Annotated in this window: 50 protein-coding genes and 1 pseudogene; 17 read left to right on the forward strand and 34 right to left on the reverse strand. The window is 65.1% G+C overall.

Annotated features, from left to right (window positions below; genetic code table 11):
• Positions 1–2 precede the first annotated feature (2 nt).
• The 5 genes from ABIB27_RS09890 (at position 3) to ABIB27_RS09910 (ending at position 4,637) form a co-directional block, all read left to right on the forward strand.
• Entirely contained in the window at positions 3–764 is a 762-nt protein-coding gene (locus ABIB27_RS09890; RefSeq protein WP_354216945.1) for a class F sortase, read from the forward strand.
• A gap of 60 nt (positions 765–824) precedes the next feature.
• Positions 825–1,343, forward strand: coding sequence for a universal stress protein (locus ABIB27_RS09895; protein WP_354253842.1), 519 nt, complete (start codon positions 825–827; stop codon positions 1,341–1,343).
• 298 nt (positions 1,344–1,641) lie between these two features.
• Positions 1,642–1,989 (forward strand): metal-sensitive transcriptional regulator, encoded by a 348-nt coding sequence (locus ABIB27_RS09900; protein WP_354216943.1) that lies wholly within the window; start codon positions 1,642–1,644, stop codon positions 1,987–1,989.
• 86 nt (positions 1,990–2,075) lie between these two features.
• Entirely contained in the window at positions 2,076–2,306 is a 231-nt protein-coding gene (locus ABIB27_RS09905; protein WP_354216942.1) for a heavy-metal-associated domain-containing protein, read from the forward strand.
• Between the two features lie 24 nt (positions 2,307–2,330).
• The gene (locus tag ABIB27_RS09910; RefSeq protein WP_354216941.1) at positions 2,331–4,637 is read left to right on the forward strand and encodes a heavy metal translocating P-type ATPase; all 2,307 of its coding nucleotides are present in this window, start codon (positions 2,331–2,333) and stop codon (positions 4,635–4,637) included.
• A 7-nt stretch (positions 4,638–4,644) separates the two neighbouring features.
• Here ABIB27_RS09910 and ABIB27_RS09915 read toward each other — a convergent pair whose 3' ends face one another.
• Complete coding sequence (locus ABIB27_RS09915) at positions 4,645–4,917, reverse strand: DUF2277 domain-containing protein (protein ID WP_354216940.1); 273 nt, start codon at positions 4,915–4,917, stop codon at positions 4,645–4,647.
• Between the two features lie 242 nt (positions 4,918–5,159).
• On the opposite strand from ABIB27_RS09915, the gene ABIB27_RS09920 reads away from it, so the two are divergent.
• Complete coding sequence (locus tag ABIB27_RS09920) at positions 5,160–5,423, forward strand: WXG100 family type VII secretion target (protein ID WP_354215227.1); 264 nt, start codon at positions 5,160–5,162, stop codon at positions 5,421–5,423.
• A 97-nt stretch (positions 5,424–5,520) separates the two neighbouring features.
• Here ABIB27_RS09920 and ABIB27_RS09925 read toward each other — a convergent pair whose 3' ends face one another.
• Positions 5,521–6,522: an EamA family transporter gene (locus tag ABIB27_RS09925; RefSeq protein WP_354216939.1), complete on the reverse strand. Its 1,002-nt coding sequence runs from the start codon at positions 6,520–6,522 to the stop codon at positions 5,521–5,523.
• A 71-nt stretch (positions 6,523–6,593) separates the two neighbouring features.
• Between ABIB27_RS09925 and ABIB27_RS09930 the strand changes: the two genes are divergently transcribed.
• Entirely contained in the window at positions 6,594–7,139 is a 546-nt protein-coding gene (locus tag ABIB27_RS09930; protein WP_354216938.1) for a CGNR zinc finger domain-containing protein, read from the forward strand.
• On the opposite strand, the gene ABIB27_RS09935 is transcribed toward ABIB27_RS09930, so the two are convergent.
• From ABIB27_RS09935 to ABIB27_RS09945, 3 genes are all read right to left on the reverse strand, one after another.
• Positions 7,136–7,501, reverse strand: a complete 366-nt coding sequence (locus ABIB27_RS09935; protein ID WP_354216937.1) for a hypothetical protein — start codon at positions 7,499–7,501, stop codon at positions 7,136–7,138. The two genes, ABIB27_RS09930 and ABIB27_RS09935, sit on opposite strands and share 4 nt — an antisense overlap.
• 107 nt (positions 7,502–7,608) lie before the next feature.
• On the reverse strand, positions 7,609–8,199 hold the full coding sequence (locus ABIB27_RS09940; RefSeq protein ID WP_354216936.1) for a hypothetical protein: 591 nt from the start codon (positions 8,197–8,199) through the stop codon (positions 7,609–7,611).
• 25 nt (positions 8,200–8,224) lie between these two features.
• Positions 8,225–9,574, reverse strand: coding sequence for an MATE family efflux transporter (locus ABIB27_RS09945; protein ID WP_354216935.1), 1,350 nt, complete (start codon positions 9,572–9,574; stop codon positions 8,225–8,227).
• Between the two features lie 123 nt (positions 9,575–9,697).
• On the opposite strand from ABIB27_RS09945, the pseudogene ABIB27_RS09950 reads away from it, so the two are divergent.
• Positions 9,698–9,990 (forward strand): annotated as a pseudogene (locus tag ABIB27_RS09950) (DoxX family protein).
• Positions 9,991–10,162: 172 nt separating this feature from the next.
• Positions 10,163–11,131: an acyl-CoA thioesterase gene (locus tag ABIB27_RS09955; protein WP_354216934.1), complete on the forward strand. Its 969-nt coding sequence runs from the start codon at positions 10,163–10,165 to the stop codon at positions 11,129–11,131.
• Positions 11,132–11,159: 28 nt separating this feature from the next.
• Here ABIB27_RS09955 and dnaB read toward each other — a convergent pair whose 3' ends face one another.
• Positions 11,160–12,542: a replicative DNA helicase gene (dnaB, locus tag ABIB27_RS09960; RefSeq protein WP_354216933.1), complete on the reverse strand. Its 1,383-nt coding sequence runs from the start codon at positions 12,540–12,542 to the stop codon at positions 11,160–11,162.
• Positions 12,543–13,211: 669 nt separating this feature from the next.
• Between dnaB and ABIB27_RS09965 the strand changes: the two genes are divergently transcribed.
• Positions 13,212–13,667, forward strand: coding sequence for a hypothetical protein (locus ABIB27_RS09965; RefSeq protein WP_354216932.1), 456 nt, complete (start codon positions 13,212–13,214; stop codon positions 13,665–13,667).
• A 2-nt stretch (positions 13,668–13,669) separates the two neighbouring features.
• The gene (locus tag ABIB27_RS09970; protein WP_354216931.1) at positions 13,670–14,242 is read left to right on the forward strand and encodes a hypothetical protein; all 573 of its coding nucleotides are present in this window, start codon (positions 13,670–13,672) and stop codon (positions 14,240–14,242) included.
• A gap of 16 nt (positions 14,243–14,258) precedes the next feature.
• Here ABIB27_RS09970 and ABIB27_RS09975 read toward each other — a convergent pair whose 3' ends face one another.
• The 7 genes from ABIB27_RS09975 to rpsF all read right to left on the reverse strand — a co-directional run bounded on the left by ABIB27_RS09975 (position 14,259) and on the right by rpsF (position 18,225).
• A complete protein-coding gene (locus ABIB27_RS09975) occupies positions 14,259–14,522 on the reverse strand; it encodes a TFIIB-type zinc ribbon-containing protein (protein WP_354253843.1) in 264 nt (87 codons plus the stop codon).
• Between the two features lie 71 nt (positions 14,523–14,593).
• Positions 14,594–15,220, reverse strand: a complete 627-nt coding sequence (locus ABIB27_RS09980) for a CE1759 family FMN reductase (RefSeq protein WP_354216990.1) — start codon at positions 15,218–15,220, stop codon at positions 14,594–14,596.
• A gap of 91 nt (positions 15,221–15,311) precedes the next feature.
• Positions 15,312–16,166 carry a PhzF family phenazine biosynthesis protein gene (locus ABIB27_RS09985; protein WP_354216989.1) on the reverse strand — a complete coding sequence of 285 codons (855 nt, stop codon included), beginning with the start codon at positions 16,164–16,166 and terminating at the stop codon, positions 15,312–15,314.
• Between the two features lie 264 nt (positions 16,167–16,430).
• The gene (gene rplI / locus ABIB27_RS09990) at positions 16,431–16,883 is read right to left on the reverse strand and encodes a 50S ribosomal protein L9 (protein WP_354216930.1); all 453 of its coding nucleotides are present in this window, start codon (positions 16,881–16,883) and stop codon (positions 16,431–16,433) included.
• Between the two features lie 17 nt (positions 16,884–16,900).
• Positions 16,901–17,140, reverse strand: coding sequence for a 30S ribosomal protein S18 (gene rpsR / locus ABIB27_RS09995; protein ID WP_003800144.1), 240 nt, complete (start codon positions 17,138–17,140; stop codon positions 16,901–16,903).
• 127 nt (positions 17,141–17,267) lie between these two features.
• Entirely contained in the window at positions 17,268–17,846 is a 579-nt protein-coding gene (locus tag ABIB27_RS10000; RefSeq protein WP_354216929.1) for a single-stranded DNA-binding protein, read from the reverse strand.
• Positions 17,847–17,919: 73 nt separating this feature from the next.
• Entirely contained in the window at positions 17,920–18,225 is a 306-nt protein-coding gene (gene rpsF, locus ABIB27_RS10005) for a 30S ribosomal protein S6 (RefSeq protein ID WP_013602900.1), read from the reverse strand.
• A 274-nt stretch (positions 18,226–18,499) separates the two neighbouring features.
• Here rpsF and ABIB27_RS10010 point away from each other — a divergent pair, with 274 nt between their 5' ends.
• The 5 genes from ABIB27_RS10010 to ABIB27_RS10030 all read left to right on the forward strand — a co-directional run bounded on the left by ABIB27_RS10010 (position 18,500) and on the right by ABIB27_RS10030 (position 24,242).
• The gene (locus ABIB27_RS10010; protein ID WP_354253844.1) at positions 18,500–18,643 is read left to right on the forward strand and encodes a hypothetical protein; all 144 of its coding nucleotides are present in this window, start codon (positions 18,500–18,502) and stop codon (positions 18,641–18,643) included.
• Between the two features lie 27 nt (positions 18,644–18,670).
• Positions 18,671–19,342 carry a DUF1345 domain-containing protein gene (locus ABIB27_RS10015; protein ID WP_354216928.1) on the forward strand — a complete coding sequence of 224 codons (672 nt, stop codon included), beginning with the start codon at positions 18,671–18,673 and terminating at the stop codon, positions 19,340–19,342.
• 238 nt (positions 19,343–19,580) lie between these two features.
• A complete protein-coding gene (locus tag ABIB27_RS10020; RefSeq protein ID WP_354216927.1) occupies positions 19,581–22,271 on the forward strand; it encodes an AAA family ATPase in 2,691 nt (896 codons plus the stop codon).
• 148 nt (positions 22,272–22,419) lie between these two features.
• Positions 22,420–23,586, forward strand: coding sequence for a DegT/DnrJ/EryC1/StrS family aminotransferase (locus tag ABIB27_RS10025; protein WP_354216926.1), 1,167 nt, complete (start codon positions 22,420–22,422; stop codon positions 23,584–23,586).
• Positions 23,583–24,242 carry an acetyltransferase gene (locus ABIB27_RS10030; RefSeq protein ID WP_354216925.1) on the forward strand — a complete coding sequence of 220 codons (660 nt, stop codon included), beginning with the start codon at positions 23,583–23,585 and terminating at the stop codon, positions 24,240–24,242. The genes ABIB27_RS10025 and ABIB27_RS10030 overlap by 4 nt, the downstream gene beginning before the upstream one ends.
• Positions 24,243–24,277: 35 nt before the next feature.
• On the opposite strand, the gene ABIB27_RS10035 is transcribed toward ABIB27_RS10030, so the two are convergent.
• The 21 genes from ABIB27_RS10035 to ABIB27_RS10135 all read right to left on the reverse strand — a co-directional run bounded on the left by ABIB27_RS10035 (position 24,278) and on the right by ABIB27_RS10135 (position 49,131).
• Positions 24,278–25,450 (reverse strand): glycoside hydrolase family 18 protein, encoded by a 1,173-nt coding sequence (locus ABIB27_RS10035; protein WP_354216924.1) that lies wholly within the window; start codon positions 25,448–25,450, stop codon positions 24,278–24,280.
• Between the two features lie 66 nt (positions 25,451–25,516).
• Positions 25,517–26,344: a polysaccharide deacetylase family protein gene (locus tag ABIB27_RS10040; RefSeq protein ID WP_354216923.1), complete on the reverse strand. Its 828-nt coding sequence runs from the start codon at positions 26,342–26,344 to the stop codon at positions 25,517–25,519.
• Positions 26,341–26,838, reverse strand: coding sequence for a hypothetical protein (locus ABIB27_RS10045; RefSeq protein WP_354253845.1), 498 nt, complete (start codon positions 26,836–26,838; stop codon positions 26,341–26,343). The genes ABIB27_RS10040 and ABIB27_RS10045 overlap by 4 nt, the downstream gene beginning before the upstream one ends.
• Before the next feature lie 13 nt (positions 26,839–26,851).
• Positions 26,852–29,956: a galactose oxidase-like domain-containing protein gene (locus ABIB27_RS10050; protein WP_354253846.1), complete on the reverse strand. Its 3,105-nt coding sequence runs from the start codon at positions 29,954–29,956 to the stop codon at positions 26,852–26,854.
• On the reverse strand, positions 29,953–31,449 hold the full coding sequence (locus ABIB27_RS10055) for an ArnT family glycosyltransferase (RefSeq protein ID WP_354216920.1): 1,497 nt from the start codon (positions 31,447–31,449) through the stop codon (positions 29,953–29,955). The genes ABIB27_RS10050 and ABIB27_RS10055 overlap by 4 nt, the downstream gene beginning before the upstream one ends.
• Positions 31,446–31,613 (reverse strand): hypothetical protein, encoded by a 168-nt coding sequence (locus tag ABIB27_RS10060; RefSeq protein WP_354216919.1) that lies wholly within the window; start codon positions 31,611–31,613, stop codon positions 31,446–31,448. The genes ABIB27_RS10055 and ABIB27_RS10060 overlap by 4 nt, the downstream gene beginning before the upstream one ends.
• The gene (locus tag ABIB27_RS10065) at positions 31,613–32,731 is read right to left on the reverse strand and encodes a glycosyltransferase family 2 protein (RefSeq protein ID WP_354216918.1); all 1,119 of its coding nucleotides are present in this window, start codon (positions 32,729–32,731) and stop codon (positions 31,613–31,615) included. The genes ABIB27_RS10060 and ABIB27_RS10065 overlap by 1 nt, the downstream gene beginning before the upstream one ends.
• The gene (locus ABIB27_RS10070) at positions 32,722–32,859 is read right to left on the reverse strand and encodes a hypothetical protein (protein WP_354216917.1); all 138 of its coding nucleotides are present in this window, start codon (positions 32,857–32,859) and stop codon (positions 32,722–32,724) included. The genes ABIB27_RS10065 and ABIB27_RS10070 overlap by 10 nt, the downstream gene beginning before the upstream one ends.
• Positions 32,856–33,305, reverse strand: a complete 450-nt coding sequence (locus ABIB27_RS10075) for a GtrA family protein (RefSeq protein WP_354253847.1) — start codon at positions 33,303–33,305, stop codon at positions 32,856–32,858. The genes ABIB27_RS10070 and ABIB27_RS10075 overlap by 4 nt, the downstream gene beginning before the upstream one ends.
• Positions 33,306–33,783: 478 nt before the next feature.
• Positions 33,784–35,100, reverse strand: coding sequence for a M18 family aminopeptidase (locus tag ABIB27_RS10080; protein ID WP_354216915.1), 1,317 nt, complete (start codon positions 35,098–35,100; stop codon positions 33,784–33,786).
• A gap of 27 nt (positions 35,101–35,127) precedes the next feature.
• The gene (locus ABIB27_RS10085; RefSeq protein ID WP_354216914.1) at positions 35,128–35,820 is read right to left on the reverse strand and encodes a response regulator; all 693 of its coding nucleotides are present in this window, start codon (positions 35,818–35,820) and stop codon (positions 35,128–35,130) included.
• Positions 35,817–37,172 (reverse strand): sensor histidine kinase, encoded by a 1,356-nt coding sequence (locus ABIB27_RS10090; protein ID WP_354253848.1) that lies wholly within the window; start codon positions 37,170–37,172, stop codon positions 35,817–35,819. Before ABIB27_RS10090 ends, ABIB27_RS10085 begins: the two co-directional genes overlap by 4 nt.
• Before the next feature lie 20 nt (positions 37,173–37,192).
• On the reverse strand, positions 37,193–38,080 hold the full coding sequence (locus ABIB27_RS10095; protein WP_354216912.1) for an ABC-2 transporter permease family protein: 888 nt from the start codon (positions 38,078–38,080) through the stop codon (positions 37,193–37,195).
• Between the two features lie 14 nt (positions 38,081–38,094).
• Positions 38,095–39,057, reverse strand: a complete 963-nt coding sequence (locus ABIB27_RS10100) for an ABC transporter ATP-binding protein (protein ID WP_354216911.1) — start codon at positions 39,055–39,057, stop codon at positions 38,095–38,097.
• Between the two features lie 163 nt (positions 39,058–39,220).
• Positions 39,221–40,717 (reverse strand): bifunctional phosphatase PAP2/diacylglycerol kinase family protein, encoded by a 1,497-nt coding sequence (locus ABIB27_RS10105; RefSeq protein WP_354253849.1) that lies wholly within the window; start codon positions 40,715–40,717, stop codon positions 39,221–39,223.
• Between the two features lie 59 nt (positions 40,718–40,776).
• A complete protein-coding gene (locus ABIB27_RS10110) occupies positions 40,777–42,012 on the reverse strand; it encodes an MFS transporter (RefSeq protein WP_354216909.1) in 1,236 nt (411 codons plus the stop codon).
• A 157-nt stretch (positions 42,013–42,169) separates the two neighbouring features.
• Positions 42,170–43,852: an ABC-F family ATP-binding cassette domain-containing protein gene (locus tag ABIB27_RS10115; RefSeq protein ID WP_354216908.1), complete on the reverse strand. Its 1,683-nt coding sequence runs from the start codon at positions 43,850–43,852 to the stop codon at positions 42,170–42,172.
• A gap of 111 nt (positions 43,853–43,963) precedes the next feature.
• A complete protein-coding gene (locus ABIB27_RS10120) occupies positions 43,964–45,952 on the reverse strand; it encodes a penicillin-binding transpeptidase domain-containing protein (protein ID WP_354216907.1) in 1,989 nt (662 codons plus the stop codon).
• 71 nt (positions 45,953–46,023) lie between these two features.
• Entirely contained in the window at positions 46,024–47,466 is a 1,443-nt protein-coding gene (locus ABIB27_RS10125; protein WP_354253850.1) for a phytoene desaturase family protein, read from the reverse strand.
• Positions 47,459–48,925: a glycosyltransferase family 87 protein gene (locus tag ABIB27_RS10130; RefSeq protein ID WP_354216905.1), complete on the reverse strand. Its 1,467-nt coding sequence runs from the start codon at positions 48,923–48,925 to the stop codon at positions 47,459–47,461. Before ABIB27_RS10130 ends, ABIB27_RS10125 begins: the two co-directional genes overlap by 8 nt.
• A gap of 62 nt (positions 48,926–48,987) precedes the next feature.
• Positions 48,988–49,131: a hypothetical protein gene (locus ABIB27_RS10135; RefSeq protein WP_354216904.1), complete on the reverse strand. Its 144-nt coding sequence runs from the start codon at positions 49,129–49,131 to the stop codon at positions 48,988–48,990.
• A gap of 378 nt (positions 49,132–49,509) precedes the next feature.
• Here ABIB27_RS10135 and ABIB27_RS10140 point away from each other — a divergent pair.
• Positions 49,510–49,914 (forward strand): transposase (locus ABIB27_RS10140; protein WP_502909162.1); only part of this gene is annotated, 405 nt, incomplete at its 3' end.

Consider the following 49,914-nt stretch of genomic DNA (forward strand, 5'->3'; position numbering starts at 1 on the left):
TCATGGCGAAGCAGCCCGGCAGGCATGGCGCCCGGGGGCGCAAGCTCCGGGGATGGAACCGGGGCGACCTTGCCATCCTCCTGTGCGGCGTTTTGGGGTTCCTGTCGCTGACCTTCGGAGGTCCGCTGTTCAACGCCGGGGATACTAGCAACCACGGGGCTTCCAGCGCCCTGGCGGCGGAGCGGCCGGCACTGTCTGTTGGCCCGCCGTCGCACCTTCCATGGCCGCTGTCCCGCACGGGACAGGCCTACGCGGGGCCGCCCGAAGCGCCCGCCTCCAGCCCCACGCCGGGAGCCGCAGGCCCCGGACCGGCCCTGCCCGATGCGTCAGCGCCGGTGCGCATCCTGTACCCGGCGGCGGCAATCGATACCGCGGTCCACCCACTTGAACCGGATGGCTCCGCTGTGGCCAGCCGCACGGTAGTGCCGCCAGCCACCGTGGACGGTTACTGGCTGACGCCGTTCGGAGTTCCGGGGAACGGCTCGGGCAACACCACCTACATCATCGGGCACAGCTGGGAAGACCGGGACGCGCCGTTCAACCACCTCAGCTCCAACGCGGCCGAAGGCGACGAGTTCAACCTTTTCACGGCATCGGGCAGCATCCGCTACCGGGTGGACAGTGTCACCACATATCTCAAGGCCAGCCTTAAGGACAGCCCCATCTGGGAGATGGTGCCCAACCGCGTTGTGCTCATCAGCTGCTACACCGAAGATCCGTGGGGGAAGAACGTGGTGGTCACGGCATCGCCCACCATGGCGTAGGCCGCACGATCCACATTGCGGGGCCTGTTCAAGGACCGCCGCCGGGGACAAAATGGGGTTATGACTCCCGAACGGTTCATTGGGCCGCCCCCTCTCCTGGTGGGGGTGCTGCCCGATCAGCACCCGGAAGTACTGACCGCAGCGGCAGTCCTCGCGGCCAAGCTGTCGGCGCCGTTGCTTTGCGCGTATGTAGATGAGGCCAGCTACCTGGTGGAATGGGATCCTGGCAGATCGGCCCACCGACTCTTACTCCATCCGGAAAAGGACGACGACGACCTTCGCGCGGTGACCACCGGCCTCAGGGCCTCGATCGAACGCGTCGCGGCCAATGCCGGCACCGGAGGCGTGCCAGTGGAGTGGACCCTGCGCACCCTCGCGGGGGATCCGGGCCGCGCCCTGGCCCGGCTCGCCGCGGAAAACAACGTCCCCATGATCATCGTGGGGACGTCGGAACGCGGTTTGTCCCACCGGTTGTCCGAATTGCTCAACGGTTCAGTGGGCCTCTGGCTGACCCATCATCAAAGCAGGCCCGTGCTGGTGGTCCCCTACCGAGTGCCGGCGCATCAGGACAGCGAATAACCCCGGCGGAGCGCCCCGGAAGGGGGCTCAGAAGAGGCTACGAAATACGCTGCGGGGAGGGGCCGAAATAATAAAGCGAAAGTAGTTATTCAAGGTGGTGGCGCACAGCCGTACTGGCAACTAAGCTGGTTCAAGCAGAGCGATCCGGCAGCGAGCTGGCGAGAATCTGCCCAAAGACTGCTCCGGAGTGCGTATCCCCCAATAACGCACTCCGGAGCTTTTTTGTGGGCAAAATCCCTGCCAAAGATACCCCCAGGGGGTACTTGCGGTATACCCCTATGGGGTATATGTTGACTTTATGGAATCTCCACAAGCAACCGTTTCCAACCGCGAGGGCGCCGCACCCGCCCCGTCGCACGGCTACACGGCCAACAAAGAGGCCTATCTACGGAGGCTCAAGCGGATCGAGGGCCAGGTCCGGGGAATCGCCCGGATGGTGGACGAAGACAAATACTGCATCGACATCCTCACCCAGGTCTCTGCGGTGACCAAGGCCCTGCACGCCGTAAGCCTTGGACTGATGGAAGAGCACATCGGACATTGCGTGGTGGGCGCCGCCGCGGAACCCGATCCTGACCTCAGGGCGGAAGCCATCGACGTCAAGGTCAGGGAGGCGGCAGAGGCCATCGGCCGCCTACTGCGCTGATGCCGGTCCCTTCGTCGGGGCACTCAATAGACAGAACACACGAGCCACCAGCCGGCCAGCCGCCGGCCCTCCCAGAGGAGCCCATCATGAGCATCATCACCACCACCGTGAGCGTATCCGGCATGACCTGCGGTCACTGCGTTTCATCCGTCAGTGAGGAAATTGAGTCGCTTACAGGAGTTGAAGGGATCGACGTCGACCTCAACGCCGGGGGCATCTCCACCGTCACCATCACGTCCAGCCAGGAGTTGTCACCGGCCGATATCGGCGAAGCGGTGGCCGAGGCCGGCTACCTCGTTGTGGCCACCAACGCGTAATCACGTAAAGATCGGGGGTCCGCCATGAGCACCGAGCACATACTGGACCAGGCAGCGAGCCGGGTCGTGGAACTGGACATCGAAGGCATGACCTGCGCGTCCTGCGTCAACCGCGTGGAACGCAAGCTCGGCAAGCTCGACGGCGTGGAAGCCTCGGTCAACCTTCCGCTGGAGTCCGCCCACGTCACCGTCCCGGCCGGCATCTCAGACCAGCAGATTGTGGACATGGTCAACGCCACGGGCTACAAGGCAACGCTCCGAGCGATGCCCCCGGCCCCGCGTTCATTTACCGAGCACGGCGATCAGCATGTGCTCCACGAAGACCACATGTCCCACGGCGGAACTGCCGCGCAACTGAGGCCGCGGCTGATCGTGGCCGCAATCTTGACGGTACCCGTGTTCCTGATCTCGATGTTCCCGGCCCTGCAATTCCCTCATTGGGGCTGGGTGGCTGGGATATTGGCCCTTCCGGTGGTCAGCTGGGCTGCGTGGCCCTTCCACCGCGCCGCGGCCGTCAACGCGCGCCACCTTGCGTCCACCATGGACACGCTCGTCTCCATAGGCGTCGGGGCCGCCTACCTCTTCAGTGTCTGGCAGCTGGCCCTGGACCCCCGCATGACCGGGCACCCGGCTATGGAGGGGATGGAATCGGGCGGACTCTACTTCGAAGTGGCTGCCGTGGTCACCACTTTCCTGCTGCTGGGCCGGTTCCTGGAAGCGAACGCCAAGCAGAAGGCCGGCGACGCCCTCAAGGCCCTGCTGAACCTTGGCGCCAAGGACGCCTCCGTCCTGCATAACGGTGCCGAGCGCAAAGTCCCCGCCGGTCAGCTCCGCGTGGGAGACGTTGTGGTGGTCCGCCCCGGCGAGAAGATCGCCACCGACGGCGTGGTGATCGACGGCAGCTCCGCCGTCGACGCTTCCCTGCTGACCGGCGAGTCCGTCCCGGTGGAGGTGGGGCCGGAGAGCAAGGTCATCGGCGCCACCATTAATACGTCCGGACGGCTGCTGGTCCGGGCCACCAGGGTGGGTTCTGAAACCACCCTGGCCCAGATGGCGCGGCTGGTATCGCAGGCGCAGACCGGCAAAGCCCCCATCGCGCGCCTCGCCGACAGGATCAGTGCCGTTTTTGTCCCGATCGTTCTTGCCCTCGCGGTGCTCACCTTTGCTCTGTGGCTCCTCGTGAGCGCCCCGGTGATCGATCCCGCCGAGCTTCGGGCCGCGTTCACCGCCGCTGTAACGGTCCTGGTCATTGCCTGCCCCTGCGCGCTGGGGCTCGCCACCCCGGTGGGCCTGCTCACTGGAACCGGACGGGGCGCCCAGCTGGGCATCCTGATCAAAGGCCCGCAGGTCCTCGAAGACACCCGCGCCGTGGACACCATCCTGCTCGACAAGACCGGCACCGTCACCATTGGCAAGCTCGCCGTGGACGACGCCCTGGCGTTTGACAGCTACCAGTGCCGGGATGTGCTGCGGCTCGCCGGCGCTGTCGAGGCCGCCTCGGAGCACCCGATCGCGCATGCCATCGCGGTGGCCGCCCTGCACGCACAAAACGGGCACGACGACGGCGCGCGGCTGCCCGCCGTCGAACACTTCCGTTCAGCACCCGGCGGCGGAGTCGCCGGAACCGTCGAAGGGCGGGCTATTATCGCGGGCCGCACCGGCTGGCTCAGCGAAAACGGCGTCAGCATTTCCCCAGTGCAGCAGGAGGCGCTGGCGGCTGCGGAAGCAACCGGAGCCACGTCCATCTGGCTGGCGGTGGACGGTTCACCTGCGGGGATCATCAGCCTCCGGGACACCATCAAGCCCAGCTCCGCGGCCGCTATTGCCAGGCTCAAGAACCTGGGGCTGCGGCCCATCCTCCTGACCGGTGACAACGCCGCAGTGGCCGCACAGGTGGCCGCCGCCGTCGGGATCTCCCCCGGCGATGTCTACGCGGGCGTCCTGCCGGCCGGAAAGGTCGAGGCCGTCCGGAAGCTGCAGGCCGGCGGCGCCACCGTGGCCATGGCCGGCGACGGCGTCAACGACGCCGCCGCACTGGCGCAGGCTGATCTGGGCATCGCCATGGGATCAGGCACGGATGTGGCCATTGAAGCGGCGGATCTCACCGTGATGGGCGATGACCTTGGCCAGGTGGCCCAGGCCATCGAATTGTCCCGGCGGACGCTGGCCACCATCAAGACCAACCTGTTCTGGGCGTTCTTCTACAACGCAGTCGGCATTCCGGTAGCCGCCCTGGGCCTGCTGAACCCGATGATTGCCGGCGCTGCGATGGCGGCGAGTTCGGTCCTGGTGGTGGCCAACTCACTGCGATTGCGCAGCTTCGGCAAATAGCCGGCGCTCAGGCGGTACCGAAGCGGACGGCGGACCGGGCTTTGGCTTTCGCCGCCTCTTCGTCGCGGTCCTTGGCGGGCGCGTGCGTCACCAGCGAATCCAGCAGGTGCTGCGTGATGTGGGCGATTTCGTGCACCGCCATTTCGAAGGCGTCCTCGTTAGCCTTGGACGGCTTGGTGCTCCCGCTCACCTTGCGGACGTACTGCAAGGCGGCGGCGTGCACTTCCTCCGAGGTGGCGTGCGGTTCGTAGTTGTGGAGGGTTCGGATATTCCGGCACATATGCACATGCTAGGCTCTGGAACGCTTGGAATCGACCCCCTTGGTCCGGGCGGTGATCGAGCTTGTCGGGCGCCAGGTTCGGCACGCTGAAACCACCGAAATGCTGTCCGGCATGGGCAGCGGTGCCCATCGACGGGTTTCCGGGGCCGGGATAGGTTTCAGGTAATGGATCTTCCGGATCAGCCGGGGGCCGCTGGGGATGCCGATCTGGATCGGATCCAACGACGCATGAGGAGAAACTGATGGCTATTTGGGGCGCAGATGTAGAGCAGCTCAGGACTCTTGGCACGAAGCTGCAGGCCGGTGCTTCGGAGATCGAGCAGCAGAGGTCCAACCTGTCCCGCCTTCTGGACAGCACCACCTGGGAAGGCCCGGACGCGAAGAACTTCCGCAGCGAATGGTCAGGCACCCACACCAGTGCGCTGAACCAGGTCATCCAGGCGCTGAAGGATGCCGGCCAGAAGGCCACCAAGAACGCCAACGAGCAGGACCAGGCTTCACGCTAGCCAGCACCGCTTGACTGACCCGCTTGACTGAGGGCCCGGACACCACAAGTGCCCGGGCCCTCATTGGTTATGGGGTGCTTATGCGGCGGATCTGCACTTAGGGGACAGGTTCGACGTCGTTCGCGTGTTCCAGCGGCGCGCCAGACCCCGCGGGAACCGCGGCAGCCGGACGCAGCTCGTCCAGCCGCACCAGGACCACGCCACCAACAATCAGCAAACCGCCCAGAAGCTGGACGGCGCCGGGCAGCTCACCCAGAAGCAGCCACGCCCAGATCACGGCGAACAGGACCTCAGTCAGCGAAACGAAGGAGCCAACCTTGGAGCCGAGCGCGCGGGCAGCCATGATGCCGGACACGTAGGCAAGGACAGTGGCCAGGATGACCAGGCCGCCCAGGGCAACCCACCAGGGCGCAATCCACGGCCCCAGCCGCGTGTCCGCGTTACTGAAGGCCATGGGGAGCAGTCCCGTGGCTGCCGCGAGCCACATCACAGCCGCACCCGCCAGCAGTCCGGCTGACGCGAGGACGATCGGCGGCAGCGAATCGTTTTCCTTGGCTGTGATGAAGAAATAGATGGCCAGGCAGACCGCAGCGGCCAATCCCCAGAGGACCCCGACGACGTCGATCCTGACGGTGCCGGTGAGGTCCAGCACCAGGACCAGGCCGGCAAGGGACAGCGCGGTTCCGCCGAAGGTCAGGACTCGCGGTCTTCTGCGGCTGGCGGCCCAAAGCCACAGCACAATGAGCACCGGGGCCAGGTACTCCAGCAACAGCGCCACGCCCACGGAGAGGCGCGCCACCGCGTTGAAGTAGAAGAGTTGGCACGCGGCCACGCCGATCAGGCCGAAAAGGCCGATGGTGACCCAATTGTCCCGCAGCTGATGCCAGCGTCCCCGCAGTGCCAGGATGGCCGGAATGGCAAGAATCAGCGCGGCGCCGGTCAGCCGGGCCGTCACGGCCGCGCCCGGCGACCAGCCGCTCTCCAGCAGTGCTTTGGCGAAAGAGCCGGACAGACCGAAAACAGCCGAGGAGAACAGTGCGATCCGCAGGCCGGAGCCGAGGAATCCCCGCGCAGATGCACGGTTGAGGGCGGCAGACACCGTCGCCTCCTGTCAGGAGTAAAGTGGGATAATGGTCCTGACATTACGCCCGTACTCAGTAAGGAGTCAAGGTGGTCTTTGCCCCTGACACCGAGATTGCCCTGCGCACCGTGGTCAACCTGATCAACACGGCCGCGAACGGGCGGGAAACGCTGGCCACCGGGGCGGATCTGGACCAGTTCCTTGAGGCCGAGCGGTTCAGCGGTTCCCGCACCCACAACGCGGCGGAAGTGGCCAGCGTCCACGGCCTGCGCAGCCAGTTGGCGGCGCTGTGGACTGCAAACGAAGACACTGCGGTGGCCGCGGTCAACCGGCTGCTGCGTGAGGCCAATGCCCTCCCCCAGCTTAAGAAGCATGACGGCTGGGACTGGCATCTGCACGCCACCACCAGGGAGGCTCCCCTCGCAGACCGGATGGGCACTGAGGCCGCCATGGCGCTGGTGGACGTCATCCGAAGCAAGGAGATGGACCGGCTGTTGGTCTGCGAAGCGGAGGACTGCGATGCGGTGGTGCTGGATCTCAGCCGCAACCGGTCGAAAAGGTACTGCGATACGGGGAACTGCGCCAACCGTGCTCACGTCGCGGCCTACCGCGCGCGGCAAGCCTCAGTGCGCTAGGAGTGGCCGGGGCCGTCGGCGTCCGGCGCCCCGGAGGTGCTGCCCTGCTGGCCCTGGCTGTGCCCGCCGAATCCATGCGATGACTTCTTGGCCGAACTTCGGTTGACCCCGGAGCCCTTGCCCAAGTGCTCGGCGTTTTCCTTGTGGCTCATGGAGAGCATGGCCGCTATGACCAGTGTGACAATGAAGGCGATGCCGGCGCCGGTGAAGGCAAGATCGAAACGCAGGGGGCGGGCACTGCCGCCGGAGGCAAAAATCAGCACTGAGACAAAAGTGAGGATGGCCCAGAACGCAGAAAACATCAGCGGCCCCTTCACCGAGGTCCGCAGCTTGCGCGGTTTGCCTGGTTTCTGGTCTGCCACGATAGTTCCTCTCCTACAGTCACGCCGCAATGGCCTGCTGGTTCGAATGTGGGCGGTGGTCCCGCCCAGTGCGATTTCTACACCGGGTAGAAACGTTTGCCTCTAGTTTACGGCGTTGGGGCGGCGGTCCGGGAATCGTGCCGCAAGGTCAGCCCGGACAGGACCCACAGCACGCCGGAGATGAGGGCGCCGCCGCCGGCGACGCCGAGCAGGGCATGGGCTCCCAGGCTGATGAAGAAAGGCAGTGTGGCCGCAGTGCCGAGTCCGATGATGCCCGAAGCCAGCCAGTCGCGGGCCAGCACGTGCCGGCCCCGGTTGCGGATGCCGCAGTAGATCTCCACCGCGCCTGCGAGGCCGAGGCCCAGTGCCGCGACGATGCCGAAGACCCTGTCGCCATGAAGCAGTATCAGCGCTGCGCCCGCACCGGTCAGCAAGGCCCCCGCGGCGGACAGCACCTTGCCGGGCATGAGGTCCCGGGCAAAGCCGGCCTTCGGGCTTCCCCAGAGCAGCAGAAGCCCCGTGGCCAGCAGGTACAGTCCGCCAGACCAGCCCATGGCCTCAATCGACGGGCCCGGCCAAAAAATCGTTACGGCACCGAAGACCAGTGCGGCCAGGGCACGGAGCAGTACCGGCATCCACAGGTCAGGCTGCTGGGCGGTGCCGGCGGCTGTGTCTACGGGTGTCTGGGGTTGGTTCACCGGTCCAGTTTAGTGGCCGCGGGTCCTAAGGCGAACCCAGCACCATCCAGCGGTCCGACCGGGCCCGGAGCCCCAGCGTCACAGCCCGGGCGGCCATATAGGCCAGGGCAAACGCAGCCCACAGCCAAACAAGCCCGGCGGCCCCCGTCACCCCGGAGACTGCCACCGCCACCAGCAGCGGAGCGTAGACGGCCAGGTTGGCCAGCCCGGCCAACGCCAGGTATTTGGCGTCACAGGCTCCGATCAGCACCCCATCCAGGACAAAAACGTAACCGGCGATGGGCTGGCCCGCCGCCAGGATCCACAGCGCGTACGTCAGCGCCGACTGGACGCCGGAGTCGGACGTGAAGAGCACCCCTGCCCACGGCGCAGCGACGGCCAGCATGGCCCCCGTCACCACACCGAAGCCGGCCCCCCAGCGGATCATTGTCCCGGTCAGCCGCCGCGCTTTTGCCGGGTTTGCTGCACCCAACTCCTTGCCGATCAGGGCCTGGGCGGCGATGGCCAGGGCGTCCAGGGCAAAAGCGAGGAAGGAGAAGATGGTCATGGCCAGCTGGTGCGCAGCGAGATTGACAGCGCCCTGGCCGGTGGCCACAAAGACGGTGGCAAGGATGGCGATGCGCAAGCTCAGCGTGCGGAGCATAAGCCACGAACCAACACGGGTCATGTTCCGGATGCCTCGCCAGTCTGGCAGCAGGCTGACGCCGTGGCGTGCCGCGTTCCGCTGGACCATCACCAGATAGACGGCGGCCATGGCCCATTGCGCCACACTCGTGCCTATTGCCGATCCGGCCACTGACCAGCCGAGGCCATAGACAAGCCACAGGTTAAGCACGATATTCAGGGTGAAGCCGGCGGTGGCCACCACCAGCGGCGTTCTGGTGTCCTGCAGACCGCGCAGAACGCCCGTGCCGGCAAAAATCAGCAACATAGCCACGAGCCCGGGCATGGACCAGCGAAGATAGTCCACGGCGAAGGTCCGCACGTCCCCCTCCGCCCCCATCACGGTCACCAGCGGTTCGGCGGCCCAGAACCCTGCCACCGCAAGAACAACCCCCAGCAGAAATGCCAGCCAGACGCCGTCGCGCCCTGCGGCGAGAGCCTTGCCCAACTGGCCGTGGCCCATTGCGCGGGCCACCGCCGGAGTAGTGGAGTAGGCCAGGAAAACCATCAGTCCGACGGCGGTGTGCACCACAGCGGAGGCCAGCCCCACTCCTGCCAGCTGGGCAACGCCCAGATGCCCAACGATGGCCGAATCTGCCAACAGAAAGAGGGGTTCGGCGATCAGCGCACCAAACGCCGGAATGGCCAGTCGCAGGATCTCCCGGGTGTGGCTCGTGGACCGTTCCACGGCAGGGGCGGATTGATTGGGCATCGAGCCAGTTTAACGACGTCGCCGGCGGGGCAACCGGGCTTCCGTGACGCCCAGCGTCATGACATGGAACACAAAACCGGTCATTAGTTGATACTTCAACCAATTATCCCGGACACTCGGACCATGAACCAGTCACGCCTCACCACCACTGCCCTGACCATCCTGCGCGTCGCCCTCGGATTCCTCTTTGCTGCCCACGGTTGGCAGAAGTTCAACGAGTGGACCATCGCCGGCACCCAGGCCGCGTTTGCCCAGATGGGCGTTCCTGCAGCGTCTTCGCCGACAAGGGCGGCTACGAACTGGTGCTGCTCCTTGGCGCCGCTGCCTTGGCCTTCGCCCTGACCGGCGCCGGCCGCATCTCCGTGGACCGCGCAGTGTTCGGCCGCATGAACAACAAACTGGCAGTCCTCGCCTAAGCACCCCTCCCCCCGGACGCTCTTTCACTTAGTGCGCGTCTGAACGCAACGCTCTCTCACTTTCGATTGAAAGTGAGAGAGCGTTTTATTTTTTAAGGCCCGTAAGTGGGAGAACGTCCGGCGGGGGCGTCACAAGTGGGGCGGAGCAGGGGGAACCCCTAAGGTGGGCAGCATGATTGAGACCGCGGCCAATTCCGTCACCCTTCGATTCCTGGCAGCACCCACGGATGTGGGCCACAGCGGCTCAGTGGACGCCGGGACCGTGCTTGAGTGGGTGGATAAGGCCGCCTATGCCGCCGCGGTGGGCTGGGCCAAGTCCTACTGCGTCACGGCCTACGTGGGGAACATCCACTTCGCGGACCCCGTGAACAGCGGCGACATGGTGGAGGTGGAAGCCACCATCGTGTACACCGGCCGTTCCTCCATGCACATCCGGACGGTGGTCTCTTCCGGCGACCCCAAGGGTGGCCCGGCTACCATGCGAAGCCAGTGCATGGTGATCTTTGTGGCGGTGGGCGACGACGGCAAGCCCATCCCAGTCAAGCAGTTCGACCCGGTGACCCCTCCCGAGATCGAGGAGCGCGATCACGCCCTGGCTCGGGTCAAAATCCGAGAACAGATCGTTGAAGCCATGAATGCCCAGGAATATACCGACGCCGGAACGGCCGAACGCGTAACGCTGCGGTTTATGGCGGCACCCACTGATGTGAATTGGGGGGGGAAAGTCCATGGCGGCATCGTGATGAAGTGGATCGATGAAGCAGCCTACGTCTGCGCTTCACGATACTGCGGGAGGGACACCGTGGCCGTGTTCTCCGGCGGCGTCCGCTTCTACCGACCGCTACTGATCGGCCATGTGGTGGAAGTCGAAGCACGGCTGGTCTACACCGGGACCAAAGGTATGCACATCGCCGTACACGTCCGCTCGGGAGACCCCAAGGGCGGAGAGTTGAATCTCACCACCTATTGCCTCACCGTGATGGTGGCGCGCGACGCCGACGGCAACTCAGTGCCCGTCCGGGCCTGGGTACCAGTCTCGGGGGAGGACAAGCGCCTGCATGCACACGCCCGCGAACTGCTTGAGATACGCGGGACCGCCCCGGGGAACCGGCTGCCCAACCACCTGCTGTCACCGGGCTAAGCCGGCGGGCTACTGCAGGGGCCGGTCCCTAGAAGCCGCCGCCTCCGGCGTCGGCCGCCATGTTGGCGAAGCGCGAGTAGTGGCCCTGGAAGGCCACCACGATGTCCTTCGTGGGACCGTTGCGGTGCTTGGCGATCAAGATGTCCGCCTCACCGGCACGCGGTGACTCCTTGTCATAGACGTCTTCGCGGTGCAACAGGATCACCATGTCCGCGTCCTGCTCGATGGAGCCGGATTCGCGGAGGTCAGAGACCATGGGCCGCTTGTCCTGGCGCTGCTCGGAGCCACGGTTCAGCTGCGAGAGTGCGATGACCGGGACCTGGAGCTCCTTGGCCAGAAGCTTGAGCGCACGCGAGAATTCGGAGACTTCCTGCTGGCGGGACTCCACCTTTTTGCCGGAGCTCATGAGCTGCAGGTAGTCCAGAATCACGAGCTTGAGATCGTGCTGCTGCTTGAGGCGGCGGCATTTGGCCCTGATTTCCATCAGCGACATATTGGGGCTGTCGTCGATGAAAAGCGGGGCGTCGTTCATCCGGCCCATGGTGGTGGCGATTTTGGACCATTGTTCGTCCTTGATGGTGCCCTTGCGCAGATCCTGGAGCCCAATGGTTGCTTCGGCGGAGAGGAGGCGCATGGCGATTTCGTTCCGGCCCATTTCGAGCGAGAACATCACGGTGGCCAGGTTGTTCTTGATCGCTGCTGACCGGGCGAAGTCCAGGGCGAACGTGGACTTACCGACGGCGGGGCGGGCTGCGATGACAATCATCTGGCCCGGGTGGAGGCCGTGGGTGAGCTCATCGAGCTCATAGAAGCCCGTGGGCACGCCTGTCATGCCTTCGCCGCGGTGGCCGGACGCTTCGATCTCGTCCACCGTGGCTTCCATGACGTCTTTGAGGACCACATAGTCCTCGGCGGTGCGTCGCTCAGCCACGGCGTAGACCTCGGCCTGCGCCTGGTTGACCAGGTCCTCCACTTCGCCGTCGGAGCCGTAGCCCAGCTGGACGATCTTGGTACCGGCGTTAACCAGGCGGCGCAGGACGGCGCGCTCTGCGACGATCTCGGCGTAGTAACCCGCGTTGGCTGCGGTGGGGACAGTCTGGATCAGTTCGTGCAGGTAGGCGGGGCCGCCGATCCTATTGATCTCTGCACGCTTGGTCAGTTCGTCCGAGACCGTGACGGCGTCCGCGGGCTCGCCGCGGCCGTAGAGGTCGATGATGGCCTCGTAGATGGTCTCGTGCGCGGGCCGGTAGAAGTCCTGGCCCCGGAGGATCTCCACAACATCGGCAATGGCATCCTTGGACAGCATCATGCCACCGAGGACGGACTGCTCCGCCGGAATGTCCTGGGGAGGTTTTCGGCTGGCTTCCGAACCGCGGGTGCCCTCGATCGAGTCCAGGTGCGTTACTGACAAAGCTGCCGTCCTCCGTTGTGCCGCTGATGCGGCGGGTAAGCCATTTATCCTGTGGGGACCGTCCTGCGGAACTTCCACAAAGCGGCGTACATTCAGGTCTACCAGTGCCCACTGACATCGACGACCGTCCCTGCCTACAGAGAATCAGCGCGGCGGGCGCAGGAGTTATCCCCACAATCCACAGGTTATCCACAGAAGGTACCGCACCATGGGCGGGACCTGGCCCGTTGCTGGTCCCACCTCAAGGCAGCGGGGTTCCCTCGCTCCCCAAAAACAGGTATCCCGCAACGGTAGCCGCCCCTGCCTCAGCCTCCAAGCCAGCCATCGTCGGGGCCTGTGGATAACCTGTGCACTACATGGCACAGCTTGTGCACAGCCTGTGCATGAACCTGTGGATACAAAAAAACTTTTGCGCCAACCGGGCATCTGACCTGCGGAAACGTTCTCAGAGCATGTGGACTAAATATTCTTTTCGGGAACCTTCATCCACAGCTTGCAGCACGGCTCTGTTGAAACGCGGGCGGCTTTGGGGGCACCGCGGCGCCCATTCAGGCGGTGTTGGTGATGAACCCCCCAGGTGGCGGAGATGTTTTGACGGTAGGGCCGAACGGATGTATGCAATGGGAAGAATGTGCTGTGGATAACAGCCATCTGACATAAGCTCTAAGCATGGGCGACATACTGATGGTGTTATTGCCTGCCGGAATACTGGTGGCAGTTCTATGGACGCTCGCAACAGCTCTCCGGCCGCGCGATTCCGGGACCTCGGACGCGGAAAAGTACCAGCAGGACCTCGCCAGGCGCTCGGCAGAGCACTATGCCGAGCAGGTACGGGTGGCAACGGCAGTGCGTGCCCGCCTCGAAGCCAATACCCGGCCAAGCCAGAATGAGCAGCAGCAGTCCCAGCAGGAAGACCACGCCCGCGCGGCACGGAATGCCCAGTCCGGGCCGGGGGCCGGTCCCTATGGCCAACTGGCTCTCCCTGGCGGGCAGCTGGATCCACAGCTGGCCATGCAGCTGCAGATGATGGCGCGCGACGGGCATAAGATCCAGGCCATTAAACTCCTGCGCCAAGCAACCCACACAGACCTGGCCACCGCCAAGAAGTACATAGATCGGCTTTAGAAATGGAATCGCTCGTGATCCCCGTCATCATCCTTGCGGTCGTGGCCGCCGGCGTAGCCCTGGCAGCCCGCGCGCTTGGCAAACGGCGGGCTCCCGCCAGCCAGGCCGGAACCGCCCCGGCGCCGGACGCAACCGAGCTGGCGCGCATAGCCGCCGCCAAGCTCAGCGAAGCCCAGCACCGCAGGCTGTACGCGCTGATTGCCCAGGGGCAGGCGATGGCGGCCATCAAGCTCTACTACGAGTCCACGGGGGACGGCCTGAGGGCCTCCCGGGACGCTGTGGGGGCGCTGGCCGCCCACCCGCAGCCCTACCGGCGCCCCGATGCCAAGGCTGAGGACGTGGAACCCGACGACGATGACACGCCCCAGCGGTTCCCGTACCGCTACCGTGCCATTGCCAGCAAAGGCGACGTGACGCGTGAGGTCAGCAGCAACATGCTCAACGATGAGATCTACGGACGGATCCGCACGCTGGCGCGCAGTGGAGACGCTGAGGGCGCCGCCACGGCACTGACGAAACACTCTGATATTTCCCTCAAGCAGGCCCGCGAGTTCATCGCCCTCCTGGACGATTAGAAGTCGAACAGGTAGCTTAGCCACCCTTCCTTCGTCTTGGGCTGCCTGCGGTCGTAGTCGCGGTCATGTTCCTGCTTGCCGTATTTGTGGTCATCCTAGCGCCGCTGGTCGTACGGCGCCTCGTCGGACCGCGGCTGCTCGCGGCGCGGGGCGCCGCCGGAGCGCTGGCGCCCATGGTGGCATTGGCGCGGTCGATGATCTTGTCCAGCTCTCCGCGGTCCAACCAGACGCCACGGCACTGTGGGCGGTAATCGATCTCCACTCCGCTGCGCTCACTCATGATCAGGTCAATTGAATCGACCGGCGGCAGCAATTAGTTCGGCAGCCTGAACCGGAGGCGGCAGGTAGGTCCTACCGTCCGCCGGAGATGCCCGCCAGGAGCTGCTCAAAAGGCAAGGACTCCGCCGCTGCGGGCTTCAAGCCGGGCTGCGCGCCTTTCAGGAGCCCGGCAAACTCCGATGCTGCCCGCTCCACGCGGTCCGAAAGCGGTGATCCGCCGTCGTCGGTGTGTCCCCAATCCTGGGGGCCGGCGAAAACGGCCGTGGCGGCCATCCGGGTACGCAAGTAGCTGAACAGCGGACGCATGGCATATTCGAGGACCATCTGGTGGCGGTCCGTGCCGCCGGTGGCGCCCAGCAGGACAGCTTTGCCTTCCAGGGACTTGGGGTCCAGGACGTCGATGAAGGATTTGAAGAGGCCGCTGTAGGACGCGCTGAACACCGGGCTGACAGCGATGATGCCCTCGGAAGCCCCGACGCCGGCGATGACCTCTGCCAGACGCGGAGCCGCGTAGCCCGTGACGAAGTTGTTCGCGATGTCCACCGCGAGATCCCTGAGTTCGACGACGTCCACGGTCACCTCGTAGCCAGCGTCCGCCAAGTGGTGCTCTGCGGCAGCAGCGAGCTGGTCGGCGAGCAGCCGGCTCGACGACGGCACGCCCAGGCCGGCGGACAGTACAGTGATGCGGCGGGTTTCCACCATGGACTCCTCAGATTCGGAACAGTTACACAATGCATGTGTTTGCATGTACTGAGGTAGCCGGCGATGCGCGGTGTTTATTCCAGCGGGATTACAGCAGCACTGTTCCGCTGATACACGTGGTGGAGTTGCCGCCCACCCAGACGTCGCCGGTGGCAGCGTGCACGTGGACGCGGCCCGCCCGGCCCAGCACGGTACCCTGCGCGGCCGTATACGACGACGGCGCCCGGCCACTGCCGATCAGCCATTGAGCCGCGCCGGCATTGAAGCTGCCCGTAACCGGGTCCTCGGCAGCGGCATCGCCCGGGATGAATGTCCGCACTTCATAGTCAGATCCAGTGTCCCCGGTGTGCGGCCCGATCACGCCCACGTTCAGGTCGTCCAGGGCACCAAAGTCGGGCCTGATGCCGAGCACCTGCCCGGCGGATTCCAGGAGCACGCCGATCCATTGGGGCCCGTTCACCAGCCAAGAGGCATCCAGAAGTTCATGGCGGGGCAGGCGAAGACCTTGGGCGATCCGCGCCATGTCCGCTTCAGCCACCGGTCCGGTGCGCGTCAGGGGCGGCGCCGCGAACGCCAGCCGCCCGCCGTCGCGCTTCACACAGACCAGTCCGGCCCCACATTCCTGGACCAGCACGCCGTCTTGCTTGGGGACGCCGCCGGCTTCCAGCCATGCATGGGCCGAACCCAGTGTGGGATGGCCTGCGAAAGGGAACTCCTCGTGGGCAGTGAAAATCCGGACGCGGTAGTCGGCCTCAGGATGCGTGGGCGGCAGAAGGAAGGTGGTCTCTGGGAGATTGGTCCAGTTGGCAAACTGCTGCATCTGCTCTGTGCCGAGGTCTTCGGCGTCAACAACTACTGCGACGGGATTGCCCCGGTATGGTTCGGCCGTGAACACGTCCACCTGGGTGAACGGACGACGGCGGCGGGCGGGGGCAGGATTCAGGCTCACCGCGGCAGGCTATCACCCGTGGCGGTGCGGCTGACAAACGGCCCGGGCACCGCCAGACTTCCGGCATGGCTGAAAACAAACCCACGCAACCGGCGCGTCAGTGGACGAGTTCCTGGCCTCCTGACGTAGCAACGCGGGGTCAGTTAGCGCCACTTTGCCGGCTAAAAATGGGCCTCATCTGACCCGCGTTGCATAAGGGAGGCATAAGAAAACCCCCGCCGCCGGATTCCGGCAACGGGGGTCTTCAAGCAGTAAAGACTACTTACCTGCGACTACGTCGAGTTCGATCACAGCAGCAACGTCAGCGTGGAGGCGGACGTTGGCCTGGTAGGAACCGACCGACTTGATGTGTGCCGGCAGTTCAACCTTGCGCTTGTCGATTTTGCCAAGGCCAGCGGCCTCAACAGCGTCGGCTACGTCGGCCTGCTTGACGGTGCCGAACAGGCGTCCGGTCTCGCCAGCCTTGACAACGAGCTTGACCGGCTTGGCGGAGAGAGCAGCGGCCTGCTTCTGAGCATCTTCCAAGGAAGCGTGCTCGCGGGCGGCACGGGCAGTCTTGATGGACTCAACCTGCTTCTCGCCACCCTTCGACCAGGTCAGGGCGAAGTTGCGGGGCAGCAGGTAGTTACGTGCGTAACCGTCCTTGACCTCCACAACGTCGCCAGCAGCACCGAGACCGGTTACTTCGTGGGTCAGAATGAGCTTTGCCATGTTAGTTAATCCCTTCCTTAGCCGCGGCCAGCGCCGGAGTAAGGCAGCAGAGCAACTTCGCGGGCGTTCTTGATTGCCTGGGCGATCTTGCGCTGTTCCTGCACCGTGACGCCAGTGACGCGACGGGCGCGGATCTTTCCGCGGTCGGAGATGAACTTGCGCAGCAATGCTACGTCCTTGTAGTCGATGACAGTGATGTCAGCGGCCTTCAAGGGGTTGGACTTTGGTTTGGGCTTACGGAGTTCAGCCTTAGCCATCGTGGAGCTCCTATTCTATGGAGCCCGTGGATATTGATCCACGGGATGGTGGTGGTCCGACGGCGGCAGTCGCCTGGTGCCTTGCGGCAACCGGGCGGTCCCGGCGTCGGACCTGAATTTTTGGTGGTTAGAAGGGAGGTTCGGAATCGGGGCCGTTGCCCCAGCCGCCTGCGTTGGAGACACCGGGCGTTGCCCAGGGATCCTCCTGTGCAGCCTGCTGGTTGCCGCCACCGGAGCCGCCACCGGAGTTGCCGCCCTGGTTTCCACCAGAGTTGCCGCCGCCGAAGCCACCGCCGCTGTTGCCGCCGCCGAAGCCGCCCTGACCACCCTGGCCGCCGGAGCGCTGGGTGCGGTTGACCTTGGCATTGGCGTAGCGCAGGCTCGGGCCGATTTCATCGACTTCGAGCTCGATAACGGTGCGCTTTTCGCCTTCTTTTGTTTCGTAGGAACGGCTCTTCAAACGGCCGGAAACGATCACGCGCATGCCCTTGGTGAGGGATTCGGCGACGTTCTCGGCTGCTTCACGCCACACCGCTGCGCGGAGGAACAGGGTTTCCCCGTCCTTCCACTCATTGGACTGGCGGTCAAAGGTGCGTGGGGTGGAAGCGATGGTGAAGTTCGCTACTGCCGAACCTGACGGTGTGAACCGCAATTCCGGGTCATTGGTGAGATTACCGATGACCGTAATGGTGGTCTCGCCTGCCATCTACTGCCTCCTTGTTCGATCCTGGGTGAAGAATTCGATCCTGCGGGGTGAAGAATGAAAATCGGAGCTGAAATTATTCAGCAACGACCTTCTGCTCTTCGGGGCGGGTGATCTTGGTGCGCATGATGGTCTCGTTAAGAGACAGCTGGCGGTCAAGTTCCTTGGCGGTCTCCGGCTTGGCGGTGAAGTTCACCACGGCGTAGATACCTTCAGACTTCTTCTTGATTTCGTAAGCCAGTCGACGACGGCCCCAGATGTCAACCTTTTCGATGGTTCCACCATCGTTGGTGATGACGTTCAGGAACTTCTGAAGCGACGGCTCAACGGTACGCTCTTCGACCTCGGGGTCGATGATTACCATCAATTCGTAAGGACGCATATGTGAACCCACCTCCTTTGGGCTAAGCGGTTACGGCATTTCCGTAACAGGAGGTTCATTTGCGATGCCATGCATGCCCGGCCAACGGAACGGAGGCAGGGCGCAGCACAGACTTCAATATCTTAGTGCATTTGGACCGGATAGGCGATTCGCGCTTGACTCAAGGCTAGGCGCCGTGGTGGCAAGGCGGAAGCCGGAGCGCGGCTATGTGGAAAACCCGTGGCCACAAACCGGCTGTCGGGGTTTCTGTGGATAACTCAGCACCAAAGGCCCGATGTGGCTAGCCTTAAACCCAAGCGTCAGGGCCGTCCGGCGCATCACATTGCTGAACAAGGACATCAACAAGGACATCAACGAGGGAACCCGCAACTATGCGCCTTTCGGCACGGCAACCGGAGGTAAAGAACGCACCTCGTGACCGAGGCCGGCGTGGCATGATCTCCTTATGACCGGCACCTCATCCAGCCACCCACCCACGTCGCCACGGGCCAAGCGCGCCTTGTGGCGATTCCTGGCAATGGTCGTCGCGGGCGTCGTAGCCGGATTGGCCACCGGCCTGTGGGGCGAATGGATCTACGCTCCGGCCGTGGGCTGGGCGGTGGCGGCGGGTGTCTACAGCCTCTTCGTGTGGATAGTCATCAGCCCCATGAACGCCGAACAGACAGCACGACACGCCCGGGAAGAAGATCCGCGACGTGCCACCGCCGATTTTCTCATCCTCTGCGCCGCGGTGGGCTCGCTTGCGGCGTTTGTCCTGGTGATGTTCGGAGCCAAGGACGCGCAGGGCCTGGACAAGTTCCTGCTCGCCCTGCTTGCCCTGCTGGGGGCCGTCTTTTCGTGGCTGCTGGTGCATACGCTGTTCACGTTGCGCTACGCGGAGGTGTATTACACCGCTGGGCCGCCCCGCGGGATCAACTTCAACCAGGACGAACCGCCGCAGTACGCGGATTTCGCATACATGGCGTTCAGCATGGGCATGACATACCAGGTCTCGGACACTTCCATCACCACCAGGGAGATGAGGTCTGCAGCTTTGCGGCACAGTCTGCTGTCGTATGTCTTCGGCGTCGGGATTCTGGCCACCACCATCAACCTGGTGGTAGGCCTCGCCGCCTAAAGCCGGTGGTCCGGGCCCACGCCGCTAAGGTGAGTACCAGCCGCACACCCTAGGTGGTGTACCTAGTTCTTTGCGTCAACTAATACTGTGGTGCGGCCCAATCCTTGGAGGTTAGATTGTGATCCATCGGCTGGGAACCGTGAAGTTGGCCCGCAGTCAGGCAGTTGGCTGGACGGCCTCGACGTGGGTGTAGTTCAAAGCAGGTAATAGGTCTCATTCTTCGATGGATGGGGGCTTTATGTCGTTAATTGGCCGGAGCAAGGAGTTGGACCGGATCCTCGCGGTGATCCGGGGTCCGAAGGAATCTGCCCTCACGGTTGTGGGTGGGCGGGGAATGGGCAAGTCCGCGCTGTTGGCTGCGATCCCGCGGCTTTCCGATCACCAGACCGTCTTTCTGCGGGCAAGCGCATCGGAGTCGGACTGGCCACTCTCAGGCCTGACAGCGCTGCTGAACGGGATCGATGACCCGGTCCTTGGCCGGTTTGCCGAGGAGCTGCTGCAGAACTCAGCCGGCGCCACGGATGTCTCCGCAGTCGCCACAATGCTGCTCAACAGGCTTCATCAGCGGTCGTCCTCACGGACCGTCGTTGTGGTGGACGATGCAGACCAGCTTGATCCCAGCAGCCAGGCCGTCATCGGGTTCCTCGCGCGCCGCCTGTCCGGAACGGACATAGTTCTCTTCGCCGGCGTCCGGAATGAGGTGCCGGACAGCCCCTTCGGCAGCCTCCCAGCACTGCATCTGATGGCCCTGAACTACAACGACACCGTCCGGATGCTGGAATCGATCCCGGCGCGGCAGACTGCGCCGACGGCGGTCCATGCGGTCGCCGCCGCAACCCAAGGGAACCCGCTCGCCGCCGTCGAGCTATACACGTGCCTGCTGGAACGCCATGCCGAGGGCAAATACGCGCTGCCCATTCCACTGCCCTGCAAAGGAAGCTTTGAATCCGAGTTCGCCGCGACGGTGGGCGCCCTCACTCCAGCTGCCCGGCAAGCCCTTGATTTGATGTCGCTTTCCTGCCGAAGCGACATTGCCACGCTGGAGAACGTCTACAGCGAACTGTGGACAGGTGTGGATGAGCTCCTGGCCAACGGCATAGTCAGCCGCTCCGGTCCCCACCTGCGGATCCAGGACCAGCTCCTGCGTGGATATGTTTTCGCCGCCATGACACCGTCGGTCCGCACAGCCAACCACCGCTCGCTCGCGGAAGCAGCCGGTGAGACCGACCAGTACGCGCGCCGGTGGCATCTGAGCTTCAGCTCGCTGGAACGCCAGACCCCGTTCGGCCTCCTTCGGTTTGCTGTTGACCTGATCCGCAGCGGGGACGTGTCCTTCGCCGTGGAGTACATCGAGCGCGCCCTGACCATCAACCCATGGGAAGCAGAAACGGCGGCGCGGCTCACAACCCTGGCTGAGCTGCTGTTCAACCGCGGTGAACTTGTCTACGCGAAGCGTTACCTGGACTGGGCCCGCAGGGTGACGCGCAACCCGGCCCTGATTATGCGGCTGACCGGACTGGCCTTCGAGATCCAGTTCATCCAGGGTGCCACGGTGCGGTCCAACATGGTGCTGCGCCTGGTCAAGGAGTTCGGGCAGCACGACCCCGCATATGCCGCCACGCTGTTGGGCGTCGGTTCACTCTTTTACGCCGAGCGGTGGGAGGTGGACGACGCCGTCAGCTTGCTCCGCCACGCCGAAGAGTTCCGGGACGCCGCCTCCAAGGAATGCCTCGCGGTGGCTGACCGCGCCAAGCTCCTGATCGAGGCCATCAAGGGGACCCCGGCGCAACAGGGCCGCAAACACGACGCCGGCAGTGGCACCGTGGCCGGCCTGTTGGTGCAGGGCCGCGCCCTGACCTACGGCGAGCACCATGAACTTGCCCAGGAGGCCTTCGCGATGGTGCGGAGCTCCGTTGAGGCCAGCAGCATCAACTGGCGGGAAACCGCAGAATACTTCGCCGTGGACAACGAGATCCGCGCGGGGAATGTCGGGAAGGCCGTCCGGCTCATCGAAGACCTCGAACTCACCGAGCCCGAAACCAAATACCACCGGGGGATGCGGCACATTTTCCGGGTGTGGCGGGCACATTCGCTGGGCGACGAGGCGCTGGCGCAACTGTATTTTGCCGATGCCCAGCATTTCGCCGGAGCGGACAGCCATCCGGCAATCACGGCCCAGCTGGCGGCCTGCCAAGGCCACTTCGCGCTGATGCGGGGAAACCTGGCCGAGTCCTCCGCCCAACTCTCACGCGCCGCGGAGATCGGCATGAGATTCAGTAATCCCACGCTGCTGCGCTGCGAAGCGGATCTTGTGGAAGTCCTGATCCGGCTGGGCCGGCACCGCGAAGCCACCGCTGCCCTTTACCGGCTGGAGAGCCGGGCCGTCGGCTTGAGGTCGCCTTGGCTGCTCATGGCTGTGGCCCGCAGCCGGGCCATGCTGGCCGACGGGGAGCAGTCGGTTCAACTGTTCAACCACGCACTTGAGAGCAGGAGCGGCCACGATTCGCTGCTGGAGCGGGCCAGGACTTTGCTTTGCTTCGCAGAGCGGCTGGGCGCCCTGGGCCGGCTGCGGGAATCCAGGGACGGCCTGCTGCGCGCAAAGGTGATGTTTGACGAGGCCGGCGCCGCTGCCTGGACGCAGCATGTTGATTCCCTGCTGCTTGACGAGCGGGTGGAACCGGCGCGCACGCCTGGAAACCCGGCCTTGCTGATGCTCGTCGACCACGAACGCGCCCTCGCGCAGATGGTGGCCCGCGGCATGCGCAACAAGGAAATCGCCGCCACACTGTTCGTCTCCATCCGGACCGTGGAGGTGCGCCTTACAGCCATCTACCGCAAGCTTGGAGTGGAATCGCGGGCGCAGCTGACGGCCTTGGCCGCCGGGAAAGCAGCCGCCCGGCGGGAACCGTACGTTCTGCCTGTCATCTAGGCATGCGCCCAGTTTGCAGCTACCCGCAGTTTCCGCAATGTTCCTTTCAGCCAGCCACATAGCTCCGACGTTTCGCACGAATAACCTCCTGTTCCAGACTAACTTTGCAGAATGTGCGAACGCCGCGACCAGGAAAGTGGAGCACCCGATGAATCCGGAAACCGTTATTGCCCGGATCAACGTCATGCAACCTTGGCTCGGTGCTGAAGAAGCCCAGGCCCTTGCTGAGGTGGTCGCTTCCGGCTGGGTGGCGCAAGGGCCCAAAGTCAAGGAGTTCGAGGCGGACTTCAGCGCAGCGCACGAGGCTCCCCACGCCGTCGCAACTTCCAGTGGCACCGCGGCACTGCACCTTGCTCTGGTCGTGGCCGGTATCGGCCACGGAGACGACGTAGTGGTGCCGTCGCTGTCCTACATCGCCATCGCGAACGCAGTGACATATGTGGGGGCGCGTCCCGTATTCTGCGACGTTGACCCATCCACGGGGAACGTTACCGCCGAGACAATCCGCGCGGCGCTGACCTTGGATGCACGCGCGGTCATTGTGGTTGACCACGGCGGTGTCCCCCTTGATCTTGACCCCATCCGGGAGCTTTGCGGCCGGCACGAGATCACCGTGATCGAGAATGCCGCCTGCGCTGTTGGATCCCTCTATAAGGGCCGGCCCGTCGGCACCGGAGCGGATTTGACCGTCTGGTCATTCCACGCTGGCAAAATCATAACCACCGGCGAAGGTGGGATGCTCACTACACACCGGCAGGACTGGGCTGCCCGGGCCCGAACGCTCCGGGAACATTCTTCAAGCCTTGCCGAGGCTGACCGGCAGGGCTCCATACCGGCACCGCCGGAGGTGTTTCTCGAGATCGGCTTCAGCTACCGGATGACAGACCTTCAGGCCGCGGTGGGGATCGTCCAGCTGCGCCGGCTCGCGCAGGTGGTTGCCCGGCGCCGCGAGATTGCCGGAATGTATGCGGCCGGGCTGACCGGGATAGAGGGCCTGCGGCTGGTGGCGGACCCGCTGTACGGAACCACCAACTTCCAGTCCTTCTGGGTTGAGGTGTTGCCCGGTTTCACCATCAGCCGCGACGGGCTGCTCTGCCGGCTTGCCGACGCGGGCATCTCGGCAACCCGCGGCCTCATGGCCGCCCATCGGCAACCGGCATACCGCTGGCGCGAAACCGCCAGGGCACGGCTGCAGCACACCGAACGGCTTGCTGACAGCACGCTGACCCTGCCCGTCTTCCACGAGCTGGATGCGGTCAGCATCAACCGTGTAATTAACACCATCCAAACCGCTCGGACAGGCGTGGGCTGTTGAGTGAGCTGATCCTGATTGCTGCAAGCGGCCTGGCGCGCGAAGTCATGGCGATGGTGCGAAGCAGCGGCCAATACGACGTTGTGGGGCTGCTCGACGATGACAAGGAATTGGCCGGGGTCACCGTGGACGGAGCGCCGGTCCTTGGAACCATCGACGACGCACCCGACTACTTGCATGCTTTAGTCCTTGTCTGTCTCAGCTCGGGCAGGTCGCGCGAAGGTGTCGTGCAGCGGCTCGCTGGCATGGGACTGAACGAGGCACGGTACGCCACCGCGATCGATCCGTCAGTGGAACACCCGGAGGGGTGCAGGATCGGTCGGGGCAGTATCCTACTGCGCAATGTGACGCTGACTGCGTCGGTCACCCTCGGTTCTCACGTGGTGGCGATGCCGTCCGTAACGTTCACGCACGACGACGACGTGGCGGACTTCGCGACCCTCGATACGGGAGTGTCATTGGGGGGCGGCGTCCGGATTGGCCGCGCAGCCTTTCTGGGGATGAATTCCAGTGTCCGGGAGGGGACATCGGTGGGAGAGTACGCAACGGTTGGTATGGGAGCCGCGGTCCTCAGCAACGTGCCCGACGGCGAAACCTGGGTAGGTGTCCCGGCCCGGCAAATCGATCGCGAACCCTTCCGCTTCGAGCGGGGACAGTAAGCAGGCGGCAACCTCGATTCCCGCCCACCCCGGCATCAAGAGCGGGTGGGGAGACCAGGTCGGGGCGACACCGTGACGACCTCGACCGCCGCACCGATTTTGGCGTTGGCCAAAAGCCAAGTGCGAGCCTCGCCATGCCCCGAGAGCACGAAGCCGCCCCTGAGGATGGGTGTTCCGGTCACGGACTCGCCAACCTGGCGGTCGTTGATCTGGATGACCTTGCCGCCCGTCACGGTCACCTCGCAGCCGTACGGGTTGGTGGTCGTGGTTGCCGCCTCATCCGTGTACGCCACCAAGGCATTCCGCTCGCGAGCGATGTCGATACCTGCAAGCGGGCAGGAGGCCGAGCCGATTCTGACCATGGGGCCGGGAGGCTGAGTCGGCGTATACGGTTGTGTCCAGGGCATCGGCTGCTCCGGAATGGGTTTGTCCAGGATGAGAGGGGCAACCTGCATGGCGAAGGCCCATCCCCTGTCAAAGTCGGTCTTATGCTGCCACAAGAACGCCCCTCGGATCCCGGGAAACTCCTTCTCGATGGCCCGCCAGGCAGTGAGGATCTGCTCGATGGAGGAAAAGTTCGCCATGTCCTCCATGCCGAAGCCCACCACGATCTTGCTCGCATCCCCTCCGGCCACGTTTTGCACCCAGTCCCGCGTGGTCTTGATGATATACGCAGGATCGGCCAGCCCCGGGCCGTCATACATCTGCGGCCCGGCGTAGGTCATGAGGCCGGTGGACAGGGCCTCGCGGATCATCGCCTTGTCCTGGTCTTTCCACGGCGCAGGTGGGGACGTGATGCCGAACTCCTGGCCGAACTGGCGCTTCAGCTCTGCGAACATCCACAGATACTCGGCGGTTTCAGGAGTGGCCTCGGCCTCGAACGTGTTGAAGTCCACCCCGTCGATCATGGGGCTGGCCAGGGTGCCGCCGAGCTCGGCGTTGATGCGCACGACGCTGTCCACGAAGCGCTGGCTCACAGTCCGCGAGGAGAAGTTGATCCCTTGGCCCGCGCCGCCCGTTGAGAGTACAACGCGCTGACCCCTGGCGCGCACAGTCTTGATGTCGGCGGCAATATCGTTCATGCCCCAGCCGATGCCCCCCAGGTCGCCGGATCGACCAGCGGCGAACAGGTAGAGAACGTTGAATGACTGCGGGACCTGCGTAAGCCGGATGGCAGAGTTCCAGCGCGTCCAGTAGACGGCAGCCACCTTTCTGGGCAGCCCGGCGACAGGAGACGGCTCTTCGTAGCGGCTCAGACGGACGCCAAGTTCTCTTCAGCCATACGCCTCCAAGACGCGGCCCGTAGCATCCTTGCGTACCTCTGTGGTGGCGCACAGGCCCTTTTCGTTCATCGCGTCCACGATGGCCTGAAGCGAGTAGATGGAGTTGAGCGTCGCCTGTCCCAGGCCGTCGTGCATGGTGATGATTGAGCCGTTCCGCATCCCCCGGATTGTGACATCGACGATCTCCTTGACGCTCGCACCCTCGTTGTCGTGGGTGTCCACGATGTTGTCCTCCTCCTGGGATCCCCAAGGCATCACGAGACGCAGGCCGAGTTCCTGGGCTATTCCGTCCGCTTGCTTGTTGATCGCCCCGTAGGGGGGCCGGTATAGGGTCGGCCGAGGAGCACCCGCAGCCATCAGGACCTCGTTTGTTCGCTCGAGCTGGCTACGCACCCAGCTGGGCCCCCAGGTCACGTTGGTGCCATCGGGCAGGTCCCCGGTGGTCATGTTGCCGTGGTCCCAAGTGTGGTTGCCTATGACATGGCCCTCAGCGAGGGCGCGAGCCACTACGCGCTCACGACCCTTAACCTTGTGGCCGTTCCAGAAGAAGACGGCATCGATGCCGAATCCATCGAGCGCATCGAGCACCTTCTCGGTGTTCGTGAACGGGCCATCATCGAAGGTAAAAGTGACATAGCCACCCGAGCAGTTGTTCTTAAGGGGGCGCTCCTCGGCCGGAACGCTCTGAGTGGTAGCGTTCGTGGCAGCAGACGGCGGGGCTGAGTGAAACTGGACCACCGTATGGATCGCTCCGGTGAGGACGACGGCGGCTGCAGCTGACGCTGCTGCAACGGCCGCCCTGCGACGGGTCCGAGTCATGCTGCATCACTCTCCCCACAGGCTACGCCATCATTGTTGGTGTCCAGCTTCAGCGTGTCCTTGCCACGCTCAACCGTGATGCCGTCCACGAAGATAGTGCGCATCTCCTCGCAGGTCCAGGGCATGTCCATGCCGTGGGCAGCGTGGCTGGGCGGAAAGGCGGGCAAGCACTGCCCGGGTTTGCCATAGCCAGCGACGCAGCCCCCATTCCCGGTGCCCTTCAGCTTCTCGACGTCGACCTGCGGCGCCGGACGCATCTTCACGCCTGCAGCCTGGCCTTGCTTGCCGTCGTTCACGGCCCGAGCTTCGGGCTCGACGATGGCATGCGGTTTGGCGACGGGCTCGCTGACCACCCCATCACTGCCGGACGGGGGCGCAGCTGTTGCCAGCATGCCGCCAGCCGTAGTCGACCATGCGACGAGGAGTGCTACGACGCCGAGCGTAGCGCCGGCCGCAGTCCTGCGCCTTTTGCTCATGTGATGCTGCTTGGTCATCGTCTTCTTCCTCTCATCGGATGTTGATCCAGCGAGCCACCGAAGGGACTCCCATGTCGTCCAGGACTGTGAGCATGTACGGGCCAGGCGGCAAGAGTGCCCGGTTGGCGGGGATGGTGGCGGTCTTAGCAGCCCCGCCCGAAAGGGGCAGGTCCACCAAACGGGCGTTGGTGTCCGTCTGGTGCGTGGCCGACCCCGGGCTCGTGAGTGAGGCGCTCATGACGTTGCCCGCGGTGCCAAGGGCGAATGCCTGCCCGTAGGTCGCCTCGGCCGGGGCTGCCGTGATCGTCGGGCGGTCGCCCTTGAACAGATACGGCGGCTCGTAGACGCTCAACCGCTTCTCGTAGGAGTTGTCGGCCGGGTTGGATCCGATGGCGACGACGCGACCGTCAGGCAGCAGCAGCGTCGAGGCGTGGTAGTTCCTGCCGACCGGGTCTGCGGCCACTTCCGCCCAGGTGTTGCTGGCAGGCGAGTAGATCGCAGCACGCAGAACATCACCGGTCCGGTTACCCGTGGCCCCGTGGCTTGCCAGGACGCTGCGGTCGGGCAGGTTGGTGAGGTTGAGGTACATGCGGCCCTCGCTCCCCGGCAGGTTGGGGCCGGGTGTCCATGCCGGGTTGGCCTGATTCATGTCCACGATGTCCACCGTGTTGGTCGCGCCGCCGAAGTCCGTGCTGCCACCGCCGGCGATCATGAACTTCTGGTTCTGGGCCGGCGGCAGGAGCACAGAGCCAGCCTGGTCACGGAGCTGCGGCACGCGCAGGCCGGGGATGTCGCCTATCAGCGCCTGGCGCCAGTCGTAGATAAAGGACCCGGTCCCGGGCTGCGCGTCACCGAAGGTGTGGCCTCCGGTGTAAAGCATCCGGCCGTCCGCCATGAGGAACATGTGCGGGTAGGTGCCCAGGTAGCGGTTAGTCTGAGGAACTTCGTTGCGCGCGAGCCAGCGGCTCTGGGCGAAGTTGAACAGCTCTGTCGCGGTGGAGCCGCCACCGTTCTCGTCGTAGCCGCCAGCCATCCAGACGTCTCCGGTCTCCAGTTTGGTGAGGGTGGGGTACCAGTGGCCCTCGATCGCGTCGTTCGTCTTGGTGTAAGCATTGGTGGCCGGGTCGAACACGTAGGACGACTTCAGGCCCTTGTACGACACGCTTCCCGGGGTTCCCGCGTAGGCGGTCGTGCCGCCTTGCACGAGGATCTTCCCGTCCGGGAGGGTCACATGCCCGGAGCAGAACATGTCCTCCGGTGTGGGGACGCTTGTGAAGGTATTGGCAGTCGGATCCCAGACGTGCGTCTGGAACGTTCCCGGAAGGAACTGGCCCTCCCAGTCGTTGCCCGAACCCGCGATCAGCAGGATGCGACCGTCGCGCAGCAGGGTGGCGTGCATCGCCCGTCCTGGCATGCTCGACGGCGTGGTCCAACGCCCCGTGGCCGCAAAGCCGGTGGTCGCGAGCGGCGTGGCTGTCCCGGCTGCCATGGCGAACCGTACGGTGGCATCGCCGTATCGCTCGTAATGCTCCACGACAACGGTGTGAGCCCCGGCAGCCACCGTTCGTGTGGTCATGTAGGTTGACGGAGCCTGGTCCTTCCAACCGTCAATGATGATTGTGCCGTCCAGCTTTACGCGCACGCCGTCGTCACCGGTGATCGTAAAGGTCTGTTCACCGGCGGGCAGGTCGACCGTGCGGGTCCACCGGGCCGAGTCGTTGGTTCCATCGAGCCCTGGTCCGGCTCCGGTAGTTCCAGGCCAGAAGAAGTTGATCTCGGCGTCGCATCGAGTCAGGGCGGGAGCCCCGCTCAATTCGATGTTGTCGAAGTACTCGCCGGTGAAGGCGGTGCACGCAGAGGGCGGCGGCGGGGGCGGCGGGGCGGTGCCGCCGGACGCCGGGGACGTCACCGTGGCACCCACCTGTGCGTTGGCAATGAGCCAGTCCCGCGATGCACCGTGGCCCGACAACACGAAGCCGCCCTCCGGGATCACCAGACCCGCCGCGCCAGTGCTCTGTCGATCGTTGAAGGCCGTGACTTTGCCCGCGACGACGGCCGCCTCGGCACCCCACATGTTGGCAGGAGACTCGGTCTGGCTGGCGGTCTTGGTATAGCGGACCAAGAAGCCCGCCGCGCGGTAGATGTCGGTCCCGTCGATCGGCCGGGACTGGCCGTTGATGGTGGCCGTCGAATCGTTAACCGGCGGCGGGGGCGGCGGGGCGGTGCCGCCGGACGCCGGGGACGTCACCGTGGCACCCACCTGTGCGTTGGCAATGAGCCAGTCCCGCGATGCACCGTGGCCCGACAACACGAAGCCGCCCTCCGGGATCACCAGACCCGCCGCGCCAGTGCTCTGTCGATCGTTGAAGGCCGTGACTTTGCCCGCGACGACGGCCGCCTCGGCACCCCACATGTTGGCAGGAGACTCGGTCTGGCTGGCGGTCTTGGTATAGCGGACCAAGAAGCCCGCCGCGCGGTAGATGTCGGTCCCGTCGATCGGCCGGGACTGGCCGTTGATGGTGGCCGTCGAATCGTTAACCGGCGGCGGGGGCGGCGGTGGGTCAGTAATCCCACCCGGGACCGTCACCGTGATCGGCGGCGTGCGGCCGGCAGGCCCACCGGCCGTGCGAGTCCACTCCTCGTCCAGCACATGCGACTCGATTTTGTAGGTGCCGGTGGTCGGCAGCGTGTAGGTCCTGATTCCGGGATGTTCGTAGTCGCCGTCGCGGGTGGTTACCCTGCGGTCGGCAGGGACAGTCCACGTGCCGCGCCAAGTGCCGTCGAGGCGAGTTCCGCTTGACGGTGCGACGGTCTCGGTCATGAGGACCTTGCCCTCGTGGTTGTTCGGGTTCTGCTGCAGAAAGCTTGGGTGGTACAGCCACCACTCAACCTTTACGACGTTGCCCCGGTCAGCTTGGAGTTGGCGGGCCGTGGATTCCAGGGCTACGTCTCCAGTGAGCACATCCCCGTTCTTGGGAGAGATCAGCTGTACATCCACGCATATAGTCGGGCCCACCTCGACCCAGGGGCACGGGGCCGCGTGTGCCGAGGTGATCAGCGCCGACGGAGCGATCAAGACCGCCAGGCTCAATGCGGCTGCGAACTTGGCGGCGCCCTTTCGAAGGTTATTCATCATGCTTCTTTCTTTGTGAAGACGAGCCAAAAGTCGGTCTCGGAGTGCTCGCGGGCGGGCATCGTTGCGGTTAGCTCATAGTTCGGGTTGTCCCGCAGAGCCTGGAGCAACACCGCCTGTCCGGCGTCCTGGTCGGGCGCCCCAGTGCCGGCAGAGCGAAGGATGACGGACTGGAACCGCTGATCCTCGACGGCCACCCTGATGAGATCGTTCCCTTGGGGATAGAGGGAGAAGGTCGTCTCCCAGGTGATCTCGGGGTGGTCTCGCAGGTGGTACTTCAGGGAGTCCGTCGCCGAGGAGATGTAGATGCCCGGCCTGGGGTTGTCCTCGATCACCTGCAGGACGGGCTGGACGCTGACCCAGGAACTGTACATGGCCTCCGAGCGGGAAACCCCGAATAGCAGGGCTGTCAGAAGTAGCACCGCCACCGGGAGCAGCTTCCAGGTGCGTCTGGACAGCTGCGCCAGCGCGTATCCAGCCAGGGGAGCAAGGAACAGTGCGGAGTACGCCATGTGCTTGTCGAAGGAGACGGCCTCACCAAGGATCAACTGCGCGGCGGGCAGCGCCATGCCACCGCCGAGCAGGCCCAGTCCCAGTAGTGCGTGACCCGGCCCTCGCCGGGCAAGCAGCAGTCCTCCGCCCACCGCGATGAGGATGAGGATGCCGATGTCGAGCACCATCCATGCCGCTAGGTCGTCCATGCTGTACGGGCTGAGCGCGGTTCGATGGGTGGTTGTGAACGCGATGCCTGCTGCGATCTGATCTGACCAGGCGAGCCAGGCAGCCCAAGGGATCGCCGTGGCGATGACGCCGGCAGGCAATGCACGCCAACGCGGCGAGGTCAGGAAAACCACGCCCAGTACCACCGGGATGAAGATCGCACCCGTGTACTTCATGATGGGGACCAGACCAAGGATCACACCTGTGGCCATTGCTGACGTCCAACCCTTCTGAACGCCTGTCCAGAGTGCGGCTGCCAGCAGGGCAATGACCAGAGCGTCGAAGGTTGCCAGGGCACCGGCAAAGACGACTGGGCCGGTCAGTGCGAAGAAGGCAGCAGCGAGCATGCCTTCACGGCGGTACCCCAGGTCCGCCAGTGCGCGGTAGACGAAGATTGTCGCCGCCAACACGCAGAGCAGGCTGAATCCCCTGACCAGCAGGAGCCCTCCGAGGGTTTCCAGCACGGCAGCGAGCACGGGGTAAATGAACGGCACGCCGGAGAACGAATCCCCATATGCCTCGACACCGTCGCCCGTCAGCCAGTGCGTGAGGTAGTCGTGTCCTGCGTTGATGTAGAGCGCCTCATCGATGAAGGCCGTGTTGGACAGCCGCAAGCTGAGTACAGCCAGCAGCACCAGCAGCGTCATGAGTGGGACGCGGGCCACCCAGCGCGGCGTGCTCTTGAACTGCAGCTTGGGCGGCAGTGCCTGGCTGACGGCCTCGTTCCAGGCTGGCCGACGGTACGAGTCGACCGGGCGAGTGAGGGTGTCGGTCATGTGAGCTCCCTCCTCGGGGGCAGGGTGGTGTCATGCTTGTGCTTGGGCAGGATGCGGCGGACGGCTATGCCGAGGATCACCAGCGTGAGAGCCGTTAGTCCGGCGGCCCCGGCCATGAAACCGTCGTGCGTGACCTCCTCCAAGAGGCCCAGGAAAGTGTTCATTAGGTCAGCCACTCCTTCTCTCCGCCACGCAACGCAAGCCGAAGCGCCCTCCAGTACGCGACTGACTGATAAGCCTCGTAGATCCACAGCGGGATGATGAGGGTGGCGTAGATCCGCGCCCTCCAGCCGGCGTTCCAGGTGGCGACCAGTTGGTCGAGCATAAACACCGGGATGAGCAGCAGCCATAACGGGTAGAATGCCACCCCCTCGAAGGCCAAGGCATAGACCCAGATCACCAGCATCAGGAGCGGGATGATGGTGCGAAAGTATGTCCACATCTGCACGGCCCAGGCCTTACGGGTGTGCTCCACGAATCCGTAGGTGAACAGGGTCTCCAGCGTCCCCCGCTGCCAGCGCAGTCGCTGGACCATCCAGTCGTGCCATGTCGGCATCACATCGGTGAAGACAATGCAGTCGATGGCACACCGGGGGTCGTAGCCCACACGCTTCAGTGCCACGGTCAGCTCGTAGTCCTCCGTGAGTGAGGACTCGTCGTATACCAGTCCCTTCACTCCCGGGATGACACTGCTGCCTCGCATCTCGGCCACCTTGCGTAGCGCTTCGACTGTGAACATGGTGGCCGCGCCCGACAACACATGGATGCGCCCTGCACGCCGATGCACCGTGCGAAGTCCTTGGGTGTACTCGATCTTCTGGAGGAGGGCCACGCGCGACGGGTGGTCGGCGGCGACATAGGAGCCACTGATCCCGCCCCGCAGCGGCCAGCGCTCAAAGTACGCCATCCCAGCAGCCACGAAGTCGTGGTTCAAACGGCTGTCTGCATCCATCATCAGCACGACGTCATGGGGCTGGAGGGAGGGGAGGACTATGGCGAGCCCCTGGTTGAGCGCGCCGGCCTTCCTTGCGTTGTTGTCCCGGGTCTCCAGGACCTCCACGCCCATAGCCGTGGCGATTTCCACAGTACCGTCGGTGCAGTTGTCTGCCGCGACGAGGATGTGGTCGGGGGCCTGGGTCTGGCGGCGCAGGCTATCGATCGTCTGTGCGATTCCGATCTCTTCGTTGTGGGCAGGGATGATCGCAATCACTCGCGCAGGCGGCGGGGGCATATCGACCGCCTGCGCGAGCGGGCTCTGGCTGAGGTCGTTGCTCAGTTGCACGACGGACCTCCTTTCCGAGCTTCGGAGCAGTAGCGGTAGCCCACCTTGGGCCGCTCCTGCTCGGTCTGGGGCTGCTGCTGCGGCTCGGAAACCGACAGAGCAGGGGTCGCATCGAAGGTGGGAGTCATGACTGCTGCTCCTCTTGAAGTGAGGCCACTAGCACCTGACGGCTCGCGACGGGACGAACCCGGTGGATGACCCGGGACGTGAAGGCGAAGCGGATTAGGAATGCGACCGCGAGGGTCGCAGCCTGGGCGACGAGGCCGGGAATGAGCAGCAGGTCCACCAGGAGCACGAGCACCGGCATCCGGACGAGCGTCTCGATGTTGTTGAAGCCGAAGCTCGCGAGGATGCGCTGCCGGAACGTGCGGCCCTCACGCATGTCGCGGAACACCAGCCGCTCCTGCATGAGGAAGTTGCTCAGGATGGTCAGCTCGGTGGCCACGATCGCGGCCACCAGATAGTGCGTCCCCAGCCCGAGCATCACCGCCATGATGGCCAGGTTCAGGGCTGTGCCGAAGGCGCCGACGGCGGCGAACCGGGACAACCGGCCGACCATCGGACTGATGGTCATTTTTCGTGGTTGACGTCCAACCCGCATCGGTTCAGGGGCTAAGCGCAGGGGCGCGGTCACAGTGCATGTCCTGAAATGAAAGTAGCCATCTTCACCGTAGTCCTGAGCTCGAAAGTGCTGCCGGGGCGTTGTACTGACTTCAAGCTAGGCACTGTGAGAGCGCAATTACCCGCGGGAATGGACACCGGTGCGGGATATCGCTGGGACGTTGTGGAACCTGCGGAAACTGCGGAACCGGCCTTATGCGGGCACGACTGAGCAGCCCTCGGATAACGGGAAAGGCCTCGTGACGCTGCAGGAGGACCTCGCGAAAGCGTCACAAGTCACGAGTGCCCGACGGAAGGAGCGCAGCAGAATGTACGTGCTCACAGCTCGCGCGATGCTGCATACGTACGGATGGAGGGCTATGCGGGTACCCGCACAAAGCTCGCCGGTGGCCACGAAATTCACTTGCGAGGGTGACTGATTTGGCGGAGCCCTACACAGCGGTCCGGAAGAACAGCTCGGTCACCGTGGCCAGCCGGTGTGGGTCCTCCACGCCGCAGAGTTCGCGCGCGGAGTGCATTGACAGCAGAGGAACCCCCACGTCAACGGTCCGGATCCCCAAGCGCGTGGCGGTCAGCGGCCCGATGGTGGAGCCGCAGGGCATCACGTTGTTGGACACAAATTCCTGGTAAGGCACCCCCGCCTCCCCGCATAGCCGGGCCCACAGCGCCGCACCGGCAGCGTCGGTGGCGTAGCGCTGGTTGGCATTGATCTTCAGCAGCGGGCCGCCGTTGAGTACTGGGTGATTGGCCGGATCGTGCCGTTCGGGGTAGTTGGGGTGCACGGCGTGCCCTGCGTCAGCGGACACACAGAACGACGCCGCCAGCGCCTGACGCCGCTGGCTCACCGTGGCGCCGAGGCCGTCGGAGATCCGCACCAGCACATCCTCCAGGATGGGTCCGCAGGCCCCGGAGCGGGAATTGGAACCGATTTCCTCGTGGTCGAAAGCCGCCAGGACGGCGATGGGCGCACTGGCTCCAGCGCCGGGCCCCGCAGCAGCAGCGTGCGCGATCAGCGCCGCCAGCCCCGCATGCGTCGCCGAAAGGTTGTCCAGCCGCCCGGACGCGAAGAACTCACTGTTCGCCCCGAAAACCGCAGGTGCCTGCGTGTCCGCTATGACGACGTCGTACCCGCCGATCTCTGCCGCGTCCACGGAGACGCCGCCGGGAACATTGGCCGCCAAAACACCAAGCAGGTCAAAATCGGATGGATTCCCCAGGCCCCACACAGGGTTCATGTGCCGCTGCTTATCCAGGGTCAGGCCGTCGTTCACCGCCCGGTCCAGGTGAATGGCGAGCTGCGGGAAGCGGAGCAGCGGGCCCGTGGCTGTGAGGTGCTGGGTGCCGTCCAGCATGACCAGCCGGCCTGCCAGCTGCAACTCACGGTCCAGCCAGGAATTCAGGAGCGGGCCGCCGTAGACTTCCACCCCTGCCTGCAGCCACCCGAACGCGCCCGTGGTGGGCTTAGGTTTGAGCTTGAAGGACGGCGAATCCGTGTGCGCGCCCAGGATGTTGAACCCGGTGGTGGGCCCGGCGCCCTCGGGCACTACCCACGCGATGAGGGCACCGTCGCGGATCAGGTAGAAGGAGCCCGCCCCGCCGGTCCACGGCTTACGCTCGTCCAGGCCCGTGAACCCTGCCTCATTCAGCCTGCGTGCGGCCTCGTTGACGGCGTGAAAGCTCGACGGCGAGGCGCTGACGTAAGCGCCAAGGTCCTGAATGTGGTCTGTGGCGGCGGCAGGTGAAGGCATGGTTCCGAGTCTAACGCCGCGCCAGCGTCAGTAATCAGGGTTGCTGGGAACCACCAGGCCGGTTTCGTACGCATAGACCACGGCCTGCACGCGGTCGCGGAGGTGGAGTTTGGTGAGGATCCGGCGGACGTGGGTCTTGACGGTGGCTTCGGAGAGGAAATACCGGTGCGCGATTTCGGCGTTGGACAGCCCCTCGGCCATCGCTTCGAGCATCTCGGTTTCACGCGGCGTCAGGTCTTCCAGCAGCGGATCCCGCGGTGTTGCGGCGGCCAAGGGCCGGGCGGCACCGCGGACGTAGGTTTCCAGGAGCCGCTGGGTGACGCGCGGCGCCACTACGGCATCGCCGCTGGCCACCACGCGGACGGCGTGGATCAGTTCCGCCGGAGCCACGTCCTTGAGCAGGAACGCAGACGCCCCTGCCTGGAGGCCGGCGAACGCGTATTCGTCCACATCGAAGGTGGTGAGGATGATGACCCGGGCCTCGGCGCCGGAGCCAGTGATGGCGCGGGTTGCCTCGATGCCGTCCAGCACGGGCATCCGGACGTCCATCAGCACCACGTCCGGTTTGAGTTCGCGCACCTGCCGGACGGCTTCGGCGCCGTCGGACGCTTCCCCCACAATGCTGAGGTCATCCTCGCCCTCGAGGATGAGGCGGAACCCCATTCTCAACAGCGGCTGGTCATCCACCAGCAGGACGGTGATCGGTTGCGTCTCAGTCATACTCTGCCTTGCAGTTGGGGAATGGGGTCAGGATCCGGAAGGTCGTCGGCCGGCCAGTTCAGGACGGCCCGCACGCGCCAGCCGCGGCCGCGCCGTCCCGCCTCCACGGTGCCCGCGTAGATGCCGGCCCGTTCCGCCATACCCGCGAGCCCCTGGCCCGAGCCGGTGCTTCCCGGGCCCGTATTCCCCGAACCCGGCCCGCCGCCGTCGGGGGTGCCCGGTCCTGCGGCCCCGGCGCCGTCGTCGAGCACTTCAATGGTCACGGTGGAACTGTCCCGCACAATGCTGACCTCCACCCGCCCAAGTGACCTGCCGTAGCGGAGCACGTTGGTCAGTGACTCCTGCACAATCCGGTAGACCGTCAGCTGGAACGCGGCGTCGTCCGGCAGCGCAGGCCCGGTGTGTGAGCAGTACACGGGCAGGCCTGCGGTGCGGAAGCCTGCCAGGAGGTTGGCCAGGCTGTCGCCGGACGCGAGTGGCTGCCGCGGCGCCGTTCCGGCGTCGTCCCGGAGTACCCCCAGGACGCGCCGCATGTCAGCCAGCGCGGTCCGGCCGGTCCGCGAAAGTTCTCCCAGCACCTCGCCGGCGCGGTCGGGACTTTTCCGGACCACGACGGCGGCACCATCGGAGAGGCTGACCATGACCGTCAGGGAGTGCGCCACGACGTCGTGCATTTCGCGGGCGATCCGGTTCCGTTCGTTGACGGACGCCAGGCTGGCAGTCCGCGCCACCCAGGCCGCGACTTCCTGTTCATGTTCGCGCCGCTGCCGCACCGAGATTCCCATTCCCGTGGCGATGACGTTGGACAAGGCGATGGTGGCGCCGGCGGCGATGCTTGTCAGGAGGTGGAAGTCGCCGGGATGGCTGGCGGCGTCGTGGACGAAGGAATTCTCCATGGGACCCACGGCGGCCAGGAGGTACAGCAAGGCCAGAGGGGCGGTTGCCGCGGCCATGGACACCAGGGCGAACCGGCGGGAGTGCACCACCGCCACGGCATAGAGCGAGAACCACAGCCCCGCCGAAACGTTGGAGCCCCACGGGTGGAGCAGTGTGACCGCCACTTCCATCACTGCTGCGAACGCTGCCAGCGCCACCGGATAGGAGCGCCGGAACAACAGTGCTCCTGCCACTGCGAGAAGGAGCGCCGCCGCCAGCCAGGCGCCCTGCAGGATGGCATCCACCATGGTGGGGGCAACCAGGAGTGCGTAACTGGCGGCAACCACCGCATCCATGACACGCGCATGCTGGTAGAGGTACCGCCGGAGCACGCCGCGGCGCTTGGCCGTGATTTCGGCAAAGGACGAGTGGGCCAATCCGGCCGACGCGTCCTTCACCACTACCGCTTCAGTCATGCTGTGAGCCTAGCTTCAGGTCAGACGTCGCGTTTCTTGATCACGATCATCGCCGGAACCAGGAACAGCAGCACGTAGCCCAGGAAAACCAGCCCGCCCTGCCAGGGGTCGAGGACGCCGTCGGTGTGGCCGATGGACAGGAACCGTCCGCCGGCGTCGCTGGGGATGTACTGGGGCACGTACTTCCAGAACTCACCGGGGATCAGCGTCAGGAAGCTGGCTGCGATGGACAGGACGAAGAACAGGCCCACCAGCACCGTGATGCCGCCGGCGGAGCTTCTTAGCAGTGCGCCCAGCGACAGTCCGATCAGGGCCACCCCCGCAACGTATAGGCCGCCCGTGAAGACGCTGTACAACACACCGTCCGTGGCCCAGTCCAGGTCGAAGCCCAGCCCCTGGAACACCGGCATGGCGATCAGGAACGTGGCAACGGCGGCGATGGTGGTGATCACGTAGGAGATCGCAGCGAGAATGATCGCCTTGGCCCCGAAAGCCGGGGTGCGGCGCGGGACCGCGTTCATGGTGGAGCGGATCATGCCCGTGGCGTATTCCGAGGAAATGAACAGGACAGCCAGGGATCCCAGCACCAAGATACCGATCTGGAGGCCGGCGTTGGGCAGGTTGTACAGGTCAAAGCCCGATCCCGGCGGGAACGACTCCGCCATCATTTCCGGCGTCAGCGTCTGGCCCTGGTCCCGCGCCTGCCGGGCCATGGAGTCCAAAAACGAGAACCGGATCAGGACGGCAAGGGCCCCGACGCCGACGATCGCCACGAGAGTCAGGAGCAGCAGGATCCGGGTGGACATCAGGGACCACAGCTTGATCCACTCGGAGCGCAGCACCCCGGTGAACGTCACGCCCTTGGTGCCGGCGGTGGAACGGACCCGGGAAGTCTGGGTATCAGTCATGGCGGTCATCCTCTTTACTTTCCTGCCGTTGCCGGGGCGGTTTCCGGGGCGGGCGCGCCCGCTGGTCCACCGGTCAGGTGCGAGTGGTATTCCACTTCGTCCTTGGTGAGGTCGAAGTAGGCGTCTTCCAGAGACGACAACTGCGGGGTGAGCTCGTAGACCAGGACGCCGTTGTCCAGGGCCACTTGGGCGATCTGGCGCGAATCCAGGCCGGTCACCTCCAGGCTTTCCTGCTCGTTCTGGTCCACCGTCACTCCGTTGCCGGCCAGCAGGGCGGACAGTTGGGTGGCCGCCGACGTGCGCACGAGGGTCCGGACCTGGCGGCTGCCGGCAATGATTTCCTGGACGGGGGCGTCGGCAATGATCTTGCCGCGTCCGATCACGATCAGGTGGTCTGCTGTCTGGGCCATTTCACTCATCAGGTGTGAGGACAGGAAGATCGTTTTCCCCTGGGTGGCGAGGTAGCGGACCAGGTTGCGGACCCAGAGAACGCCCTCGGGATCAAGGCCGTTGACCGGTTCATCGAGAATCAGGGTCTGCGGATCGCCAAGGAGCGCGGCCGCAATGCCGAGGCGCTGTCCCATGCCCAGCGAGAACCCGCCGGCCTTCTTTTTGGCTACGGTTTCCAGGCCGGTCATTTCGATGACTTCGCAGACCCGGGCCGTGGGAATGTTGTGCGTGGCAGCCATGGCCCGCAGGTGGTTGTAGGCACTGCGGCTGGTGTGGACCGCCTTGGCGTCCAGCAGCGCTCCCACCTCGTGCAGGGGGGCCTTGTGCTCGGCGTACGGCAGGCCGTTTACGGTGACCGTGCCCGACGTCGGCCGGTCCAGTCCCATGATCATTCGCATGGTGGTGGATTTGCCGGCGCCGTTCGGGCCCAGGAAGCCCGTCACCTGCCCCGCGTTGACGGTGAAGCTGATGCCGTCAACGGCCATCTTGCTTCCGTAGGCCTTACTCAGGCCTGATGCCTCAATCATGGAGTGTTCCTTCGAACAGCAGCCGGATGGCTGCGGGATGCTGGGACGTGTGGGTGTGTACGCTTCACGCTACCGACGGCCATCCGGGATTTCGCCTGTCTCAGGGATGATTCAGGGTCCAATCAGGGTAATCCGCATGGATGATCAGGGGATTAGCGCCGGCTCACGGGCGGGGCGAGTAGTACGTCAGGGCACGCGGCTCCACCCGGAGCCGGACGCTGCGCACGCCGGCCAGCGCTTCGCCGTCCACGGCCAGTGCCATCGGGGAACCTTCCGATTCAATGTGGACCTCCGTGGCTTCCCTCAGGTGGGTAATCCGTGACGTCGCCACCGTTCCGGTCAGCACCGACCACAAGAGCCGCAGTCTGGCGAACGATTCGTCAGCGGTGATCATGCGGACATCCAGCACACCGTCGTCCAGCACCGGCCGGAACAGCGGCGCGTGGTCCCGCGGGTAGTAGCGCCCGCGCCCGACGTAGGCGATCCAGACTTTGTGCCGCACGCCATCCACGGTCAGGTGGGTGGGGGTTCCCACGGCGAAGGTTCGGAACATGGCCACCACTCCGGCCAGCGGTTTTCCCAAGGCTGGCTGAAGCTGTTCCCGGCGCCGGACCAGGTTGGGATACAGCCCCACGCTGGCCGTGTTGACCATGATGAGTTCGGCCGTCTCCGGGTTTCCTGCCAGCCCGCGTTCCACGGTCATGATGCCCACGTCGGCACGCGCCGCCTCGCCCTTGGTTGCGGCCGCGACCGCCTCCTTGAGGCTCCCCGTTCCGGTATCGCGGGCGAAGTGGTTCAGGGTGCCCCCCGGCAGAACCAGGAAGGGAAGGGAATGTTCGACGGCGGCCGCGGCCGCAGTGCCCACGGTCCCGTCGCCGCCCCACACGCCGAGCGCCCGGGTGCCTTCGTAAGTTGCTGCGCCCTGGATGACTTCCGCCAGACTTTCGGTCGGCGCAACCGACTTTATATGCGCATGCGGGAATACTTCTTGGAGGGCTGCAGCGGTTTCATCAGTGAAGGAACCGCCCAGGGTGTTTACCACGATGGTGAGGCCGGCACCTCCCGGCAGCTCAGGGGCATCCGTTGCGGTGCGCGTGACCTCTGGAAATGGAGGACGGACCGGCCACCATTGGGAGGTAAGCAAGGCAGCACCTGCGCCGATGGCGGACCCGAACAACACGTCCGAGGGCCAGTGCGCCCCGGTGTGGACACGTGAATACGCAACACCAACCGCCGCTGGTGCCAGTGCTGCGCCGAGGGCCGGCTTGACCAGTCCGGCGCCCAGTGCGAAGGCGATGGCGGACGCCGAATGTCCGGACGGCATGGAGGAGCTGGTGGGCTGCGGGTGGACAAACCGGAACACCGGCAGGTGCTCCGGCAGGGGACGGGTGCGCGGCAACAACGTCTTGAACCCTGCGTTGGTCGCACCGGACGCCACGGCCTGGGCGATCAGCCCGTGGAGGGCAGCCCGGCGGGGCCTGCCGGGGAACAGTGCCATCACCGCGGCCGCCCCTATCCAGAGCTTGCCGTGGTTGGCGGACGCTGAGAGCCGGCGGAAGAATGTGTCATGGGTTCCGCCGGGGAACAACGAAACCCTCCGGACCAGATGCCGGTCAAGGCGGCTAATCCACCCGGGTCCTTTTCGCCACTTGGTGTGCATTCCCCTACCCTAATCCCGCGTCGGCCTGCCTTCCTGGACCGGGCCGTTCTTCAAGGCACTTACTTCGAATCCAGCGGCTGATCGGCGGCGAGCGGGGGCCCGGAAATCAACGGCTTCGCGGCTCCGGCGAGTACCAGGGCCACCACAATCGGGGCGAGGATGGCGAGCAGGGCAAGGTGGATTCCTGTGAGGTCGCCCAGATAGCCCAGCAGGGGCGGACCGGCAAGGAACGCAACATACCCCAAAGTGGATACAACTGAAACCCGGGCTGCCGCGTGCTTGGGATGGTCTGCTGCGGCGGACATGCCCATCGGGAAGGCAAGGGCTGCGCCGACGCCCCACAGTGCGGCGCCGATGCCGGCCAGCCACACGTTCCCGGCCAGCACAAACAGGCCGAGGCCGGCAGCCGCTGCGGCCATGCTGGTGCGAAGCACCGCCACGCGGCCGTAGGCGTCAATCACCCGGCCGCCAAAGAACCGCATGGCGGTCATGGCCAGGACAAACAGAGCAAACATCAGGGCCCCGCTGGATTGTGAGGTCCCCAGGCCGTCAACTGTGGCCTTGGCGATCCAGTCGTTTCCGGCCCCCTCCGTAAGAGTCGCTCCCAGGACGACGACGCCAATCAGCAGGGTACGGCTGTCACGCCAGGCTGATGAGCCCTTGACGGCCTTGGGTTCACCGTCGGCAGGAGCCGCCTCCGCCACATGGGGGAGGAAATAGCGGGGCGCAACCAGTGCCACCACCATCACAACCCCGGCGATGACCAACAGGTGCTCCGGGAGGCCGACACCGATGTTCGACAATCCTGCACCGATCAGTGCACCAACGAAGGCCCCGCCACTGAAGGCAGCATGGAACTGGGGCATGATGGTCCGCCGCAGCTTGTGCTCCACGTCGGCCCCTTCAATGTTCTGCGAAACGTCCCACAGTCCGATGCCGATGCCGAAGAAGAAAAGGGAGATGGCGACGGAGGGAATCGATTCCGCTGACAAGGAGAGCGCAATTCCCACGCCGGCCAGGGCCGCAACCAGTCCGCTGGCGCGCACCGCGTTGGCGGTGCCGATCCTGTCCACCACGAGTCCCGCCGTCGGAAGCGCCAACAGCGAGCCGATGGCGGTGCACAGCAGCAGGGTGCCCATCTGTCCCGAGGTCAGGTGAAGTTTCTCCGTGACCGCGGGGATCCGCGCTGCCCAGCTGGCAAAAACAAAGCCGTTGATGCCGAAGACCACAAAGGTTGCGGCGGCCGCTGCCCGGAGGGAGGGGCCGGGAGAGGTACTGGCGATGTCGGTCTTCATGCTCGAATGCTAGCAACCGCTGGCAGTCAGCCGGTTTCCCGGGCCGTCGCGCCCGCGCCCACCCCAAACGCTCTCTCACTTACTGCAGAAAAAACACCACCCCTCTCACCGGTGAGAGGGGTGGCAAAAACGTGCATTAAGTGAAAGGGCGTCCTGGCTAGCGGGCGCGCTCGACGCGCTTTTCGTCCCACACTGGCCCGCCGGATTCGTAGACCTTGCCGTCCGAACCGAACACCAGGAAGCGGTCGAAGGTCCGGGCGAACCACCGGTCGTGCGTCACGGCCAGGACGGTGCCCTCGAAGTGGTCGATTGCCTTCTCGAGCGCCTCGGCCGAGTGCAGGTCCAGGTTGTCCGTGGGTTCGTCTAGCAGCAGCAGCGTGGCGCCGGAGAGCTGCAGCAGCAGAATCTGGAACCGGGCCTGCTGCCCACCGGACAGGGACTCATACTTCTGCTCTGACTGCGCGGCCAGGCCGTAGCCGTCCAGTGCCCCGGCCGCAGCCTCGCGGCCCAGCCCGGAGCGGTGCTCGTCACCGCGGTGCAGGATTTCCAGCAGGGTCTTCCCCAGGAGGTCCGGCCGCACGTGGGTCTGGGCGAAGAAACCGGGGCGGATGCGCGCCCCGAGTTTCACCGTGCCCTCGTGCGGCACTTCGGCGATTTCGACGTCGGACACGGGCAGGTGCTCGCGCTCCGGGTCCGTCCCGCCGGTGGCCAACAGCCGCAGGAAGTGGCTCTTTCCTGAGCCGTTGGACCCCAGCACGCCCACGCGGTCGCCGAACCAGATTTCGGTGGAGAACGGCTTCATCAGTCCGGTGAGTTCCAGCTTCTCGGCCACGATGGCGCGTTTGGCGGTCCGTCCGCCCTTGAGCCGCATCTGCACGTTCTGCTCGATGGGGAGTGCCTCGGGCGGCCCCACCTCCAGGAATTTCGCGAGCCGCGTCTGGGCAGCGTGGTACCGGTTGGCCATGTCGGACCGGAAGGCCGCCTTGTTCTTGTACATGTTGACGAGTTCCTTGAGCTTCACGTGCTCCTCGTCCCAGCGTTTGCGCAGCTCCTCGAAGCGGGCGTTCCGGTCTGCACGGGCGTCCACGTAGGAGCCGAAGCCGCCGCCGTGCACCCAGGCGCCGGCGCCGTTGATGCCCGGTTCGAGGGTGACGATGCGTCCGGCTGCGTTGTTGAGCAGCTCGCGGTCGTGGCTGATGAAGAAGACCGTCTTTTTGGACTCGTTCAGCTTCTCCTCAAGCCAGCGTTTGCCGGGCACATCGAGGTAGTTGTCCGGTTCGTCCAGGAGCAGGAGTTCGTCGGGCCCGGCGAAAAGTGCTTCGAGGACCAGGCGCTTCTGCTCGCCGCCGGAAAGGCTGGACGCCGGGCGGTGCTGTGCGCGGTCAAACGGCAATCCCAGCGCGGCCATGCAGACTTCGTCCCAGACGGTCTCCACGTCGTAGCCGCCGGCGTCTCCCCAATCCGCGATGGACTGGGCGTACCGCATCTGGGAGGGTTCGTCGTCGTGCTCCAGCATGGCGAGCTCAGCCTCGTCCACCTCGCGGGCAGCGGCGGCCAGCGCCGGCGGTGCGGCGGATACCAGCAGGTCGCGGACGGTGGATTCGTCCCGGACCTGGCCCACAAACTGGCGCATGATGCCCATGTTCCCGGATCGCCCAATAACACCTTCGTCCGGCACGAGGTCACCGGAAATGATCCGGAACAGGGTGGTCTTGCCCGTACCGTTCGGGCCGATCAGGGCGGTTTTGGTGCCGTCCGGGACCTTGAACGTCACGCTGTTGAGGAGCTGGGTGCCGTCGGAGAGGAAGTAGTCAATACCGGAAACGTCTATGTGGGCCACGCCAACAATCTTCCCACGCCCGCCCCACCGGAGTTTTTGTCCAGATAATCACCCCTCAAGGCACCTTTCGATGCATTATCTGGACAAAAACTCCGGGATTGGGGCGGGGGGTTAGCCGGCGGCGGTCAGGAACTGCTTGAGCAGCGGCCCGGACGTGGTGGCACCGAGGCCCCCGTCCTCGACAAAAACGGCAACCGCCAGATCACCGTGCACGGCCACAATCCAGGCGTGCGTCTTAGGCGGCGTCTCCTTGCCGAACTCCGCCGTTCCGGTCTTGGCGCGCACGGGTGCCCCCGGCACGCTGGCCAGGAAACCGGCGTGGCCGGACGTGACCACCGCCCGCATCATGTCGGACAGGGCCGCGGCTTCCACTGCCGTGATCGGTTTATCGGACGCCTGGGACGGCGCCTTCGGTGTAACGCTCGACGACGGGGACGCGGCGTCAGCGGTCGGCTCGCCGGGCGTCCCTCCCGTGGCTCCGGCGGCGGGGTTCAGGACCAGCTGCGGTGAGACCGGGGAGCCCTTTGCCACGGAACCGGCCATAATGGCCGCCGCCAAAGGGGACAACAGCACCTTGCCCTGGCCGATCATCGACGCCGCGTGTTCGGTGCCGGCAGCCTCGCCGGGGACGGAGCCGAGGAATGCCGTGGCACCCAGCGAGGGGGCCGCCACTGCTACCCCCATGGCGACGGCAGCCGCCTCAAGCTGGGCCTGGGTGACGGTGTCCCGCGCCGCGATAAACGCAGTGTTGCAGGAGTGGGCGAACGCATCGCGAAGGGCAATCGACCCGAGGGAAGACTCGGGGTAGCCTTCCGAGTTCTTGAAGGTCCGGCCATCCACCTCAAGGGTGGGTGTGCACTCCACCTTCGAATCGGGGGTCTGGCCGTTGCGGAACATCGCCAGCGAATCAACCATCTTGAAGATTGATCCCGGGGCGTACTGGCCCAGCATGGCGGTGTTGTAGCCGTTACTTCCGGGTCCCGAGGCGGCTGCGAGCACAGCGCCAGTGGAGGGCCTGAGAGCCACGATGGCCGAGGCCGGACCCACGCCGGCCAGCGTGCTCTCCGCCAGGGTCTGGAGGTTCGGATCAAGGGTTGTCTTCAGCGGCGTGCCGGGTGTGGGGGCCTTCTCGAAGACCACGCGGCGCGGATCCGCGCCAGCGGCGTTGATCTGTTCCCGGGTGAGGTCGGCCCGGTGCGCACGGATCACCACGGCGTCGGTGCCGCGGAGCTGGGCGTCGTACTGTTGCTGCAGGCCGCCGATGCCCGTTACGTCCCCGGCGCTCAGCGCACCGGCCGAGGCTTCGATCTGCTCAGAGCTGGCCGCACCGACGGAACCGAGGACTGCCCGGGCGAAAGAGCGGCTCGGCGCCAGCGGCTGGCTTTCCGCGATGGCGCGGGCACCCGGGATGGCGTTGATCTGTTCATCAGTGACGGTCCTGCCCTCTTCGCGGAGGGTAATGGCCGGGATAAAGGCCTCGGAACCGGACGCCGAAACCTGCTGGGCATAGGCGGCGGCATCCACACCCACCAGTTCAGCCAGCTTGGTGGCCGACGCGGCGGCGTCGGCGGTCCCCAGGCGAGGTTTGTCGATTCCCACCTTCACAACGGGCCGGTAGGTGACCAGCTTCGCGTCGCCGGCGCCCAGGATGTCGGCCCGCTGCGGCGACTGCGTGCCTTTGGTCAGAATCTCGTTGTCGGCGAGTTCCGGAACCAGCGAGGCCGGGTTCCAGACCGTCAGCCATTTGTCGCCGGACTTGTTGAACTCGGCGGAGACCGTGTACTTCCACTCATCCGAGCCGCCGATCTTCCAGGTGTAGTTGAGGGGAACGGTGGCGGTATTGCCCTCCAGGGAGAGGTCTCCGGTTTCCACTGAGGGCTTGTCCGGGTCGAGGGCTTTGAAAACGTCCAGGACCTGTTGCTTGGCCACGGCGGGGTCTTTGCCGTCAAAGGCAACTGAGCCGACGTCGAGGGCGGCCACCGCTGCCGCAAACTGTTTGGCGGCACTTTCGGCACCCCCTCGGCTGTCGTCGCAGGCCACCAGGGAGGCGCCGAGGATGAGACCAGCTATGGCAAGTGACAGTTTCTTTGAGTTCCCCACGGCGCTATTATCCAACACCGCGGCAACCCCAGACTCCGGCGTGCGGGCCGCAGGTCTACGGTGCGGGATCCTCAAGGTATTCCAAGCGCCGGAACTTTCAGACCGAATATGTCCTTCAAAGCATGTTTCGCTGCGAAGAAGCCGGGCATCCCCGTCACCCCGGGGCCAGGCGGAGTAGAGGACGAACAGAGGTACACGCCGGGGACCGGCGTCCGCCACGGAACGGGGGAAACAACCGGCCGCTGGATGAGGCCGCGCACGTCCATGATGCCCGCGCTGAAGTCGCCGCCAACATAGTTGCGGTTATAGCTGGCCAATTCCGCCGCCGTGGTCACGTGGGTCTGCACCACCACATCGCGGAACCCTGGCGCGAACCGCTCCAGCTGTGCAGTCACAGCCTCTCCCATGTCCCGTGTTGATCCGGCGGGGACATGGCAGTAGGCCCACAGGATGTGCCGTCCGGCTGGAGCCCGGGCGCTGTCGAAACGCGATGGCTGGGTCACGAGGACGTAAGGCCGCTCAGGGTGTTTCCCTGCGGCCACCTCATTCTCGGCCCGGGCCAGTTCGTCCCGTGTTCCGCCCACATGCACAGTCCCGGCATCCGCCAGGTCAGAGGCAGCCCACGGCACCGGACCGGACAGGATGTAATCCACCTTGCAGGAACCGTTTCCGTAGCGGTATGACTCCAGGGACCTCCGGTACTTCTCAGGCAACTGGGCTCCGGCGATGTGCAGCAGTCCACGGGGTGCAACGTCCAGCAACGTTGCCCGTGCACCGCCAAGCTGCCGAAGACTTTCAACCGGCTCCCCGGTGCGGATCACTCCGTCGTGGCCCCGGATGTCGGCGGCCAACGCCGCTGCGATGGCCGCCGAACCACCCAGGGGGACCGGCCAGCCCTGGGCATGGGCCAGCGCGGTAAGCATCAGGCCGGCCCCTGCGGCCGCCAGCGAAGGCAGGTGCGACACCGCATGGGCCGCCACACCGCTGAGCAGGGCTGGCGCAAGTGGCTCGCGGAACCGGGTATTCCACAGCCGGGATCCCTGTTCGAAAGTCCGCAGCCCGAAGAGCGCGGCCGCCAAAGGATCGCGGGGGATCCGAAGCAACTGGTGCTGCGTCAGGTCCATAACCCCCTCGATGCGGCTGACAAGCGGCCCGAGGAGCCTGCTGTAAGCTGCACCGTCCCGGCCAAGCGCCTGGACAGTCCGCTCGAGCGAGTGATAGCCGAGGGCAGCCCGGCCGCCGTCAAGCGGTGATCCGAACGAAAGCTCCGGGACCACCAGGTCTATGCGGCGTTGCAGTTCGAAGGCACGGAAGAAAGGTGAGGCCAGCGCCATCGGATGCACGGCCGAGCAGATGTCATGGAGGTGCCCCGGCTGCATCAGTTCGGAGGTCCGTGTGCCGCCGCCGATGGTTGCAGCTGCTTCGTGGACTTCCACAGAGAGTCCGGCCCGGGCCATGACCACAGCGGCGGCCAGTCCGTTGGGCCCGGATCCGACGACGGCGACATCAGGCATTGTGTTTCGCCCGCCATGGGAGGACGGCCTGGGCGGGTCGGAAGGGCCTGAAACGCAACCAGTCAGGCAACCCGTCAAAGGGTCCGCCGTGGGGGTCGTCGAGGTGGTGCCGGCGCACGGGGTCGTAGTTGGGGTCATAGATGTCCCACGCAACCCGAACCATCAAATATGCCGTTACAAGCATATGCAGGGAAACTGCCAGGACGTAGTAAGGCATATCAATATTGTGCTGCGTGGGACCCTCGCTCGTCACCTGCCCCAAGTACATCCAGACGGCAGCCCAATAGAGCCCTTCAATGCCCTGCCAGACCAGGAAATCCCGCCAACGCGGCCTGGCCAGTGCCAGGAGCGGAATCAGCCACAGCACAAACTGGGGAGAGTAGACCTTGTTGGTCAGAATAAGGGCGGCGACCAGCAGGAAGGCCAGTTGGGCCAGGCGCGGCCGCCTGGCGGCTGTCCACGCCACACAGGCCACGGCGGCGCACGCCAGCAGGAAGGTGGCCAGTGCCAGCACGTTGATGACCGCCGGATCAAGGACCTGCCAGCGGAGCCGCCGGGCCACCAGGTTGTAGGCAAACCACACCGAACCGTAGCCGGCTTCCCGGGACTGCGTGGACCCGAAGAAGTACCCCCATCCGGTCGGATTGGCCAACGCGGCAGGGGCGTTGACAGCGAGCCACGCCGCGGCGGCCGCGCCGGCGGTGATCAGGAATGCCCTCATCCGGCCCGTACGGACGGACAGGAGGAAGATGGCGGCGAGAATCAGGGCGGTGTAGGGCTTGGTGGCTGCGGCAAGGCCGAACAGGAGTCCGGCCAGTACCAGCCGCCCGCGCGCAAAACACAGCATGCCAACGGCCAGCAGCCCAACCGCCCACAGATCCCAGTTAATGGTTCCGGCCAGGACGATGCCAGGGGCGAGTGCCACCATGGCCGCGTCCCAGGGGCGCCGCTGGGTCATCCGGGCTGTGGCCAGGACGGTGACGATCCAGACGGCTGTGATCAGCGTGGCATTGACGTCAAAATACCCCAGGATCCGGGCATCCGTGACGCCGTCGCCCGGGATGAGCCAGGCCGTAGCGCCAACGATGAGGCCCATCACGACCGGGTATTCAAAGAGGCTCCCCTGGCTAAGGAACGTGAACGGATCCTCGCTCAGGCCACGGTCCCGGAAGAACTCGGGGAAGTCGGAATAGCAGGTGGAGTAGAACTGACCGGGGGTCTGCCAGCCGTTGGTCCGGCAGTAGCTCTTGATGGCGAGGCTCGCCAACGCTGCCAGGACTGTCAGGATGATCAGCACCCGTTCAACCGTGAACACCCCGGGGGAGACCACGCCGGGCGCCGACCGGGCGCCCATCGGCCCGCCAATCAGTTCCGTGAAGTTCTTCAGCAGCAGGTCACTGCGGCTGGGAACAACCAGGCGGGCACGCTGTGGGCGCCCCGGGTGCTTCGTCTCCTGCATTCTCCGAGCTTACCGGGAGCGTAATGCACGCCGGCCCCGCGATGGACCGCATGCACGCCGGCTCACTTCAGGCCGGATATCTGCTGATGCATCAGAACAAACACATCGTCGCGTTGTTGATCCAGCAACTCCCCGTTGAATGCGCGGCGGTCGGCCCGGAGAGGCCTGCGCAGACGGCTCAGGGCCCTGGGCATCTTCTTGACCATGGCGGCCACCTCCTTTCGAAAGGAAATTGGGCATGGCAATAACGTCATTTAAAGTCAGGACGATAAAAGCGTGAAAAAGCACAGAAATGCCTGAGGTTTATGAATTGTTCGAATATGCGTCAAAAGGGTGGCGGTCATCTTCCATCCGCTAGGTGCGTGGGTCAGAAATGACAGGCCCTAATTCTTAAAACGCCGACAGAATAACCATGTCCTCGTAGGGGCGGCTGGGAGAATCGTGGGCATGGTTACTGGTTCTTCCGCGCAGGATGGTTTGTTCGACGAGTCTCTGGTCGAGCGGGTCGAGCAGCCCACCGATGTGCCCATGGATGCCAACGCCGGGGCCAGGAACGCTTCAAGGCGTTCGAGCCCGATGCGGTGATGCTGGTCCCGCCGTCGCTGGAGGAGTGGTTGCCCCAGGGCCATCTGGCCCGGTTCATTGGCGAACTCGTCGACGGGGAGCTGGATCTGACCCGCTTCTATGCCTCCTATGCCAAGGCGAAGGGCCAGCCGCCGTATGATCCGCGGTTGATGCTGCGGATCGTGCTTTACGGGTACTGCGTCGGGGTGCGGTCCTCGCGGGAACTGGAAAAGGCCTGCACGGACGTGGTCGCGTTCCGCTGGCTGGCCGCCCAGCAGGCCCCGGATTTCCGGTCCATCGCCCGGTTCCGCGAACGCCACCTCGCGGCGTTGGCCAACGTGTTCCTCCAGGCACTGGAACTCTGCCGGGCCGCGGGCATGGTCTCGTTGGGCCATGTGGCACTGGACGGGACGAAGGTCCGGGCC

Source organism: Arthrobacter sp. UYEF21, assembly GCF_040546085.1.
GTDB lineage: Bacteria > Actinomycetota > Actinomycetes > Actinomycetales > Micrococcaceae > Arthrobacter.

Bases quoted from the DNA above. Each gene is read 5' to 3' on its own strand.
- rpsR (WP_003800144.1), bottom strand. From the start codon at position 17,140: ATGGCTAAGGCTGAACTCCGTAAGCCCAAACCAAAGTCCAACCCCTTG.
- ABIB27_RS10045 (WP_354253845.1), bottom strand. From the start codon at position 26,838: ATGACCAAGCAGCATCACATGAGCAAAAGGCGCAGGACTGCGGCCGGC.
- ABIB27_RS10110 (WP_354216909.1), bottom strand. From the start codon at position 42,012: ATGAAGACCGACATCGCCAGTACCTCTCCCGGCCCCTCCCTCCGGGCA.
- ABIB27_RS10015 (WP_354216928.1), top strand. From the start codon at position 18,671: ATGACCGGCACCTCATCCAGCCACCCACCCACGTCGCCACGGGCCAAG.
- rplI (WP_354216930.1), bottom strand. From the start codon at position 16,883: ATGGCAAAGCTCATTCTGACCCACGAAGTAACCGGTCTCGGTGCTGCT.
- ABIB27_RS10010 (WP_354253844.1), top strand. From the start codon at position 18,500: ATGTGGCTAGCCTTAAACCCAAGCGTCAGGGCCGTCCGGCGCATCACA.
- ABIB27_RS10025 (WP_354216926.1), top strand. From the start codon at position 22,420: ATGAATCCGGAAACCGTTATTGCCCGGATCAACGTCATGCAACCTTGG.
- ABIB27_RS09920 (WP_354215227.1), top strand. From the start codon at position 5,160: ATGGCTATTTGGGGCGCAGATGTAGAGCAGCTCAGGACTCTTGGCACG.
- ABIB27_RS10070 (WP_354216917.1), bottom strand. From the start codon at position 32,859: ATGACTCCCACCTTCGATGCGACCCCTGCTCTGTCGGTTTCCGAGCCG.
- ABIB27_RS10095 (WP_354216912.1), bottom strand. From the start codon at position 38,080: ATGACTGATACCCAGACTTCCCGGGTCCGTTCCACCGCCGGCACCAAG.
- ABIB27_RS10055 (WP_354216920.1), bottom strand. From the start codon at position 31,449: ATGACCGACACCCTCACTCGCCCGGTCGACTCGTACCGTCGGCCAGCC.
- ABIB27_RS09900 (WP_354216943.1), top strand. From the start codon at position 1,642: ATGGAATCTCCACAAGCAACCGTTTCCAACCGCGAGGGCGCCGCACCC.
- ABIB27_RS09965 (WP_354216932.1), top strand. From the start codon at position 13,212: ATGGGCGACATACTGATGGTGTTATTGCCTGCCGGAATACTGGTGGCA.
- ABIB27_RS09910 (WP_354216941.1), top strand. From the start codon at position 2,331: ATGAGCACCGAGCACATACTGGACCAGGCAGCGAGCCGGGTCGTGGAA.
- ABIB27_RS10075 (WP_354253847.1), bottom strand. From the start codon at position 33,305: ATGACCATCAGTCCGATGGTCGGCCGGTTGTCCCGGTTCGCCGCCGTC.
- ABIB27_RS10100 (WP_354216911.1), bottom strand. From the start codon at position 39,057: ATGATTGAGGCATCAGGCCTGAGTAAGGCCTACGGAAGCAAGATGGCC.
- ABIB27_RS10000 (WP_354216929.1), bottom strand. From the start codon at position 17,846: ATGGCAGGCGAGACCACCATTACGGTCATCGGTAATCTCACCAATGAC.
- ABIB27_RS10130 (WP_354216905.1), bottom strand. From the start codon at position 48,925: ATGCAGGAGACGAAGCACCCGGGGCGCCCACAGCGTGCCCGCCTGGTT.
- ABIB27_RS09905 (WP_354216942.1), top strand. From the start codon at position 2,076: ATGAGCATCATCACCACCACCGTGAGCGTATCCGGCATGACCTGCGGT.
- ABIB27_RS10135 (WP_354216904.1), bottom strand. From the start codon at position 49,131: ATGGTCAAGAAGATGCCCAGGGCCCTGAGCCGTCTGCGCAGGCCTCTC.
- ABIB27_RS09915 (WP_354216940.1), bottom strand. From the start codon at position 4,917: ATGTGCCGGAATATCCGAACCCTCCACAACTACGAACCGCACGCCACC.
- ABIB27_RS09975 (WP_354253843.1), bottom strand. From the start codon at position 14,522: ATGAGTGAGCGCAGCGGAGTGGAGATCGATTACCGCCCACAGTGCCGT.
- ABIB27_RS10080 (WP_354216915.1), bottom strand. From the start codon at position 35,100: ATGCCTTCACCTGCCGCCGCCACAGACCACATTCAGGACCTTGGCGCT.
- ABIB27_RS10090 (WP_354253848.1), bottom strand. From the start codon at position 37,172: ATGACTGAAGCGGTAGTGGTGAAGGACGCGTCGGCCGGATTGGCCCAC.
- ABIB27_RS09955 (WP_354216934.1), top strand. From the start codon at position 10,163: ATGATTGAGACCGCGGCCAATTCCGTCACCCTTCGATTCCTGGCAGCA.
- ABIB27_RS10020 (WP_354216927.1), top strand. From the start codon at position 19,581: ATGTCGTTAATTGGCCGGAGCAAGGAGTTGGACCGGATCCTCGCGGTG.
- ABIB27_RS09895 (WP_354253842.1), top strand. From the start codon at position 825: ATGACTCCCGAACGGTTCATTGGGCCGCCCCCTCTCCTGGTGGGGGTG.
- rpsF (WP_013602900.1), bottom strand. From the start codon at position 18,225: ATGCGTCCTTACGAATTGATGGTAATCATCGACCCCGAGGTCGAAGAG.
- ABIB27_RS10040 (WP_354216923.1), bottom strand. From the start codon at position 26,344: ATGACTCGGACCCGTCGCAGGGCGGCCGTTGCAGCAGCGTCAGCTGCA.
- ABIB27_RS10060 (WP_354216919.1), bottom strand. From the start codon at position 31,613: ATGAACACTTTCCTGGGCCTCTTGGAGGAGGTCACGCACGACGGTTTC.
- ABIB27_RS09890 (WP_354216945.1), top strand. From the start codon at position 3: ATGGCGAAGCAGCCCGGCAGGCATGGCGCCCGGGGGCGCAAGCTCCGG.
- ABIB27_RS10050 (WP_354253846.1), bottom strand. From the start codon at position 29,956: ATGATGAATAACCTTCGAAAGGGCGCCGCCAAGTTCGCAGCCGCATTG.
- ABIB27_RS09970 (WP_354216931.1), top strand. From the start codon at position 13,670: ATGGAATCGCTCGTGATCCCCGTCATCATCCTTGCGGTCGTGGCCGCC.
- ABIB27_RS10085 (WP_354216914.1), bottom strand. From the start codon at position 35,820: ATGACTGAGACGCAACCGATCACCGTCCTGCTGGTGGATGACCAGCCG.
- ABIB27_RS10125 (WP_354253850.1), bottom strand. From the start codon at position 47,466: ATGCCTGATGTCGCCGTCGTCGGATCCGGGCCCAACGGACTGGCCGCC.
- ABIB27_RS09945 (WP_354216935.1), bottom strand. From the start codon at position 9,574: ATGCCCAATCAATCCGCCCCTGCCGTGGAACGGTCCACGAGCCACACC.
- ABIB27_RS10105 (WP_354253849.1), bottom strand. From the start codon at position 40,717: ATGCACACCAAGTGGCGAAAAGGACCCGGGTGGATTAGCCGCCTTGAC.